Genomic DNA, 57,021 nt, shown 5'->3' on the forward strand with positions numbered 1-57,021 from the left:
CCCGGGAGCGGCCGGCCGCGGCGGCGGTCAGCAGCGCCAGCAGGCCGACGTAGAAGAGCAGCGGGCCGACCTGGTAGACGGCCGGCAGCACACCCGGGACGTCCTGCACCCGGCCGAAGAGCCGCGACTGCTCGCCCTTGTCCGCCGCCGCGAGGCCGACGACCAGGTCGATCCCGATCTGCACCAGCGAGCAGAGCAGCCCCGCGAAGGCCGTCCCCAGCGCTGTCCCGGCCGCGATCCGCCCGGCCGTGCCGCGTGGGGCGAGCTGTCGGCGCAGGGCGAGGAAGACCGGGGCGAACAGCAGCAGCCCGGCCAGCATCGCGGTGTGACCGGCCGTCCAGCCGAGGCCCGGCTCGCGGGAGCCCGGGACCAGGCGGATGCCGCCGTAGAGCGCCATCAGGGCGGGGGCGCCGACGACGGCGTACGGGGTGAGGCGGGTGAGACGGGTGGCGCGAGTGGCGTTCATCTGACGATCTCTCCAGCGGTGTGGTCCGTTTCCGACACCCCAGAGCCTCCCGGCCCAGGCCCTCGTCCCGGATCGCCCGCACCGGCGAACTCCCCGCCTCCCCCGCACGAGGGAGGCACCCCGGCCGAGCCCGCCGTGGCGGAGCCCGTCAGGACTCCCCCACCACCACCGCCCCCGCCTCGTAGGCGAACACCACCGCGTGCACCCGGTCCCGCAGCCCGAGCTTGCTCAGCACATTGCTGACATGCGTCTTCACCGTGTGCTCGCTGACCACCAGCTCGGCCGCGATCTCGGCGTTGGACAGCCCGCGCGCGATCAGCCGCAGCGTCTCCTGCTCGCGCAGGGTCAGCTGCTCCAGCAGCTTGGAGGGCGGCCGCACCGCCCGTTCCGGCGCCCCCGGCCGGCGGGCGGCGAACTCGCCGATCAGCCGCCTGGTCACCGAGGGCGCGAGCAGCGCTTCCCCCGAGGCGACCATCCGCACCCCGTGCGCCAGGTCGTCCCGCCGGACGTCCTTGAGCAGGAAGCCGCTGGCGCCCGCGTACAGCGCGTCGAAGACGTAGTCGTCGATGTCGAAGGTGGTCAGCATGATCACCTTGGTGGACGGGAACTCGGCGCACACCCGGCGGGCCGCCTCCAGCCCGTCCATCACCGGCATCCGGACGTCCAGCAGCAGCACGTCGGGGCCGTGCTCACGCACCGCCTCGACGGCCTCGGCGCCGTCGGCCGCCTCGGCCACCACCTCGATGTCCGGCTGCGCGTCCAGGATCATCCCGAACCCGGCCCGCACCAGCTCCTGGTCGTCCGCGACGACCACCCGAATCGGCGTCATCCGCCCACCCCCTCCACCGTTCCGCCCGCCCCCAGCGGCAGCCGGGCGCTCACCAGGAAACCCCTGCCCTCCGGCCCCGGACCGGCCTCGGCCCGCCCGCCGCAGGCCGCCGCCCGCTCCCGGATACCGACCAGCCCGCGCCCGCCGGACCAGCCGACCACCGTACGGCCGGCCGTCGGCGGCACCCCGCGGCCGTTGTCGGAGACCACGACCTCCAGCACGTCCCCGGCCTGCCGCACCCGGATCGCGGCCCGGTCGGCCCCGGCGTGCTTGACCGTGTTGGTCAGCGCCTCCTGCACGATCCGGTAGGCCGCGGCCTGCACGTCGGCGGGCGCCGTGCGCAGCCCGTCGGCCAGTTCGAGCTCCACCGCCAGCCCGGCCTGGCGCACCCGCTCGGCCACGTCGGCGAGTTCGGCCAGCCGGGGCTGCGGCGCCAGCTCCGGGCCGACCCCTTCCTCCTTCAACACCCCGAGCACGCGACGCAGTTGGACCATCGCGTCGCGCCCCGCGTCGGCGATGGTGTCGAACGCGCGGATCGCCCGGTCCGGGTTGCTGCGCACCACCACCGGCCCGGCCTCGGCCTGGATCACCATCAGCGAGACCGCGTGCGCCAGGATGTCGTGCATTTCCCGGGCGATCCTGGCCCGCTCCTGCGCCACCGCCCGGCCGGCCTCGCTGGCCGCCCGCTCACCGGCCTCCCGGGCACGTTCCGCCTGCACCCGGGCCAGCTCCCGCTGGGCGCGCACCAGCGAGCCGAACACGAACGAGCCGACGGAGGTGATCAGGCTGAACAGCGCGCCGTTGGGCGAGTGGGTGCCGATCACGTTGCCGACCACCGTCGCCGCCAGCACCGTCCAGCGCGCCCGGTCCGAGCACCGCTCGGCGACCGTGTAGAGGCCGATCACCCCGGCCAGCGGGACCTGCGGGTTCGCCGAGTGCGCCAGCAGCGACAGCGCGACGAAGGCCACACTGCTCGCCGCCAGCGCGGTCAGCGGCGCCCGGCGCCGCCAGGGCAGCGGCAGCGCGGTGGACACGGCCACCAGGTAGACCCACCACGGCCAGGCCGTGTCGTCGTTGTAGACCGCCCAGATCGAGATCCCGGCCGACACCACCGCCAGCAGCGAGTCCTGCACGTACGGACTCAGCCCGGCCGGCCGGTTCAGCCGGCCCGAAGCACGATCCACCCCGGCACCTCCCCCGTAACCGGGGACACCGCCCCCGCGGAGAAGATCATGCCCTACCGGCAGTACCTCCGGAACGGCCCGGTCAGGCACCGCTGACCGTCACACCGCCGGTCTCCGCCCGCGCGGTGATGGTGCGCGCCGCTCCCGGCTGCGAGGGGATGCTCACGTCCACCCCGCCGACCGACGCCTTCGCGTCCACCGCGTACGCCTGCCCGCCCGGCACCTGCACCCGCACCCCGCCGTTCGAGGTCTTCGCCTCCACCTTCGACGGCGCGGCGGCGAAGTCGGCCCGCACCCCGCCGTTCACCGCGGTCAGCTTCACCTGCGGGGAGGTCAGCCCGCTGGCCTCGACCCCGCCGTTCTTCACGTCGGCCTCCGCCTCGCCGGCCAGCCCGTTCAGCTTGATGCCGCCGTTGGTCTCCTTCACCCGCACCTTGGTCCCGGCCGGCACGTGCACGGTGTACCCGATGCCGCAGTGGTCGCAGTCGTACGTCAGCCGGAGCACGCCGTCCTTCACCTCGTGCGTGCTCTTCGGCGCGTCCCCCCTGTAGTTCTGGTTCTCGACCACGTGCACGGTGTCACCGGCGCCGGTCACCACCACGCCGCCGTTCTCCCCCTCGACCACCAGCTCCCTGACCGGCTCGGCCACCCCGTACTCGACCGTCCGGTGCTCCTGGTCGTCCCCGATCGGCAGGCAGCCCGACATCCCGACCAGCACCCCCGCCGTGATCGCCACCGCGCCCAGTACCCGCTTCATCCCCGGCCCCCTTCGAAAGCCCCGTCACCCGACACCGAGAAGCCTTCCGCACCCGACCGTTCCCACGCCTCCCTCCCGGGAGCGGTTCCCCCGTCTCCCCCGCACGGGCGAGGAGCTCCTCCGGGAATGCCGAAGGGCCCGGAGGCAAATGCCTCCGGGCCCTTCGAACGAGTAGCGGGGACAGGATTTGAACCTGCGACCTCTGGGTTATGAGCCCAGCGAGCTACCGAGCTGCTCCACCCCGCGTCGGTAAACACGACCTTACGCGACTTCGACCAAAAGACCTAATCGCTTTCCCTCCGGGGCCCTGGCCGACCCCCGCCGGCCTCGGCCAGGGCCCCGGAAACCCCGCAGGGGCCCGGGGAAACGCCGCAGAGGCCCGGAAACGCCGCAGGGCGGCCACCCCGTGAGGGGTGACCGCCCTGCGATCAGTGACGCGCGACTCAGCCGGTGTACGGGCCGTAGTCGTAGTCGTCCAGCGGAACCGCCTGGCCGGAGCCGGCGCCGAAGGGCGACAGGTCGTAGTCGTCGTAGCCGACGGCCGAGTACATCGCGGCCTTGGCCTCCTCGGTCGGCTCGACCCGGATGTTGCGGTAGCGGGGCAGACCCGTACCGGCCGGGATGAGCTTACCGAGGATGACGTTCTCCTTGAGGCCCAGCAGCGGGTCCGACTTGGCGTGGATCGCCGCGTCGGTGAGGACCCGGGTCGTCTCCTGGAAGGAGGCGGCCGACAGCCAGGACTCGGTGGCCAGCGAGGCCTTGGTGATACCCATCAGCTGCGGACGGCCGGAGGCGGGGTGACCGCCCTCGGCGACCACGCGACGGTTCTCGGTCTCGAAGCGGCCGCGCTCGACGAGCTCGCCCGGGAGCAGCTCGGCGTCGCCCGACTCGATGATCGTCACGCGGCGGAGCATCTGCCGGATGATGATCTCGATGTGCTTGTCGTGGATCGACACACCCTGCGAGTTGTAGACCTTCTGGACCTCGGCGACCAGGTGGATCTGGACGGCCCGCTGGCCCATGATGCGCAGCACGTCGTGCGGGTTGGTGGCACCCATGGTCAGCTTCTGGCCGACCTCGACCGCCTCGCCCTCGCTGACGAGCAGCTTCACACGCTTGGAGACCGGGTAGGCGATCTCCTCGCTGCCGTCGTCCGGCGTGATGACCAGCTTGCGGGTCTTCTCGGTGTCCTCGATGCGGACCCGGCCCTGCGCCTCCGAGATCGGGGCCACACCCTTGGGGGTACGGGCCTCGAAGAGCTCGACGACACGCGGCAGACCCTGGGTGATGTCGTCACCGGCCACACCACCGGTGTGGAAGGTACGCATCGTCAGCTGGGTACCGGGCTCACCGATGGACTGGGCGGCGATGATGCCGACCGCCTCACCGATGTCGACCAGCTTGCCGGTGGCCAGCGAGCGCCCGTAGCACATGGCGCAGGTGCCGACGGCCGACTCACAGGTCAGGATCGAGCGGGTCTTGACCTCGCCGATGCCGTGGCGGATCAGCTCGTCGATCAGCACGTCACCGAGGTCGGTGTTGGCGGTGGCAAGGAGCTTGCCGTCCACCGTGATGTCCTCGGCGAGCATGCGGGCGTAGACGCTGGTCTCGACGTCGTCGGCCTTGCGCAGCACGCCGTCGGCGCCCACGGAACCGATCGACAGCTTGAGGCCGCGCTCGGTGCCGCAGTCCTCCTCGCGAATGATGACGTCCTGGGAGACGTCGACCAGACGACGGGTGAGGTAGCCGGAGTCGGCGGTACGCAGAGCGGTGTCGGCCAGACCCTTACGGGCACCGTGGGTCGAGATGAAGTACTCGAGAACGGTGAGGCCCTCACGGAACGACGCCTTGATGGGACGGGGGATCGTCTCGTTCTTGGCGTTGGACACCAGACCACGCATACCGGCGATCTGGCGCATCTGCATCATGTTTCCACGAGCACCCGAGTCGACCATCATGAAGATGGGGTTGGTCTTCGGGAAGTTCGCGTTCATGGCCTCGGCAACCTCGTTGGTCGCCTGGGTCCAGATGCCGATGAGCTCCTGCTTGCGCTCGTCGTTGGTGATCAGGCCGCGCTCGTACTGACGCTGGACCTTCTCGGCCTTGGCCTCGTAGCCCTCGAGGATCTGGGGCTTGCTCGGCGGGACGACGACGTCGGAGATCGAGACGGTGACACCCGAGCGGGTGGCCCAGTGGAAGCCGGCCGCCTTCAGGTTGTCCAGGGTCGCCGCGACGACGACCTTGGGGTAGCGCTCCGCCAGGTCGTTGACGATCGCGGAGAGCTGCTTCTTGCCCACCTCGTAGTCGACGAACGGGTAGTCCTCGGGCAGCAGCTCGTTGAAGAGCGCGCGGCCCAGGGTGGTCTGCAGGCGGAAGGACTCGCCCTCGAACCAGCCCGGCTGACCGTCCTCGTCGATCGGCGGGGTCCAGCCACGGGGCGGGACGGTGCCCATCGGCAGACGGACGTCGATGACGGCCTGGACGTCCAGCTCCTTGGCGTCGAACGCCATGACGGCCTCGGCGGTGGAGGAGAAGGAACGGCCACCGCCCTTCACCTCCTCGCGGTCCGAGGTGAGGAAGAACAGACCGAGCACCATGTCCTGGGTCGGCATGGTGACGGGGCGACCGTCGGCCGGCTTCAGGATGTTGTTCGAGGACAGCATCAGGATGCGGGCCTCGGCCTGCGCCTCCGCGGAGAGCGGCAGGTGGACGGCCATCTGGTCACCGTCGAAGTCCGCGTTGAACGCGGTGCAGACGAGCGGGTGGATCTGGATGGCCTTGCCCTCGACCAGCTGCGGCTCGAAGGCCTGGATGCCGAGGCGGTGCAGGGTGGGCGCACGGTTCAGCAGGACCGGGTGCTCGGCGATGACCTCTTCGAGGACGTCCCACACGACCGGACGGGCGCGCTCGACCATGCGCTTGGCCGACTTGATGTTCTGCGCGTGGTTCAGGTCGACCAGGCGCTTCATCACGAACGGCTTGAAGAGCTCCAGCGCCATGGCCTTCGGCAGACCGCACTGGTGCAGCTTGAGCTGCGGGCCGACGACGATGACCGAACGGGCCGAGTAGTCGACTCGCTTGCCGAGCAGGTTCTGACGGAAACGACCCTGCTTGCCCTTCAGCATGTCGCTGAGGGACTTCAGCGGGCGGTTGCCCGGGCCGGTGACCGGACGGCCACGACGGCCGTTGTCGAACAGCGCGTCGACGGCCTCCTGGAGCATGCGCTTCTCGTTGTTCACGATGATCTCGGGGGCACCGAGGTCGAGAAGCCGCTTCAGGCGGTTGTTGCGGTTGATGACGCGGCGGTACAGGTCGTTCAGGTCGGAGGTCGCGAAGCGGCCACCGTCCAGCTGCACCATCGGACGCAGGTCCGGCGGGATGACCGGGACGCAGTCCAGCACCATGCCGTTGGGCTTGTTGGTGGTCTGCAGGAACGCGGAGACGACCTTGAGGCGCTTCAGCGCACGGGTCTTCTTCTGGCCCTTGCCGGTGCGGATGATCTCGCGCAGGCGCTCGGACTCCTCCGCCAGGTCGAAGGTCTCGAGGCGGTCCTTGAGGGCCGCCGCGCCCATCGAGCCGGAGAAGTAGGTGCCGAAGCGGTCGCGCAGCTCGCGGTAGAGCAGCTCGTCGCCCTCGAGGTCCTGGACCTTGAGGTTCTTGAAGCGGGCCCACACCTCGTCGAGGCGGTCGAGCTCGCGCTGCGCGCGGTCGCGCAGCTGCTTCATCTCGCGCTCGGCGCTCTCGCGCACCTTGCGGCGCACGTCGGCCTTGGCGCCCTCGGCCTCCAGCTCGGCCAGGTCGGTCTCGGCCTTCTTGGCGCGGGCCTCGAGGTCGGAGTCGCGGCGGTTCTCGATCTGCTGACGCTCGACCGAGACGTGCGCCTCCAGGGACGGCAGGTCGCGCTGGCGGCGCTCGTCGTCGACCCAGGTGATCATGTAGGCGGCGAAGTAGATGACCTTCTCGAGGTCCTTCGGCGCCAGGTCCAGCAGGTAGCCCAGGCGGGACGGGACACCCTTGAAGTACCAGATGTGGGTGACCGGGGCGGCCAGCTCGATGTGGCCCATCCGCTCGCGACGCACCTTGGCGCGGGTCACCTCGACGCCGCAGCGCTCGCAGATGATGCCCTTGAAGCGGACGCGCTTGTACTTACCGCAGTAGCACTCCCAGTCCCGGGTGGGGCCGAAGATCTTCTCGCAGAAGAGCCCGTCCTTTTCCGGCTTCAGGGTGCGGTAGTTGATGGTCTCCGGCTTCTTGACCTCGCCGTGCGACCACTGGCGGATGTCGTCGGCGGTGGCCAGGCCGATGCGGAGCTCGTCGAAGAAGTTGACGTCAAGCACTGGTCGTCAAGCCCTCTTTCGTAAGTCGAGAGTCGTTCATGTGGTCTGAGGGGGGCCTGGGGGCGGGCCGGCTGCGCGGGCAGCCGGCCCAACCTCCGTCAGACCTCTTCGACGCTGCTCGGCTCGCGCCGGGACAGGTCAATGCCGAGCTCTTCGGCGGCGCGGAACACGTCCTCGTCGGAGTCCCGCATCTCGATGGACTGGCCGTCCGAGGACAGCACCTCCACGTTGAGGCAGAGCGACTGCATTTCCTTGATGAGGACCTTGAAGGACTCGGGAATGCCGGGCTCGGGGATGTTCTCGCCCTTGACGATGGCCTCGTAGACCTTCACGCGGCCGAGGACGTCGTCGGACTTGATGGTGAGGAGCTCCTGCAGCGCGTAGGCCGCGCCGTACGCCTCGAGGGCCCACACCTCCATCTCACCGAAGCGCTGACCACCGAACTGCGCCTTACCACCGAGCGGCTGCTGGGTGATCATCGAGTACGGGCCGGTCGAGCGGGCGTGCAGCTTGTCGTCGACCAGGTGGTGCAGCTTGAGGATGTACATGTAGCCGACCGAGACCGGCATCGGGAACGGCTCGCCGGAGCGGCCGTCGAACAGCCGGGCCTTGCCGGTGGAGTTCACCAGGCGCTCACCGTCACGGGTGAGGGTGGTGTTGTCCAGCAGGCCGGTGATCTCGTCCTCGCGGGCGCCGTCGAAGACCGGGGTGGCGAGGTTGGTGCCGCCCTGGACGGTGTCGGCGCCGATCGCCTGCAGGCGCTGGGCCCACTCGTCGGCGAGGCCGGAGACGTCCCAGCCCTGCTTGGCGAGCCACCCGAGGTGAATCTCCAGGACCTGCCCGGGGTTCATTCGGGACGGGACGCCCAGCGGGTTGAGGATGATGTCGACCGGGGTGCCGTCCTCCAGGAACGGCATGTCCTCGACCGGCAGGATCTTGGAGATGACACCCTTGTTGCCGTGACGGCCGGCGAGCTTGTCACCGTTGGTGATCTTGCGCTTCTGGGCCACGTAGACGCGGACCAGCTGGTTCACGCCCGGGGGCAGCTCGTCGCCCTCTTCGCGGTCGAAGACGCGGACGCCGATGACCTTGCCGGACTCACCGTGCGGCACCTTCAGCGAGGTGTCGCGGACCTCACGGGCCTTCTCACCGAAGATCGCGCGGAGCAGGCGCTCCTCCGGGGTCAGCTCGGTCTCGCCCTTCGGGGTGACCTTGCCGACGAGGATGTCGCCGGTGACGACGTCGGCGCCGATGCGGATGATGCCGCGCTCGTCGAGGTCGGCGAGGACCTCCTCGGAGACGTTCGGGATGTCCCGGGTGATCTCCTCGGGGCCCAGCTTGGTGTCACGGGCGTCGACCTCGTGCTCCTCGATGTGGATCGAGGAGAGGACGTCGTCCTGCACGAGGCGCTGCGACAGGATGATCGCGTCCTCGTAGTTGTGACCCTCCCAGGACATGAACGCCACGAGGAGGTTCTTGCCGAGGGCCATCTCGCCCTCGTCGGTGCAGGGGCCGTCGGCCAGCACCTGGTTGACCTCGACGCGGGCGCCCTCGTCCACGAGCACCTTCTGGTTGAAGGCGGTGCCCTGGTTGGAGCGGGTGAACTTGGCGGCGCGGTACGTGGTGTACGTGCCGTCGTCGTTGGCCACGGTGACGTAGTCGGCCGAGACCTCCTGGACGACACCGGCCTTCTCGGCGGTGATGACGTCCGCGGCGTCGACGGCGCAGCGGTACTCCATGCCGGTACCGACCAGCGGAGCCTCGCTCTTCAGCAGCGGCACCGCCTGGCGCATCATGTTCGAGCCCATGAGTGCGCGGTTGGCGTCGTCGTGCTCGAGGAACGGGATCATGGCGGTCGCGACCGACACCATCTGGCGCGGCGAGACGTCCATGTAGTCGATCTCGGTGCCGGGGATGTAGTCGATCTCGCCGCCACGGCGGCGGACCAGGACACGCGGCTCGGCGAAGGTCAGCTCCGCCGTCAGCGGGGCGTTGGCCTGCGCGATGACGTAGCGGTCCTCCTCGTCGGCCGTGAGGTAGTCGACCTGCTCGGTGACGACACCCTCGATGACCTTGCGGTACGGGGTCTCGATGAAGCCGAAGGCGTTGACCCGGCCGTACGAGGCCAGCGACCCGATCAGACCGATGTTCGGGCCTTCGGGGGTCTCGATCGGACACATGCGGCCGTAGTGCGAGGGGTGCACGTCACGGACCTCGAAGCCGGCGCGCTCACGGGAGAGACCGCCGGGGCCGAGCGCGGACAGACGACGCTTGTGGGTCAGGCCCGACAGCGGGTTCGTCTGGTCCATGAACTGCGACAGCTGGCTGGTGCCGAAGAACTCCTTGATGGAGGCGACGACCGGCCGGATGTTGATCAGGGTCTGCGGCGTGATCGCCTCGACGTCCTGGGTGGTCATGCGCTCGCGCACGACGCGCTCCATACGGGCGAGACCCGTACGGACCTGGTTCTGGATGAGCTCGCCGACGTTGCGCAGGCGGCGGTTGCCGAAGTGGTCGATGTCGTCGACCTCGACCACGATGTCGCGGCCCTCGCCGTCACGCCACTCGGTCTCGCCCGCGTGCAGCTTCACCAGGTACTTGATCGCACCGATGATGTCGGGCTCGGTGAGCACGCCGGAGTCCAGCGACTCGGCGTTGCCCAGCTTGCGGTTGACCTTGTAACGGCCGACCTTCGCGAGGTCGTAGCGCTTCGGGTTGAAGTACAGGTTCTCCAGAAGCGTCTGCGCGGCCTCGCGCGTCGGCGGCTCGCCCGGACGCAGCTTGCGGTAGATGTCCAGGAGCGCGTCGTCCTGGCCCTGGGTGTGGTCCTTCTCCAGGGTGTTGCGCATCGACTCGTACTCGCCGAACTCCTCGAGAATCATCTCGTTGGTCCAGCCGAGGGCCTTCAGCAGCACGGTGACGGACTGCTTGCGCTTGCGGTCGATGCGGACGCCGACCATGTCGCGCTTGTCGATCTCCATCTCCAGCCAGGCACCACGCGAGGGGATGACCTTGCAGGAGTAGATGTCCTTGTCGGAGACCTTGTCCAGGGTGGAGTCGAAGTACACACCCGGGGAACGGACCAGCTGCGACACGACGACACGCTCGGTGCCGTTGATCACGAACGTGCCCTTGTGGGTCATGAGCGGGAAGTCGCCCATGAAGACCGTCTGAGACTTGATCTCACCGGTCTCGTTGTTGGTGAACTCGGCCGTGACGAAGAGCGGAGCCGCGAACGTGAAGTCGCGGTCCTTGCACTCGTCAATGGAGTTCTTCGGCGGCTCGAAACGGTGGTCGCGGAAGGTCAGCGACATCGACCCACTGAAGTCCTCGATCGGGGAGATCTCCTCGAAGATCTCCTCCAGACCGGACTTGGTGGGGACGTCCAGACCGTTCTCCAGCGCCTTCTCGACCCTGGACTTCCAGGCCGCGTTGCCGAGCAGCCAGTCAAAGCTCTCGGTCTGCAGGGCCAGGAGGTTCGGGACCTCGAGGGGCTCCTTGATCTTCGCGAACGAGACGCGGAGAGGAGCGGTGGATGCGGCGGAATTGTTCGAGGCGTTGCGCGGCGCGGCCAAGAGGGGGGTCCTTCCGAGGGCTCGGAGCTCACTACGCGCGTACCAGCCGGGCCTAATTGGGCTTGGACCCGCCTCCTCGCCACTGGCCTCCGCCGGGGTCGAAACCCCAGGTCAGAGCCGCTTTGCGGAGGCGATGCCAGACCCCTTCAGGGCAACGCAAACTCCGGGCGACGAGTCACGGAGCAGCTAACAGGCAGCGCAAAGGGACAGTGTAGCCAAAGGCCACACTGCTGTCCAGCTCTGATTCGGAGACCGAATCGGAGACTCCTCCCGGTAGCCGGCGGACGCGAACGCCTGCCGGGTACTGCTCTAACTCACGTGGAGTCATTTCCCGCCGGAGCCACTGGTTATGCATCCAGCAGCGAACCAACCGGGCGGACTCGCGCCTTGAGAATCGCGCGCCGCGCCAGGGTTCGTCAAGGGCCCGCCGACGGGGCGGACCTCGCCCCGTCCATCGGTCCGGACCCCTCCCGCGTTACAGACGCCGTGGTGGGGGCCGCCCCTGACGACGGTGATCACCTTACCGCTCGCCACCGACGGTGCCGAGTGAGCGGTGGGCCACACCGGTGGGCCGCGCCGGCCCGGACGGGAAAACGGGGCCGGGCACCGCCCGGTACCCCGGGAACGCAAAAAGCCGGGCCGACCACCCGCAAGGGTGATCGGCCCGGCCGTACGCCCCCTCAGAGGGGGCGCATGATCACTTGACGGTGACCTTGGCGCCGGCACCCTCGAGGGCGGCCTTGGCCTTCTCGGCAACGTCCTTGGCAACCTTCTCCAGGACCTTGGCACCAGCGGTGTCAACGAGGTCCTTGGCCTCCTTCAGGCCGAGGGAGGTCAGGGTGCGCACCTCCTTGATGACCTGGATCTTCTTGTCGCCGGCACCGTCGAGGATGACGTCGAACTCGTCCTGCTCCTCAGCGGCCTCGGCGGCCGGGCCGGCAACGCCGGCGGCGGCAACGGCGACCGGAGCGGCAGCGGTGACGTCGAACTTCTCCTCGAAGGCCTTCACGAAGGCAGCGAGCTCGATGAGGGTGAGCTCCTCGAACTGCGCGAGCAGCTCGTCCTGGGTCAGCTTCGCCATGATGGCGTCCTTCCACTAAATCGGCAGGTGGTGCCGTATGTACGGGTTTGGCGGGCACGGGCCCGCAGCGAGGCGTGAGCCTGCCGAACTACTCGGCGGCAGCGTCCTCGGCGGCGGGAGCCGGCGTACCGGCACCGCCCTGCTCGACCTTGTCGCGCAGCGCGTCCACGGTGCGGACGAGCTTCGACGGCAGGGCCTGGAAGAGCGCGGCAGCCTGGGACTGCTTGGCCTTCAGGGCACCCGCCAGCTTGGCGAGCAGCACCTCGCGGGACTCGAGGTCCGCGAGCTTCTTGATCTCATCGGCGGACAGCGCCTTACCGTCAAGGACACCGCCCTTGATGATGAGAGCGGGGTTCTCCTTGGCGAAGTCACGCAGAGCCTTCGCCGACTCCACCGGGTCACCGGTGACGAAGGCAACAGCCGTCGGACCGTTGAACAGGTCGTCGAGCTCCGTGATCCCGACCTCATTGGCCGCGATCTTGGTCAGCGTGTTCTTCACCACGGCGTACTCGGCGTTGTCGCCGAGCGAGCGACGCAGGGTCTTGACCTGCTTCACCGAGAGACCGCGGTACTCGGTCAGCAGCGCCGCGGAGGAGCCACGGAACTTGTCCGTGATCTCGGCAACGGCAGCAGCCTTGTCGGGCCTGGCCATAGGCTTACGCCTCCTTCCGTGATGTCGAAGTCGGGCCGACCGCGAAAGTCGACCTAGGTCGCCGCGGACCGACCGGACGGAAGGAAAGCTCCTGCGAAATGCAAGGAGCCCCGGTGCGCAGGCGCACGGGGCTCGTGACGACCTCGACGGGCGTCCACGCGAGCGCGGTACCCGGAAGTCGAAGCTCCAGACACACCTGCGCGGGCTGCCTGCGACGAATCGCAGATCCTTCGGCCACCGGCTCCCTGACGGGGCGCGGCGACAACCAGCGGTCTTTGGCTTCGGTAACAGTAACGGCACCGCGCCGTCCGGGGCAAATCGCCCGGACCCCGCCCGTCCCGGGGCTCAGCGGGCCAGTGGGGAGACCGTCCGGACGCCGGTGTCCACGGTGTCCGTCTCGGCGGGCGCCTGCGCCGAGAGCAGGGCCCCGGCGAGGTCGGTGTAGAGCACCGAGTCGTCCGCCCGGCCGCTGTCCCCGTTTCCGGTGCGCTGGATCCGGACCAGCTGGTCCTTGTCGTTGAGCCAGAGGTCCAGGGTGAGCGAGAGCGAGCCGCCGGGCGCGAGCGCGGCCCGCAGGCCGTCCCGGCGGGCCTGGGTCAGCTGGGTCTGGGCGGCCGCGTACTTCTCGGCGGTGGTGGTGACCCGGTAGTGCTCGACGGTCGAGTCCTCGTACTTCTCCTCGCCGACGAAGGCGGCGTCCGTCCCGTCGGCGGTGGCCGCGGCCAGCGCCTCGACCGGGTTCAGCAGGTCGATCAGCCCGGCGTAGGGGATCTCCTTGTGGCCGTCCGGGTCCGGCGGGACGGTGAAGCGCTCCCAGTGCCTGCCGCCGTGCCGGGCCGCGGTGGCGGCGTCGCCGCCCTGGTAGGCGACGGTGTCCACGACGATCAGCTGCTCGGCGTCGCCCGGGGTGGAGCGTTTGACCTGCAGTGCCGTCTTCGGCTGCCAGAACAGCGGGCCGGATCCGGCGTCCGCACTGAGCCGGTAGCTGACCTTGGCCCGGCGGGCGGTCTGCATGGCCAGCTGGGCGGAGAGCAGCACCCCGTGCGGCGAGCGGTCGGTCGGCTTGGCCGGCCCGGTCGAGGAGGCGCCGGCCGGCGAGGCGCTGGTCGTGCTCGGGCTGCCGGACGGCGTCGCGCGCGCGTCGTCTCCCCCGCCGCATCCGCTCAGCCCGCTCGCCAGCAGGGCGACGACGGCCACCGCCGCCAACCGCTGCCGTCCCGCCACGTCCGTTCCCTCCTCGCCCGGCCCCCGTCCGACGGCGGCCCTCCTCCGGCCACCATGCCACCCGCCACCGGCTCGGTCGGTGGCGGCCCCCTCGTCGGGCCGCGCGGCCCGGGCGGATCCACCGGGTCGGCCGAGTCGGGACGCGGAACGGGGAGCCGACGGCGTCGGCTCCCCGTCCGCCCGGGTCAGCTGGTGGCGTCGTCCTTCATGTACTGGTCCAGGTCGCCGAAGTCGATGAAGTCGGCCGGCTCGGACGCGATGACCGGGGTCCCGTAGTCCGAGTACGTCACGGAGACGTTCAGCGGGCCGGCCTTGGTCTCGGACCGCTCGGTCCGCTTGACCACGAGCTGGTCGGCATCGACCCAGACGTCGACCTGGTCGCTGGTGATGCCGGCCCCGGTCAGCTTCTGCTTGATCTGGTCGAGCTGGTCCGCGGTCACTCCCTGACCGCTCGCCTTGGCCATGTCGGCGACGCTGAGCGTGCCCGAGTAGTGGGTGGTGGCCTTGCCGTTCACCGTTTCCGGACCGACCTCCGCGACCTTGCCACTGGCGATCAGCGTCCGGACGCCCTGCACCGGGTCCGCGTTCTGGAGCTGGTCGGTCGAGCCGCCGGTCGCCTTGGCCATGTCGGCCTTGTCGAAGCGCACCCAGTGCGGGCCCCCACCGCTCTGGACCATCTGTCCGCCCAGGCGCATGTACATCGCGTCCTTGGTGTACAGGTACCGCACACTGGGCCCGCCGGTCACCGGCTCCAGGACCTTGGCCATCGGCGAGCCCGACAGGTCCATCGTCAGGTCGGCTTCGAGGCCGTCGGACCAGCCGACCGCACCCTTGCCCTTGATGGTGACCGCGCCCACCGTGATCACCTCGTCGATCTTCGCCGACTTGGCCGCGCCGGTCTTCTGGGTGACCTGCTCCAGGTAGACCGCCGGCGTCACCTTGGTCGGCTTCGAGGCGGCCTCCGACGAGGCTGCGGACGACGGCGCGCCAGCCTGCGCGCCGGCCGTGGTCGGCGCGGCCGGGGCGGCCGGGGCGGCGTTCCTGCCGTCGCCGTTGCTGTCGTTGCAGGCGGTCGCGGTCAGCGCCACAGCGGCAAGGACGACGGCGACGGCGGTCTTGCGGGTTCCAGCCATGGTTCCCCCCTTGAGAACCCCCGGGCGCGAGGTGCGCCCGGGGCGGTAGCCGGTCGTGCGGGTGGAGCCCCACGGGCTCCGGTTCACCGGCCCGGCCGGATCAGCCGAGCAGCTTGAGCAGGTCCGTCGCGTCGCCGAGGTCGGCGGCGGCGGGCGCCGTGATCGCGGAGGCCTTGCCGAGGTCCGAGTACTTGACGGTGACGGCCTGCTTCTGGCCGTTCGTGTCGCCGTACTCCTGGTACTGGACGAGCTCCTGCTTGCCGTTGAGCCAGAAGTCGAAGGTGAGGGTCTTGCCGTCCTCCTCCAGCGTCTTCTGGACGGCCTTGCGCTGGCCCTCGGGGAGCGCCGACATCCCGGCCACCAGGACAGAGGTGTCCTCGACCGCCCGCAGGTGGGTGGTCTGGACGCCGCCCAGGCTCTCCTGGCCGACCTTGGACAGCTTGCCGCCCTGGGCCGCGACGGTGAGCACGACGACCGGGTTCAGCATCTGGCCCGCCGCCACGAAGCCGTCACCGGCCTCGTTGCCGGCGGGCAGCTTGACCCAGTGCTTGCCGCCCAGGGCCGCGGCCGCGTCGCCGCCGCCGAGGTAGGCGTCCGCCCCGATCACCCGGAAACTGAGCTTCTTGCCCCCCATGTCGCCGGTCAGGTCCGCGGCGGCCTTGGCCGGGTCCTTCCAGTCGGCGTCACCGGAGCCGCCGCCCTTGGCGTCGTCCGGGGCGATCATGGTGACCTTGCCGTTGCCGGCCTTCTGCATGACCAGTGCGGAGGCGGCCAGCGCCGCCTTCGGGTCTCCGGTCAGCGCCGCCGCGATCGGGTCGCCGCCCTTGGCGTCACCGCTCTTGGCGTCGTTGCCGCCCTTGCTGCCACTGCTGCAGGCGGTGACCGCACCGAGCAGGACGGCCGTCGTCGCGACGGCCGAGGCGAGGCGCACAGCGCGCATGGAGTACCCCCGTGAGGTCCGATTCGATCCATGGAAGAGCTGATATTCAGGTCTTCTCAGGACTTTTCCCAGGCGGACTCTAACGGATGGCCCGAGCCGCCACGCACCGGATGTCCCCCTCCCGTCAGCCGCCCGCGGTAGGCGTCGCGTCTTCCGTTCCGGAGGAGGGGACATCCGTGGTGGTCACGGTGGTTCCGGCACTGCCCCGCACCGTCTCACGCAGCCTCAGCAGCCGCTCGCCGGGTCCGACCCAGACGTCGAAACCGATCGCCGTCACCCCCTGCTGCCGGTACCAGTCGACCGTCGCGGTCCGCCGCTGCGGGCTCAACTCCTCGGCCTTGCCGAAGAATTCGTCCACCGACACGGAGCCCTGGTAGTGCGCGGCGGTCATTCCGTCCAGTTGCTCGCCACCGAGCGAGCCGAGTGCGACGTGCTGGGCGATCGCGTACGCGCGGCTGCCCGGTCCGGTGATCAGCGCGGTCGTCCAGCCTCCCGCGTAGCCGTCCGGATCAGGGCCGGCCGTCGGGTCCAGCGACTCGGCGCCGGCCCGGTCGGCGTGCTTGGCCGCACCGCCCTGGTACGCGAGGTCGACCGCACCGTTGCGCAGCGCCAGCTGCCCGGTGCCCGCCTCGTCGGTGACGGTCAGCTCGGCCTCGTCCCGGGGGCCCCAGACCAGGGTGCCGCTCGCGGTGCGCCGGCCGGCCGGGCCCTCCCGTACCACCTCGATCCGGGCGCCGCCGGCGTCGTCCAGTGCCTGCGCGGCCGAGAGCACCACCTGCTTGGGCGGCACGGCCGCGGGGGTGCCGGGCCTCCGGGTGTCCGGGGTGGCCAGCAGGCTGCAGCCGGTGCAGGCGCCGAGCAGCAGGAGGGCCGCCACCAGGGCGGCGGAGCGGGGGGCTGTCGGCACGGGACACTCCGTCGGTCACAGGCTCTCCACATGATCTGACCGGCAGAGCGTACGACGTCTCGGGCATCCGTTCCCATCCGAGCCGGTCCCGATCCCGCAACCGTTCCGATCGCGGCCCCGGCTCCCCGAAGGACCACGGCCCCGGAAACGACGACGGCCCCGGAAACGACGGCGGGCCCGCACCCCCGGTGAAGGGGGTACGGGCCCGCCGTACGGACTGCTCTAGAGCACTGGGGCTCAGACCGCGGCCGGGTCCTCCTCGGTGAGGAGGTTGCGGGTGCGGTTCGGGTCCACCTGGATGCCGGGGCCCATGGTGGTCGAGAACGCGGTCTTCTTGATGTAGCGGCCCTTGGCGGCGGACGGCTTGGCGCGGAGCACCTCGTCCAGCGCGGCGGCGTAGTTCTCGACCAGCTGCTCGTCGGTGAAGGAGGCCTTACCGATGATGAAGTGCAGGTTCGAGTGCTTGTCGACGCGGAACTCGATCTTGCCGCCCTTGATCTCGTTCACGGCCTTGGCCACGTCCGGGGTCACGGTGCCGGTCTTCGGGTTCGGCATCAGACCACGGGGACCGAGCACGCGGCCGAGGCGGCCGACCTTGCCCATGAGGTCCGGGGTGGCGACGACGGCGTCGAAGTCGAGGCGGCCCTTGGCGACCTCGTCGATGAGCTCGTCGGAACCGACGATGTCGGCACCCGCAGCACGCGCGGCCTCGGCACGCTCGCCGGTCGCGAAGACCAGGACCCGAGCGGTCTTACCGGTGCCGTGCGGGAGGATCACGGTGCTGCGGACCATCTGGTCGGCCTTGCGCGGGTCGACGCCCAGACGCATGGCGACCTCGACGGTGCCGTCGAACTTGGTGGTGCTGGTCGCCTTGGCGAGGCGGACGGCCTCGAGGGGGGCGTAAAGGCGCTCGCGGTCGACCTGGGCGTCCGCGGCCTTCAGGGCCTTGCTGCGCTTCATAGCTGCTCCTGAATGGTGATGGGAGTTGTGGTGTCACGGGCCTGCGCGGGCCCTACCACAAGGGACGAGAAGGGTTTCAGCCCTCGACGGTGATGCCCATCGACCGGGCGGTGCCGGCGATGATCTTCTCCGCGGCGTCCAGGTCGTTGGCGTTCAGGTCGGGCATCTTGGTGGTGGCGATGTCGCGGACCTGGGCGCTGGTGAGCTTCGCGACCTTGGTCTTGTGCGGCTCGCTGGAGCCCTTCTCGACACCCGCGGCCTTCAGGATGAGGCGCGCGGCCGGCGGCGTCTTCGTGATGAAGGTGAAGGAACGGTCCTCGTAGACCGTGATCTCCACCGGCACGATCATGCCGCGCTGCGACTCGGTCGCAGCGTTGTAGGCCTTGCAGAACTCCATGATGTTGACGCCGTGCTGGCCCAGCGCGGGGCCGACCGGCGGCGCCGGGTTGGCCGCACCGGCGTTGATCTGGAGCTTGATAAGCCCCGTGACCTTCTTCTTCTTGGGAGGCATGTCTCTCCGGGTCCTTCCGAGAGGTGATTGCTGGTGCGTGCGGAACCGGGGCGACACCCGGCCGGGAGCACACACATCGAACCAGGCTAACGCGTTCGCGCCGCTGGACCAAAACGGATCCGGGGCAGGGCGCTCGGCCCCACCCCGGATCCGAAGACCGTATGACTAGTTCTTCTGGATCTGGTCGAAGGAGAGCTCGACCGGGGTCTCCCGGCCGAAGATCTCGACCAGGCCCTTGACCTTCTTCGAGTCGGGGTTGATCTCGTTGATGGTCGCCTGCAGGGTCGCGAACGGACCGTCGGTGACGGTGACCGAGTCGCCGACCTCGAAGTCCAGCACCTGGATCTCGCTCGGCTTGATCGGCGAGGGCTTGCCGGCCTCCTTGGCCGCCTGGCGCTCGACGTCCGGGGCGAGCATCTTGACGACCTCGTCCAGGGTCAGCGGGTACGGGTCGTAGGCGTTGCCGACGAAGCCGGTGACACCCGGGGTGTTGCGCACGACGCCCCAGGACTCCGGGGTGAGGTCCATGCGCACCAGGACGTAGCCGGGGAGCTTGTTCTGGCGGATGGTCTTGCGGTCGCCGTTCTTGATCTGGACGACCTCCTCCTGCGGCACCTCGGCCTGGAAGATGTACTCCTCGACGTTCAGCGAGACGGCGCGCTGCTCCAGGTTCTGCTTCACCCGGTTCTCGTAGCCCGCGTAGGTGTGGATCACGTACCACTCGCCCGGCATGAAGCGCAGGTCCTCGCGGAACTTGGCGACCGGGTCGACCTCCTCGGCCTCCTCGGCGGCGGCCTCGACGGCCTCGACCTCGTCAGCCTCAGCCTCGGCCTCGTCGGCGGCGGCCTCGACGTCGCCCTCCACGTGCAGCGCGGCCTCCTCGGCGGGCTCACCGGCCTCGGCCTCGTCGTACGCCTCGACCTCGTCCTCGTCGCTGTCCGCGGCGTCCACGATCTGCTCGGCGGACTCTGCGTCGTCAGCCAGCTCGGCCGCGTCCAGCTCGGCGGCGACATCCGCCTCGCGGACGGTCTCGTCGGCGTCGTACAGGGGGGACTCAGACACGGTGGCTGCTTCTTTCCTGGAGATGGTGAAGGTGGCGCGCTCCGAAACCCGACCCGGCACGCTGCCGCTCGCGCGGGCGCCTGGAGAGGTCTCGGAGACTTCAACAGTACCGAGTCAACGGTAATGGCGCGTACGTCCGCCGCAGACAGCTCGACCCGGGCCGAAGGTCGGCCCGGGTCGGAAAGCTGTTTCGAAGGTGGTCGGCCGCGTCAGCCGAAGATCCAGAGGCTCATCTTGGAGAAGCCGTAGTCCAGGCCGGCCACGAAGGCCATCACGACCACGACGAACACGACCACGACGGTGGTGTAGTTGGTGAGCTCGCTCCGGGTGGGCCAGACGACCTTGCGCAGTTCGGCGATGATCTGGCGGTAGAACAGCCCCATACGGGCGAACAGGCCCTTCTTGGCCCGCTTGCCGGACTTCTTGTCGCCGGAGCGGTTGGCCCGCTTGCGGTCGCGGCGCGAGAGCGCCTTCTCCTCGCCCTCGGCAGGCGTGGTCTCGGCAGCGCCGTCGGCACCCTCGGGGTTGCCGCTCTCAGGCGTTGCGGTGGAGCCCGTGGTCTCCGTCACTCGTCCTCACCTGAATCCGGGTCCTGCCGAATCCGTCGCCGCGCACCCGATGGAGCGCGACCGGCCGGCTTAGCGGTGCTGATCGGTGCCATCTCCGCATCAAGCCCGCTCGCTCTGTGGAGCGAACGGGCTGACAACGGATCAAGCAGCAGGGCAAGAGGGACTCGAACCCCCAACCGCCGGTTTTGGAGACCGGTGCTCTACCAATTGAGCTATTGCCCTACGGTGCCTCGCGGCTCCGGTGGCGACCAACCTACCGCATCTCTCCCCGCTGTCTGCACAGACGGTGAAAGCTCCGGTCTTTTTCGGCGGGCCGTCGAGGAGCGAGTGTACGTGGTCGAGGGGTGTTTGGTCGAACCTCTTCTTCCGGGAGGACCGATCGCCCGGCGGATGTCCGGTCCGACGGGGCGCCCGCCGACGGATCGTCGGGCGCCGCGATGCGGACGGAGCCGTACGGATACTGGAACCTCGATGCCCGGTCCGTCCCGGTTCTGCGACGATGCAGGCATGAGCGCTTCCACCCCGCAGCCCGACCAGTCCATTCGCCCCGCCGACCGCCGGGTCTCCGCCCGGATCGGCGCGATCGCCGAGTCCGCGACCCTCGCCGTGGACGCCAAGGCCAAGGCCCTCAAGGCCGCCGGCCGCCCGGTGATCGGCTTCGGTGCCGGCGAGCCCGACTTCCCGACGCCGGACTACATCGTCGAGGCGGCCGTCGAGGCCTGCCGCGACCCGAAGAACCACCGGTACACGCCGGCGGGTGGCCTGCCCGAGCTGAAGGCCGCGATCGCCGCCAAGACGCTGCGCGACTCCGGCTACGAGGTGGACGCCTCCCAGGTACTGGTCACCAACGGCGGCAAGCAGGCGATCTACGAGGCCTTCGCGGCGATCCTGGACCCGGGCGACGAGGTCATCATCCCGGCCCCGTACTGGACCACCTACCCCGAGTCGGTCCAGCTGGCCGGCGGTGTCCCGGTGGAGGTCGTGTCCGACGAGACCACCGGCTACAAGGTCTCGGTCGAGCAGCTGGAGGCCGCCCGCACCGAGAACACCAAGGTGGTGCTGTTCGTCTCGCCGTCCAACCCGACCGGCGCGGTGTACACCGAGGCCGAGGCCGAGGCGATCGGCCGCTGGGCGCTGGAGCACGGCCTGTGGGTGCTCACCGACGAGATCTACGAGCACCTGGTGTACGGCGACGCCACCTTCACCTCGCTGCCGGCCCTGCTGCCCGAGCTGGCCGACAAGTGCGTCGTCGTCAACGGTGTCGCCAAGACCTACGCGATGACCGGCTGGCGGGTGGGCTGGGTGATCGGCCCCAAGGACGTCATCAAGGCCGCGACCAACCTGCAGTCGCACGCCACCTCGAACGTCTCCAACGTCGCGCAGCGCGCCGCCCTGGCCGCCGTCGCCGGCGACCTGGACGCCGTCGCCGAGATGCGCACCGCCTTCGACCGCCGCCGCAAGACGATCGTGCGGATGCTCAACGAGATCGAGGGCGTCTACTGCCCCGAGCCCGAGGGCGCCTTCTACGTCTACCCGTCGGTGAAGGGCCTGCTGGGCAAGGAGATCCGCGGCACGCGCCCGCACACCTCCGGCGAGCTGGCGACCCTGATCCTGGACGAGGCCGAGGTCGCGGTCGTCCCCGGCGAGGCCTTCGGCACCCCCGGCTACCTGCGGCTCTCCTACGCGCTCGGCGACGCCGACCTGGCCGAGGGTGTCAGCCGGATCCAGAAGCTGCTCGGCGAGGCCCGCGACTGACGTCGGCCCGACATTCGGGATTCACCCGGTACACCGCCCTCTTTCACCCCTTCGGGGGAGGGAAAGAGGGCGGTTCCCGTTTGGGGGTCCCATACGGCAGTATCGGTGAATGGAACGCCTGTTGAACCCGCGAGACGTCAGGGGCCTCCCGAAGGCCCACCTGCACCTGCACTTCACCGGCTCGATGCGCCCCGCCACGCTGCTGGAGCTGGCCGACAAGCACGGCGTCCGGCTGCCGGAGGCGCTCAGCTCCGGTGAGCCGCCGAAACTGCGGGCCACCGACGAGCGCGGCTGGTTCCGCTTCCAGCGCCTCTACGACACCGCCCGCTCGGTGCTGCGGGACGAGGCGGACATCCGCCGGCTGGTCCTGGAGACCGCGCAGGACGAGCGGCAGGACGGCTCCCGCTGGCTGGAGATCCAGGTCGACCCGACCTCGTACGCGCCCCGGCTGGGCGGACTGATCCCCGCGCTGGAGCTGATCCTGGACGCGGTGGAGAACGCCGCCCGGGCCACCGGGGTGGGCATCCGGGTGCTGGTCGCGGCCAACCGGATGAAGTCCCCAATGGACGCCCGGACGCTGGCCCGGCTGGCCGTCCGCTACGCCGACCACGGGGTGGTCGGCTTCGGCCTCTCCAACGACGAGCGCCGCGGCTTCGCCCGGGACTTCGACCGGGCCTTCGCGATCGCCCGCAACGGCGGCCTGCTGGCCGCCCCGCACGGCGGCGAGCTGGCCGGCCCGGAGTCCGTCCGGGACTGCCTGGACGACCTGGACGCCGGCCGGATCGGCCACGGCGTGCGGGCCGCCGAGGACCCCCGGCTGATGGAGCGGCTGGCGGCCCGGCAGATCACCTGCGAGGTGTGCCCGTCCTCCAACGTCTCGCTCGGCGTCTACGAGAGCCCCGAGGAGGTCCCGCTGCGCAAGCTCTTCGACGCCGGGGTGCCGCTGGCGCTGGGCGCGGACGACCCGCTGCTGTTCGGCAGCCGGCTGGCCGACCAGTACCACCTGGCCCGGGACGTCCTGGGCTTCGGCGACGCCGAACTCGCCGAGCTGGCACGGCAGTCGGTGCGCGGCTCGGTCGCCCCGGAGGCCGTCCGCAAGGAGCTGCTGGCGGACATCGACGCCTGGCTGGCGAACGGGCACGCCCCCGCGGACGCGCCCGCCACCGCCGCCGCGACCTCGGCCTCGACCTCGACCTCGACCTCGACCTCGACCGCCTAGAGCGCGACGCCCACCATCACCGGCTCGTTCACCAGCTCCACCCCGAAGGCCTCGCGGACCCCGTCCCGGATCTCCCGGGCCAGGGCCAGCAGGTCCTCGGCGGTGGCCGAGCCGCGGTTGGTGAGCGCCAGGGTGTGCTTGGTGGAGAGGGTCGCCGGGCCGCTGCCGTAGCCCTTGCCGAAGCCCGCCTTGTCGATCAGCCAGGCCGCAGAGGTCTTGGTGCAGCCCTCCGGGGCCGGGTAGGCGGGGGCGTTCTCGGCGCCCGGGCGGGTGCGGAAGGACTCGTACTGCGCGGCCGTGAGCACCGGGTTGGTGAAGAAGGAGCCCGCCGACCAGGTGTCGTGGTCCGCCGGGTCCAGCACCATGCCCTTGCCGGCCCGCAGCTTCAGCACCGCCTCGAACGCCTCGGCCAGCGGCACCCGCTCGTCCTGCCCGACGCCGAAGTGCTTGGCCACCTCGGCGTACTTGACCGGGCTGGAGAGCCCGGCGTGGTCCGCCAGGGCGAACCGGACCCGCAGCACCACGTAGCGGTCCGGCTCGGCCTTGAACCGGCTGTGCCGGTAGGAGAACGCGCACTCGGCGTTCGAAAGCGTGACCGCCTCGCCGGTGGCGCGGTCGTACGCGACCACCTCGGTGATCGTCTGGGCGACCTCCTGGCCGTACGCGCCGACGTTCTGCACCGGGGTGGCGCCGGCCGAGCCGGGGATGCCGGCCAGGAACTCGATGCCGGCCAGGCCGTGCTCGCACACCGCCCGGGCGACCGCCTCCGACCACACCTCGCCGGCGGCCAGCTCCAGCACGGCGCCGTCCAGGACGAAGCCGGTGGTGGCGATCCGCAGCACGGTGCCGGAGAAGCCGGCGTCGCCGATCACCAGGTTGGAGCCGCCACCGAGGACCAGCAGCGGCTCGCCCGCCGCGTCGGCCTCGCGGACGGCGGCGATCACCTCGTCGTCGGTGTGGGCCGTCACCAGGCGGCGGGCCGGGCCGCCGAGCCGGAGCGTGGTCAGCGGGGCGAGGGGGGCGTCGTTTTCTACCAGCACGCCCACCAGCGTACGGGGGGAAAGCGGGCAGTTAATCGCCCGCTCGCCTCCGGCCGCTCCGGATCCGGTGCCGACGTTCCTCGCTCCGGCGCTCCTTCGTCGCTGGTCACTCCTCGCTTTCGACACCGGCGCGCCCTTCGGCTCGGGGCGGGCAGTTAATCGCCCGCTCGCCTCCGGCCGCTCCGGATCCGGTGCCGACGTTCCTCGCTCCGGCGCTCCTTCGTCGCTGGCCACTCCTCGCTTTCGACACCAGCGCGCCCTTCGGCTCGGGGCGGGCAGTTAACCGCCCGCTCACCTCCGGCCGCCCTTCCGCCGCACCGGCTCAGGCGCGGGCGGCCTCGGCCCGGTCCGCCACCGGCTGCCCGGTGGCAGCCGCAGCCGGGGCTGCGGACTTGCGCCGGCGCGGGATGAGCACCGCGGCGAGTGCTCCGGCCGCGACGGCCGCCGCGCCGACGTAGAGCGCGGGCACCAGCCCGTCCGCGAAGGCCTGCGCCGACTGGTAGCCGCCCTGCGCCGAGAACACGGCCGAGAGCACGGCGACCCCGAGCGCCCCGCCGACCTCGCGCAGCGCGTTGTTGGCGCCGGAGGCGATCCCCTGCTCCTGCGGCCGGACGCCGGCCATCACCAGTTGGGCGGTCGGGCCGAAGTAGAGGGACATGCCGATCCCGCAGATCACGATGGCGGGGACCTGCGTGAGGTAGTCGTACCCGGTGCTCCCGTCGACGACCAGGGCGAACAGCCCCAGGCCGGCGGCCTGGAGCGCCAGCCCGGCGGCCACGATCGGCCGGCCGCCGATCCGGTCGGAGACGATGCCCGCGATCGGCGAGATCAGCAACGGCATCGCGGTCCACGGCAGCATCCGGATGCCGGCCTCCTGCGGGCTGTAGTGGCCGACCCCCTGGAGGTACTGGCTGATCAGGAAGATCGAGCCGAACATCCCGAGGTACATCAGCAGGCTGGCGGCGTTGACGGCGGAGAAGGCGCGGCTGCGGAAGAGCCGCATCGGCAGCATCGGGTGGGCGGCCACGCGCTGCTCGTACCAGACGAAGGCGGCGAGCAGCACGGCGCCGCCGATCAGGGAGCCGAGGACCAGCGGGCTGGTCCAGCCGTCCGGGTTGCCGCGGATCAGGCCGAGCACCACTCCGAACATCCCGAGGCTGACCAGCACGGTGCCTGGCACGTCCAGGGCCCGGTCCGCGCCCCGGCTCTCGCCGAGCCGGAGGAAGGCCAGCGGCAGCAGGACGAGTCCGACCGGGACGTTCACCCAGAAGATCCACTGCCAGGAGAAGTGCTCGGTCAGCGAGCCGCCGATCAGCGGTCCGGCGGCGACGGCGAGGCCGCTGACGCCCGACCAGATGCCGAAGGCCAGCCCCCGCTTGGCCTCGGGCACGGCGGCGGTGAGCAGGGTGAGGGTGAGCGGCATCATCACCGCGGCGCCGACGCCCTGGACCGCCCGGGCGGCGATCAGCTCGCCGATCTCCGGGGAGAGCGCGGCCCCGGCGGAGCCGGCGGTGAAGATCGCCAGGCCGATCAGGAACATCCTGCGGCGGCCGAAGCGGTCGCCGAGGGCGGCGCCGAACATCAGCAGCACGGCGAAGCTCAGGGTGTAGGCACTGACCGTCCATTCGAGGTCGGACAGCCCGCCGCCGAGTTCCTCGCGGATCGACGGCAGTGCGGTGGTGACCACCAGGTTGTCCAGGGCGGCCATGAAGCTGGCCGCGCTGACGATCACCAGGGTCCAGATCGCGGTCCTGCCGAGGGCCGGTTTCTCCGTCATGACTTCCCCCAGGTTTCTCTAGGTTTCCCTAGGTAGTTATTGATCAATAACTTTCATGCCCCGAAAAGAGGCCGCACGGACACCGCCGTGCGACCCGCCTACTCGGCCCCTTCGCACCCGTCGAGGCCGGTCCACATCCGGTGGTCCGGCGGGTAGCCCAGCGCCACCAGCGTGTTGATCAGCATCCCGTGGGCGAAGAACCGCGTGGCGTCCTTCATGTCGCCGCCGATCCGGATCCTGACGCGATCGAACAGGCCCTCCCACAGCCGCCGGGCGCTCTCCCCGATCTCCTCCTCGCCGGCCGCCCGGGCCGCGGACACCGAGACGTAGAGCTGCATCTGCATCATGAGCTGGTCACGGTCCTCGACCAGGCCCATGTACGCCTCGGACATCGCCTCGGCGGCCGCCTCGCCGGTCAGGCCGGCCGAGGCCTCGTCGAAGACGCGCCAGGTCTCCTCGACGCAGCGCTCGGCGGCCGCCTCGAAGATGGCCTGCTTGCCGGGGAACAGCCGGAACAGGTACGGCTGGGAGACGCCCACCCGGCGGGCGATCGCCTCGGTGGAGGTGCCCCGGTAGCCACCCCGGGCGAACTCGATCATCGCGGCACGGACGACGCTCTCGCGCCGCTCCTCCGCGCTCATCCGCATGCTCGACCTCGCCATGAGTCTCAAGTTAGTGGCCAATCACTATCTACGCAAGGCCCGCGACCGCGACCGGGATTCCGCCGTACGGCCCCGGTCACGGCCAGGTCGGTTGATCGGCCGACCAGTCGAGCCGATCATTCGGGCCGGCCCGGTCGGCCGGCCCGTCGACCCCGCCGGTCTCAGCCGAGCCGGACGATCGCCCGGGACATCCCGAGGACCTTCTGCCCGCCCGTGGTCGCCAGCAGGTCGACCTGCACCCTGCGGTCGTCCAACTTCTTGGCGACCTTGGCCGAGACCTCGATCACCGCCCCGACCCCGTCGTTCGGCACCGGCACCGGACGGGTGAACCGCACGCCGTACTCGACCACCGCGGCCGGGTCGCCGACCCAGTCGGTGACCACCCGGATCGCCTCGGCCATGGTGAACATGCCGTGCGCGATGACGTCGGGCAGGCCGACCTCCAGGGCGAACTTCTCGTTCCAGTGGATCGGGTTGAAGTCACCCGAGGCGCCCGCGTAGCGCACCAGTGTGGCGCGGGTCACCGGGAAGGACTGGGCCGGCAGCTCGGTGCCGACCTCGACCTCGTCGTAGCTGATCGCCATCGTGTTCACTCCCCCGCCTCGTCGGCGGCCCGGGCCACCAGGGTCATGACCGCCGTCAGCACGTGCTCACCGGTCCCGTCCAGCACCTCGCCACGCACGGTGAGCACGTCGTTGCCCGCCAGCGACTTGATGTTGTCGATGGTCACAACGACCGAGAGCCGGTCGCCGGCCCGCACCGGGCGGGTGTAGGCGAACTTCTGGTCGCCGTGCACGACCCGGTTGAAGTCCAGGCCCAGCTCCGGATCCCCGACCACCTGGCCGGCCGCACTGTAGGTGACCACGAACGGGAAGGTCGGCGGGGCGATCACGTCCGGGTGGCCCAGTGCCTTCGCCGCCTCCGCGTCGGTGTACGCCGGGTTGGCGTCGCCGATCGCGATCGCGAACTCGCGGATCTTCTCCCGGCCGACCTCGTACGGCTCGGTGGGCGGGTAACTACGCCCGATGAAGGAGGGGTCGAGCGCCATGGCAGCTCCTCGGAACGCGGATGGATACGAAGCGGTCGGATACGAAAATGACTCCGGGCCACACCCCCCATGAGGGATGCGGCCCGGAGTCGAGACCTGATTCACACAGGCCCGATGCCCTACAACGAGGTCAGCGGGTCTCGCGGTGCGCGGTGTGCGAGTTGCAGCGGGGGCAGTGCTTCTTCATCTCAAGACGGTCCGGGTCGTTACGCCGGTTCTTCTTGGTGATGTAGTTCCGCTCCTTGCACTCCACGCAGGCCAGCGTGATCTTCGGGCGGACATCGGTGGCAGCCACGGGAGTGCCTTCCTTGGACAACGAATAAGAACACGACAAGAGTAGCCGACCGGGAGTGCGATCTCCCGACCGACTACGCGGGGTAGCGGTGACCGGACTTGAACCGGTGACACAGCGATTATGAGCCGCTTGCTCTACCAACTGAGCTACACCGCCACAGTGATCCGCAGCACAGCCGAAACTGACCGCTTCTCACCAGAGCCCCCATGCGGAATCGAACCGCAGACCTTCTCCTTACCATGGAGACGCTCTACCGACTGAGCTATAGGGGCGAACGAGGAAGAGATTACACGTTTCGCGCCCGGAGGTGAAATCCGTATCCCGCGGCGAAGACCGCAGGTGGGCGAGGTGCACGGACGAGCGATCCAAGGTCGGGCGTTCGATCGGCCGGTGAGGAGTGCGGCCCGACCCGATACGACTATTGCCCGCCTCCCGGCTCCCCGCCCCTGCGCGCCATAGGCTCGACGCTCATTGATCGGAATCGACTGGCCGACCGTACGGGCCGGCGCGAGAAGGAGCCGGCGATGGACAGCGCAGCCGCCGACGGGCCACACCACGGGCCCGGCCCGGCGGCCAACCCGCTCGGGCACGGCCCGGTCCTGCTGCTCACCGGCGCCCGACTGGCCGACGGGCGAGTGGTGGACGTCCGGATCAGCGGCGACCGGATCCAGGCCGTCGGCACCGTCGGCAGCCTCGGCCCGCTGCCCGCCCTGCCCGGCGCGCCCACCGTGACCACCGGCGCCCGGATCGACCTCAAGGGCTACCTCCTGCTCCCGGCCCCCGCCGAGGCGCACGCCCACTACGACACGGCCTTCTCCGCCGCCCTGCCCACCCCGCCGCCGGACACCCCGGCCGACCTCACCCGCCGGGTCACCGAGGCCGCGCTCACCTCGCTCGGCTACGGCGCCACCGCCCAGCGCACCCACGTCCGGATCGGCGACGTGCACGGGCTGCGCCCGCTGGAGGCGGTGCTCACCGCCCGGCAGGCCCTGCGCGGGCTCGCCGACCTCCAGGCGGTCGCGATGCCCCGGCTGCTCACCGGCCGGGCCGGCGCGGACGGCCGGGCGCAGCTGTGCGAGGCGCTCAAACTGGGCGCCACGGCGGCCGGCGGCTGCCCGGAGCTGGACCCGGACCCGGCCGGGTACGTGCAGCTGCTGCTGGAGGCCGCCCGGGAGGCGGACTGCCCGGTGGACCTGCACACCACCGCCGCCGACGCGGCCCAACTCGCCCGGCTGGCGGGCGCCCTGGCGCCGCTGCGGCCGCGGGTGACGCTCGGGCCGTGCGGCGCGCTGCCCCACGGCGCGTCGACGGTGCTGGCGACCAGCGGGGTGCGGGTGGTCTGCCTGCCGCAGAACGGCGGCTGCACCGGCCTGGAGGGCCGGGCGGCGGGCCTGCGGCCGGGCCTGCTGCGGGAGTTGACGGCGGCCCGGGTGCCGCTGGCGGCGGGCAGCGGGGCACTGCGCGACCCGTCCAACCCGGTCGGCCGGGCGGATCCGCTGGAGGCGGCGTACCTGCTGGCGGCGGGCGGGGAGTTGGAGCCGGAGGCGGCGTACGACGCGGTGGCGAACCAGGCCCGGGCGGCGCTCGGGCTGCCGCCGGTCCGGGTGGACGCCGGGTTCCCCGCGGAGCTGCTGGCGGTGCGCGGGGACAGCCTGGCCGGGGCGCTGGCGGGCGGGCACAGCCGGCTGGTGGTGCACAGCGGCCGGGTGGTCAGCCGGACCAGCGCGGTACGGGAGTTCGCGGACACCGTGGCGCTGGCGCTGCCCCGGCAGTCCGGGAGCACGGAGGACTGAGGGGCGGCCGGGGCCGGGGGCTCGGGGCGACCGGCTCGGGGGCGACCGGCTCGGGGGCGGCCTGACCCGCAAAAGGGGCGCGCGACGGTTTGTCGCGCGCCCCTCCCCCACCTACCGGCCGTCCTTCGACGGCGGCGTGAGCGGCCCCTGGCCTCCCCCACACGGAGCAGGTCCCGCTCGCCTCGGCACCGACGCTACGCCCACGGAGCACCACCGCTGACCGGCCTTGACGCCCCCCTGTCGCCCCGCGGCCCGCTCTTGACGCCCCGTTGACACCCGGACGGCGGAACGGGCGCGCTACGGCACGTACCGGTACCCGATCCCCGGCTCGGTGAGCAGGTGCCGCGGCCGGGCCGGGTCGCGCTCCAGCTTGCGGCGCAGCCCGGCCAGGTAGACCCGCAGGTAGTTGCCGCGCCCCTCCTGGGCCGGGCCCCACACCTCGCGCAGGATCTGCCGTCCGGGCACCAGCCGGCCGGGGCTGGCGAGCAGCAGGGTGAGGATCCGCCACTCGGTCGGGGTGAGCCGCACCGGGCCGTTCGGGCCGTTCACCGCGGTGGCCGCGAGGTCCACGGTGTGGTCGCCGATCACCGGCCGGGCCGGCGGGACACCGCCCAGCGGACGGCGCAGCACCGCGCGCAGCCGGGCCAGCAGTTCGTCCATCAGGAACGGCTTGGTGAGGTAGTCGTCGGCGCCCGCGTCGAGGGCCCCGACCTTGTCGGCGGCGTCGCTGCGGCCGGAGAGCACGATGATCGGCATCGCGCTGTGGGTGCGCAGGCCGCGCAGCACGTCCATCCCATCGAGGTCGGGCAGGCCGAGGTCGAGCAGGACGGCGTCCGGGAGCGAGTGGGCGGCGCGGTCGAGCGCCTCGCCGCCGCTGGCGGCGGTGCGGACGGCGTACTGCCGGGCGCTCAGGTTGATCCGTAAGGTGCGCAGCAGGGCCGGTTCGTCGTCGACGACCAGAATCTCACTCATACGGTGGCTCCTCCCCAGGGGCGACGGGCTCGGTGGCGACGGGCTCGGTGGCGTGCGCGGTGGCGGGGTGCGCGGTGGCGGCGGGCAGGGTGAGCAGCATGGTGGTGCCGCCGCCGGGGGTGTCCTCGACCTCCAGGCTGCCGCCCATGGCCTCGGCGAGGCCGCGGGAGAGGGCGAGCCCGAGGCCGACGCCGGTGGTGTTGTCGGTGTCGCCGAGGCGCTGGAAGGGCAGGAAGACCCGGTCGCGGTCCTCGGGGGCGATGCCGGGGCCGCGGTCGATCACCCGGATCTCGACCTGGTCGGCGTGGTGGCTGGCGGTGACCAGGACGGGTGCGCCGGGGGCGTTGTACCGCAGCGCGTTGGTGATCACGTTGGCGAGCACGCGTTCCAGCAGCGGCGGGTCGGCGAGCACCGCCGGGGCCGTGTCCAGGTCCAGCGGCTGGACCGGCGCGTACGGGTCGGGGAGGCTGTCGAGCGCCCGGGGCAGGATCTCGTCCAGGTGGGTCTCGGTGAGGTGCAGGGTGAGCGCGCCGGCCTGGAGGCGGCTCATGTCGAGCAGGTTGTCGACCAGCCGGGTGAGCTTGACCAGGGACTCGTCCGCGGTGGCGAGGAGTTCGGCCTGGTCCTCGGGCGAGAACTCGACGTCGGGGCTGCGCAGCGAGCCGACCGAGGCCAGGGCGGCGGCGAGCGGGGTGCGCAGGTCGTGGCTGACGGCGGCGAGCAGGGCGGTGCGCATCCGGTCGGCGGCCTTGATGGGTTCGACCTCGGCGGCAACCACGGCGAGCCGGTCGCGTTCCAGGGCGGCGGCGACGTGGGCGGCGAAGGCGGTGAGCACGCGCTGGTCGGCGGCGGGCAGCCGGCGGCCGGTGAGCACCAGGACGGCGTCCGCGCCGACCGGGACCTCGGTGGTCTCCTGCGGGCCGTCGTCGTCCTGGTGCTCTCCCGCGCAGTGCGCGAGCACCTCGCCGTCGGCCCGGGAGAGCAGGGCGACCGCCCGCATGCCGAAGGCCGTCCGGGACTTCTCCAGCAGGGCGGGCAGCGCGTCGGCGCCGCGCAGCACGCTGCCGGCCAGGGTGGAGAGGGTCTCGGCCTCGGCGGTGGCCCGGGCGGCCCTGCTGGTGAGCCGGCCGGCGTGGTCGACCACGGTGGAGACGGTGAGCGCGATGGCGGCGAAGACCACCAGGGAGACGATGTTGTTGGTCTCGCCGATGGTCAGGCTGTGGATCGGCGGGATGAAGTAGTAGTTCAGCAGGACCGAGGCGATCAGCGCGGCCACCAGGGCGGACATGGCGCCGCCGAGCAGGGCGACGGTGACCACGCCGAGCTGGAAGATCAGCGCGTCGGTGGTGAGGTTGATCCGGCCGTCGGCCTGGGAGAGCACGGCGGTGAGCAGCCAGGGCAGCACGAAGCCCGCCACGTAGCCGACCAGGGTGCGGCGCCGGGAGTGGCGGCGGCCGAGCGCGGGCAGCCGGCCGCGGCCGGTGAACTCGTGGGTGACCATGTGGACGTCGATGTCCTCGGAGGCGTCCACGGTGGTCTGCCCGGTGCCGGGGCCGGTCAGGAAGCGGTTGATCCGGCCGCGGCGGCTGGTGCCGAGTACCAGCTGGGTGGCGTCGTGGGCGCGGGCGAAGGCGAGCAGCGCGGTGGGGACGTCGTCGCCGACGACCACGTGGTAGCTGCCGCCGAGGGTCTCCACCAGCTGCCGCTGCTGGGCGAGCGCGCCGGAGGAGGCGCCGGCCAGGCCGTCGCTGCGGGAGACGTGGACGGCCAGCAGCTCGCCGCCGGCGGTGCGGTCGGCGATCCGGGCGGCGCGGCGGATCAGGGTCTCGCCCTCGGGGCCGCCGGTCAGCGCCACAACGACGCGTTCGCGGGTCTCCCAGACCCGGTCGATCCTGTGGCTGGCGCGGTAGTCGCGCAGGCCCTCGTCCACCCGCCCGGCGACCCACAGCAGGGCGAGTTCGCGCAGGGCGGTGAGGTTGCCGACCCGGAAGTAGTTGGAGAGCGCGGCGTCCACCTTCTCCGCCTTGTAGACGTTGCCGTGGGCCATCCGGCGGCGCAGCGCCTGCGGGGCCATGTCGACGAGTTCGATCTGGTCGGCCCGGCGGACCACCTCGTCCGGGACGGTCTCGCGCTGCGGGATGCCGGTGATCTTGCGGACGACGTCGTTCAGCGATTCCAGGTGCTGGATGTTGACGGTGGTGATGACGTCGATCCCGGCGGCGAGCAGTTCCTCGACGTCCTGCCAGCGCTTGGCGTGCCGGCCGCCGGGGATGTTGGTGTGCGCCAGCTCGTCGACCAGGACGACGGACGGGCGGCGGGCGAGCGCGGCGTCGAGGTCCATCTCCTCGAACTCGGCCCCCCGGTAGGAGCGCTGGACCCGCGGCAGGATCTCCAGGCCCGCCAGCATGCCCTCGGTGTGACGCCGGCCGTGGCACTCGATGTAGCCGACCACGACGTCGGCCCCGCGCTCCTGTCTGCGCCGGGCCTCGTCCAGCATCCGGTAGGTCTTGCCGACCCCCGGCGCGGAGCCGAGGTACACCCTCAGCCGGCCGCCGCGGATGGCGGAGCCGGTGGTGAGGTCGCGGGCCATGGGCACTGCTCTTTCCGTCGAGGATCCGACAGTTGGGATGGTGCGGGCGTGGTCGTGGGTGTGAGTGCGGGTGCGGGCCTGGGTGTGGGTGTGGCGCGGCCGGCCCGGTCACGGGAGAGGTTCTCCCGTGACCGGGCCGGCCAGGTCACGCAGGCTTCTGACGTAGCGTCATTTCTGCTCGCCCAGAGCCTTGTTGAGCAGCACGATGTTGACCGCCTTGCTGCCGAGGAAGCCGAGCGAGCGGCTCTCGGTGTAGGTGTCGACCAGCCGGTTCAGCTTGTCGGCCGGGAGGTTGCGCTCCTTGGCGACCCGGTTGACCTGCTCCTTGGCGTAGGCCACGGAGATGTGCGGGTCGAGGCCGGAGCCGGAGGCGGTCAGCGCGTCGGCCGGGACGCTCGCCGGGTCGACGCCGTCGAACGCGGCGACGGCGGCGCGGCGGTCGTTGACGGCCTTCAGCAGGTCCTCGCTGTTCGGGCCCTGGTTGGAGGCGCCCGAGTTGTCGCCGGCGTAGCCGTTGGCGGCGGGGCGCGGCTGGAACCACTTCGGGTCCGGCTTGGCCTCCTCCTTCGGGTCGTCCGGGTTGGCCTTGGGCAGGTTGAAGTTCTGGCCGATCAGGCTGGAGCCGACTTCCTTGCCGTCGGACGTCACGATCGAGCCGTTGGCCTTGTCGCTGAACGCGACCTGGGAGATCCCGGTGACCAGCAGCGGGTAGGCGACTCCGAGGATCACGGTCAGCACGAGGAGCACGCGCAGCGCGGTGAAGTGGGTCCGCACGGCGGCGGGCAGGGGCTTGGACATGGTGGTGGACTCCTCTCTCAGCTGAGGCCGGGGATGAACTGGACGAGCAGGTCGATCAGCTTGATGCCGACGAACGGGACCACCAGACCGCCGAAGCCGTAGATCCCGATGTTGCGGCGCAGTAGCGAACTGGCGTCGGAAGGCCGGTACTTGACGCCGCGCAGGGCGAGCGGGATGAGGCCGATGATGACCAGGGCGTTGAAGATGATCGCCGAGGTGATCGCGGACTGGGGGCTGTGCAGGTCCATGATGTTGAGGTGGCTCAGGCCCGGGTAGACGCCGGCGAACATCGCGGGGATGATCGCGAAGTACTTGGCCACGTCGTTGGCGATGGAGAAGGTGGTCAGCGCGCCGCGGGTGATCAGCAGTTGCTTGCCGATCTCGACGATCTCGATCAGCTTGGTGGGGTTGGAGTCGAGGTCGACCATGTTGCCGGCCTCTTTGGCCGCCATGGTCCCGGTGTTCATCGCGACGCCGACGTCGGCCTGGGCGAGGGCGGGGGCGTCGTTGGTGCCGTCGCCGGTCATCGCGACCAGCTTGCCGCCCTCCTGCTCCTTCTTGATCAGGGCCATCTTGTCCTCGGGCGTGGCCTCGGCGAGGAAGTCGTCGACGCCGGCCTCCTCCGCGATCGCCTTGGCGGTCAGCGGGTTGTCGCCCGTGATCATGACGGTCTTGATGCCCATCCGGCGCAGCTCGTCGAAGCGTTCCCGCATGCCCTCCTTGACCACGTCCTTGAGGTGGATGACCCCGAGGACGCGGGCGGGCTCCTCACCGATCCTGGTGGCCACCACCAGCGGGGTGCCACCTGCGGCCGAGATCCCGTCGACGAGCGTGGAGACCTCGTCGCCGACCCGGCCGCCGTTGTCGGCGACCCAGGTGGAGACGGCGGCGGCGGCGCCCTTGCGGACCTGGTGGACCCCGTCGGCCTCGTCGAGGTCGACGCCCGACATGCGGGTCTGGGCGGTGAACGGGACCCAGGTGGCGTGGGTCAACTCGCCCTGGGCGCGGGCCCGCAGGCCGTACTCGGTCTTGGCGAGGACCACGATCGAGCGGCCCTCGGGGGTCTCGTCCGCCAGCGAGGAGAGCTGGGCCGCACTGGCCAGTTCGTCCGTGGAGACACCGCTCACCGCGAGGAACTCGGCGGCCTGGCGGTTGCCCAGGGTGATGGTGCCGGTCTTGTCGAGCAGCAGGGTGTTGACGTCGCCGGCGGCCTCGACGGCGCGGCCGGACATCGCCAGCACGTTGCGCTGGACCAGCCGGTCCATGCCCGCGATGCCGATCGCGGAGAGCAGCGCGCCGATCGTGGTCGGGATGAGCGCCACGATCAGGGCGACCAGCACGATCATCGACTGCGGGGCGCCCGCGTAGGTGGCCATCGGCTGGAGCGTGACGACCGCGACCAGGAAGACGATGGTCAGCGAGGCCAGCAGGATGTTGAGCGCGATCTCGTTCGGCGTCTTCTGCCGGGCGGCGCCCTCGACCAGGGCGATCATCCGGTCGATGAACGACTTGCCGGGCTCCGAGGCGATCTTCACCACGATCCGGTCGGACAGCACCTTGGTGCCGCCGGTCACGGCGGAGCGGTCGCCGCCGGACTCGCGGATGACCGGCGCGGACTCACCGGTGATCGCCGACTCGTCCACCGAGGCGACACCCTCGACGACGTCACCGTCGCCGGGGATGACCTGGCCGGCCTCGACCACCACGTGGTCGCCGAGCTGGAGCGCGGTGCCGGGGACTTCTTCCTCGTCCTGCGTGGCGGGCCAGTTGGTGAGCCGGCGGGCGACGCTCTCGGTCTTGGTCTTGCGCAGGGTGTCGGCCTGGGCTTTCCCGCGGCCCTCGGCGACGGCTTCCGCCAGGTTGGCGAAGACCGTGGTGAGCCAGAGCCAGACCGTGATCGTCCAGGCGAACACGGACGGGCTGGCGATCGCGGAGATCGTGGTGACGACCGAGCCCACCTCGACCACGAACATCACCGGATTCTTGACCATCACCCGGGGATCGAGCTTCCTCACCGCGTCCGGCAGGGACGCGACGATCAGCTTCGGGTCGAGGAGGCCGCTCTGCACTCTGTGCGGCGCGGCGGGCACGGCCTCGGTGTCGGCCGGTACGGGGTTGAGCGTGGGGGTGGACATCAGGAGGTGAGACCTTCCGCGATCGGCCCGAGAGCCAGGGCCGGGAAGTAGGTGAGGCCGACGACGATCAGGATCACGCCCGACAGCAGGCCCACGAACAGCGGCTTGTGGGTGGGCAGGGTGCCCGGGGTGGCCGGGACCGGCTGCTGCTGCGCGAGCGAGCCCGCCAGCGCCAGGACGAAGACGATCGGCAGCAGCCGGCCGAAGATCATCGCCAGTCCGAGCGCGGTGTCGTACCAGTCGGTGTTCACGGTGATGCCGCCGAAGGCCGAGCCGTTGTTGTTGGCGGCCGAGGTGAACGCGTACAGCACCTCGGAGAAGCCGTGGGCGCCCGAGTTGAGCATCCCGGCCCGCTCACCCGGCAGGGCCATCGCCACACCCGTGCCGATCAGCACGATCGTCGGCGTGGTGAGGATGTACAGCGAGGCGAACTTCATCTCCCGGCCGCCGAGCTTCTTGCCCAGGTACTCGGGGGTGCGCCCGACCATCAGGCCCGCGACGAACACCGCGACGATCGCCAGCACGAGCATGCCGTACAGGCCGGAGCCGGTGCCGCCGGGCGCGATCTCGCCCAGCATCATGTCGAAGACCGTCAACCCGCCGCCGAACGGCGTGTACGAGTCGTGGAAGGAGTTCACCGCACCGGTCGAGGTCAGCGTGGTCGACGCGGCGAACAGCGAGCTGGCGGCGATACCGAACCGCTGCTCCTTGCCCTCCATCGCGGCGCCCGCGGCCTGTAGGGCGCTGCCCTGGTGCTGCGACTCGGCGAGGGTCAGCAGGGCGGTCGACGCCACCCAGAAGAGACCCATCACCGCGACGATCGCGTAGCCCTGGCGGTTGTCGCCGACCATTCGGCCGAAGGTTCGGGGCAGCGCGAACGGGATCACCAGCAGCAGGAAGACCTCGACCAGGTTGGAGAAGCCGGTGGGGTTCTCGAACGGGTGCGCCGAGTTGGCGTTGAAGAAGCCGCCGCCGTTGGTGCCGAGCAGCTTGATGGCCTCCTGGGAGGCCACCGGGCCGCCAGGGATCTTCTGCACCTCGCCGCTGAGCGTGGTCACCTCGTGGAAGCCGTGGAAGTTCTGGATCACCCCGGAGGCGGCCAGGACCAGGGCGAACACGATCGAGATCGGCAGCAGCAGCCGCAGGTTGATCCGGACCAGGTCCACCCAGAAGTTGCCGACCCGGTCGGTGCGGTTGCGGGTGAAGCCCCGGATCAGCGCGGCCACCACCGCGATGCCGACGGCCGCCGAAACGAAGTTCTGCACCGCCAGGCCCGTCATCTGCACCAGGTGGCCCATCGCGGACTCACCCGCGTAGGACTGCCAGTTGGTGTTGGCGACGAACGAGATCGCGGTGTTCCAGGCCTGGTGGCCCTCCATCTGCGGCACGCCCAGGCTCAGCAGCAGGTAGCCCTGGAGCCGGATCAGGCCGTACAGGAACAGGACGGAGACGGCCGAGAAGGCCAGCACCGAACGCAGGTACACCGGCCACCGCTGATCGGCGTCGCCGTCGACCCCGATCACCCTGTAGATGCCGCGCTCGACTCCGAGGTGCTTGGAGGTGGTGAGCAGTTTGGCGATGTAGTCGCCCAGGGGGCGGTAGCACAGGGCCAGCGCGCCGACGAGGGCGAGGGCCTGCAGCCAGCCCGCGAGAGTGGATCCCATGTCAGAACTTCTCCGGGAAGATCAGCGCCACGACGAGATAGCCGACGAGCGCGACAGCCACGACCAGACCAGCGATGTTCTCGGCACTCACAGCTTCTCCACCCCCCGCGCGATCAGGGCGATGACGGCGAACACGGCGACCGTGACACCGACGTAGATGAGATCGGACATGGGCTCCACCAGCGTGGTTCGGGAGATGCCGCGACCTGGCCGTACGGCTCGCGCGGCGCCGGCGGACGACCGGCAGATGCAGCAAACCAGCCGTCAGAGGCGCGTTATCGAGCCCTGACGCCCTCCATACGGGTGACCGCGCCACGTTGACGGGACCTTGACGCGAACGGGTGGTGGGACGGCGAACGGGTGGTGGGGCGGTGTGCAGGTGATGGGACGGCAAACGGGTGGTGGGACGGTGTGCAGGTGGGACGGCGAACAGGTGGGACGGCGAACAGGTGGGACGGCGAACGGCCCCGGGCGGCAGGCTGCCGCCCGGGGCCGTTCACGCGGGTCTCCCCCGGTCACATCCGCATCCGCAGCCGGCAGACCACCGCGTCGGTGTGCCGGCGCAGGGCGCGGTCGATCACGGCACCGCGCCGGTTCTGCAGCGCCCGCTGGAACCAGCGGGCGGGCTCGACCTCGGGGATCAGCACGGTCAGCCGGTCGTAGACGTGCTCCGCCCCGAGCTCGTTGACGAAGTCGGCGATCGGCCGGCCCAGCCGCCGGCGGCCGTCCGGGATCTCCACCAGCGGCACGCCCGGCTGCCACAGCTCCCAGTCCCGGCGCAGCGCCTCGGCCGCGGTCGGCTCGTGCACGACGGTCACCGCCATCACCTCGTCGCCGAGCGAGAGCGCCGCCGACAGGCCGTCCCGGGTGAGCCGGGTGATCGCGGTCACCGGGACGATGACCAGGCTGCGCTGTCGGGTCACCGGGCCGGGTACGCGGCCCAGCTCCAGCCGTTCGCCGATCCGCGCATAGCTGCGGTGGATCGCCTCGAACAGCACCACCAGCAGCGGCAGGGCCACCACGATGCCCCAGGCGCCCTCGGTGAACTTGGTGCCGGTGACGACCAGGGCGGCGACGCCGGTGAGCAGCGCGCCGAAGCCGTTCAGCGCGGCCTTGCCCCGCCAGCCCGCCGGGCGGTGCAGCAGCCAGTGCCGGACCATGCCGACCTGGCAGACGGTGAAGCCGACGAACACGCCGATCGAGAACAACGGCACCAGGCTGTTGACGTCCCCGCCGGAGCCGACCAGCAGCGCCGCCGACACCGCGGCCAGGAACAACACGCCGTACCGGTACACCTGGCGGTCGGCGCGCAGCGCGAACACGTGCGGCAGGTGGTTGTCCCGGGCCAGCAGGTCCATCAGCACCGGCAGCCCGCCGAAGGACGTGTTGGCGGCCAGCCCGAGCAGGACCACGGTGGCGAACTGGACGACGTAGAAGCCGGCGCCGTGGCCGAGCGAGGCGTCGGCGAGTTGGGCGAGCACGGTGACGCCCTCGACCGGCTGGAGGTGGAAGCGCCCGATCAGCACGGCCAGGCCGATCAGCATCACGCCGAGCAGGGCGCCGAGCACGACCTCGGTGTGCTGCGCCCGCTTCACTCGCGGGGCGCGGAAGGAGGGGACGGCGTTGGCCACCGCCTCCACCCCGGTCAGCGCCGAACAGCCCGCCGCGAAGGCCTTGAGCAGTAGCAGCGCACCGACCGTGGTGGCGTTCCCGGCCAGCGCCGAGGCGTGCCCGGCGGCCGCCGCGGTGCTCGCCGGGCCGTCCCGGAACAGACCGACCACGATGATCGCCAGGATCGCGAGGACGAAGACCGCCGTCGGCGCCATGAACCAGCGCGCCGACTCGGCGATCCCCCGCAGGTTCACCGCGGTCACCAGGGCCAGCACACCCAGACAGAGCCAGACCCGCTGGCCGTACAGGCCCGGTACGGCCGAGGTCAGCGCGGCCACGCCCGCGGTCACCGAGACCGCGACGTTCAGGATGTAGTCGATCACCAGCGAGGCGGCCGCGGTCAGCGCCGTCCGGCGGCCCAGGTGCGCCTTGGCCACCGCGTAGGAGCCGCCGCCGTCCGGGAACGCCGCGATCACCTGCCGGTAGGAGGCGACCAGCACCGCCAGCAGGACGGCGATCGCCGCGGTGACCGGCAGCGTGAAGCCCAGCCCGTACGCGCCGGCGGCCGCCAGCACCAGCACGATCGACTCCGGCCCGTACGCCACCGAGGCCATCGCGTCCAGCGACAGCGCCGCCAGTCCGCCGAGCGCGCTGAGCCGGTGCCGCTCGTCGCCCGCGCCGGTATCCGGCGGCTCGGGTTCGGCCGTGACGGCCGGGGTGGTGGTGGCGCTGGACATCGGACGGAACCTCCGCGGTCGGTAGTTGCTCCGATCCTGCGGTCCGTGCGCCCGGCGCCTCCCCGGCCCTACGCGTTCCTGACGCGGCCACGAGCAGCTTTGACGGGCCCTTGACGCGCCCGCCGTCCTGCGTGGAGGGGCTGTTGGCGGGGGTGGGCGAGCCGTTTGTCCCGGCGGGCGCCGGTTGGGAAGACGATCAGCTCAGTCGAAGGACTCCCACCCCCGGGCCCCCACTCTGCTGCCTGACTCACGCAATTGCAAGCAATGTGCAAGAGCTGGGCCCGTCGGCATCCGGGCACGACAAAACAGCCCCTGATCTGCGTTTCCGCAGATCAGGGGCTGTTCTCTATCCTGTGGCTGGTGCAGGGTTCGAACCTGCGTAGCTTACGCGGCAGATTTACAGTCTGCTCCCTTTGGCCGCTCGGGCAACCAGCCAGGATTTTTGCCTTCCGGGGTGTTCGCCCCGTTCGACTTGGTAAACCATACCCGATGCCGGGGGGTGGTTCGCCACTCGATAGGCCTCGCGATGAGGCACGCGATGAGGCACGCGATGATCAAGGATCGCCACGTGCTCGCCGCGGGCGAGGGCGGGGCGGCGCTGGATAGGCTGGGGCGGCGGGCGTCCGGTGGGGCAGCCCTTGTCAGTGCAGCCAGAGCATCAAGGAGACCAACACCCATGGCCGACTCCAGTTTCGACATCGTCTCGAAGGTCGAGTGGCAGGAGGTCGACAACGCGATCAACCAGACCTCCCGTGAGATCGCGACGCGCTTCGACTTCAAGGGCGTGGGCGGCGAGATCAGCCGCTCCGGCGAAAAGATCGAGATGAAGGCCAACGGCGAGGAGCGCGTGCGCGCCATCCTCGACGTGCTGCAGACGAAGTTCGTCAAGCGCGGCCTGTCGCTGAAGGCTCTGGACGCCGCCGAGCCTCAGCTCTCCGGCAAGGAGTACAAGATCTTCGCCAACATCAAGGAAGGCATCACCACGGAGGACGCGAAGAAGGTCGCGAAGATCATCCGTGACGAAGGCCCGAAGGGCGTCAAGGCGCAGGTTCAGGGCGACGAACTGCGCGTCAGCTCGAAGAGCCGCGACGACCTCCAGGCCGTGCAGAACCTGCTCAAGAGCAAGGACCTGGACTTCGCGATCCAGTACGTGAACTACCGCTGATCGCGAACCGCCGCCAGCCACTGGCCTCCGGTCGGCGGGACGAACGGCACGGCCCCGCTCCCCGGTATTTGGGAGCGGGGCCGTTCGTGCCTGCCTCACACGGTCGGGCAGTCGTCCGAACGCAGCCACCGCACGTACGCCGAACCGCGCGCGCCGGCTCAGTCGGCCCCGGCCCAGCTCCCGGTGCTGCGGTGCGCGCCCAGGCCGACCGAGTCGAACTCGTCGACCCGGCCCTCGTCGGTGCGCGCGCCGATCCGCCGCAGGGCTCGGGAGATCGGGAGGCCCTCGGGCGGCTCGGGCTCGAACTCGCCGACGGTGAGCGGGCCGAGGACGATCCGGCCGTTCTCCCAGACCGCGGCGCACTGGGTGCCGCTGCCGCCGAAGTACTCGGCCTCGACGCAGGCGATCGGGCCGGCCTTCGACCAGGCGGCGAGCCGGAGTTCGAAGCCGTCCGCGTACCGGCCGAACCCGGCCCAGCCGGCGGGCTTCCGCACGCTGCCGTCGCCCTGGAGCGCGGTGAGGACGGCGGAGGTGACCGGGATCAGGGCCAGCCCCTGTGCCAGGGGCACCACCCGGGCCGCCGGGACCTCCGCCGCCGCCACCCTCAGCAGCTCCAATGTTCCTATCAGCGCTTGGAGTTCGTAGGCCATGCCGGCCATGGTGTCCCACCGCACTGACAGTCGGCCCGGAATTTATGATTCCGTGCCCAGTCGGAGACCGTAGAGCAGACTGAGCACCGTCAAGCACCGGGCCTCGGCCGCGAACGCCCCGGCGCCGGCGGCCGGTCACCCACTCGGGTGCGTGCCGCATGCGGCGGCCCCGGCACCCGCGTGGACTGGCCGGGTACGGCCCGCCCCGGGGCCCTCCCCCGACTCCCGCGCCGCGGCCGGCACCGGGTGCCGGACGCCCGCCGAGCGGGTCGCCGCCGCCTTCACCGCGGCCGGCCTGCACGACGTCCGCCTGGAGCTTCGCCGACTCGAGGAGGTCTTGAGGGAGTTCGAGGAGTATGGAGTTCCGGCAGAGCCCGTCCGCCCCCAGAGGGAGAACCCGTGCCCCGACCCTTCACCGTCGAGGACTACACCGCCCGGATGGTTCGGGCCGGCGCCGAGGCGACCGCCGCCGGGCTGGCCGGCCTGGTCGTCGCCGCCGGCCCCGACCTGGCCTACCTGTGCGGCTACACGCCGACCGCGATCACCGAGCGGCTGACCACCCTCGTCCTCACCGTCGGGCGCGAACCCACCCTGGTCGTCCCCACGTTGGAGCGCCCGGACGCCGAGAAGGCGGTCGGCGCCAAGGCCGTCCGGCTGCTCGACTGGTCCGACGGCGAGGACCCGTTCGCCACCGCCGGTCCGCTGCTCGACCCGGCCGGGCGCTACGGCGTCTCCGACAACGCCTGGGCCATGCACCTGCTCGGCTTCCAGGCCGCGCTGCCCGGCGCCTCGTTCACCTCGCTCACCGAGACCCTGCCGATGCTGCGCGCGGTCAAGGACACCGAGGAGCTGGAGCGCCTGGCTTCGGCCGGCGGCGCGGCGGACGCCGCCTACCGCAGGATCCTGGAGGCAGCATTCGCCGGCCGCCGGGAGACCGACGTGGCCGGCGACCTCGGCGCGCTGCTCATCCAGTACGGGCACAGCCAGGTCGACTTCACGGTGGTCGGCTCCGGCCCCAACGGCGCTGATCCGCACCACGAGGCCGGCGACCGGGTCATCCGAACGGGTGACACCGTGGTGTTGGACTTCGGCGGCCTTAAGGACGGCTACGGCTCCGACACCACTCGGACGGTGCACGTCGGCACGGACGTCCCGGCGGAGGTGCGGAAGGTCCACGACCTGGTCCGGCTCGCCCAGCAGACCGCCTTCGAGGCGGTCCGCCCCGGGGTGAGCTGCCAGGAGATCGACCGGATCGCCCGCCGGGTGATCACCGACGGCGGCTACGGCGAGTACTTCATCCACCGCACCGGCCACGGCATCGGTACGACCACGCACGAACCGCCGTACCTGGTCGAGGGCGAGGAGCAGCCGCTGGTGCCCGGGATGTGCTTCTCGATCGAGCCCGGGGTCTACCTGCCCGGCCGGTTCGGGGTGCGGATCGAGGACATCGTCACCGTCACCCCGACCGGCGGCCGCCGTTTCAACAACACCCCGCACGAGCTGGGCATCGTGGCATGAGCGCGATGCCCGGCACGGCGCCGACCGCGAGGTGGGCCGCGGTACCGACCGCGGCACCGACCGCGAGCTCGGCAGCGAGGCGGGCGGCGAGGCCGGCAGCGGCGCTGACCGGATCCGACGTTCTTACGATCCGGTCATACTTCATCCAGAGTCCTCCAAGTTTCGATTGCTAGTTTCGGTGCGCATGACCAAGACCCTCCGCCCCGCCCCGCCCCCCGTGCGGGCCGAACAACCGCGCCCGGTGCCTCCACCCCGCCCCCGCGTGACGGGCTGGTCGAGACTCCGGTTCCTGGCGTGGCCGCTCTACCTGACCGGCCTCCTCTGGTTCCTGAGCGCCGAGGGCATCCCGGCCGCCAACGACGTGCTGTTCCTCTGGCTGATCGGCGCCCTGCTGACCGCCGCCGTGCACAGCGGGCACGGCCCCCGCGGCTTCCTCCTGGTGCTGCGCGACTGGGTGCCGGTGATGGCCGTGGTCTGGGCGTACTCGCTGCTGCGCGGCTACGGCGCGCACACCCCGTGGGCCCCGCACTGGCTGCCACAACTGCGCTTCGACGAGGCCCTCGGCTTCGGCGAGACCTGGACGGTCCGGCTCCAGCACGCCCTCTACACCCCCGGTTCGCCGCGCTGGTACGACTACGCGGCGATCGGCGTCTACCTCTCGCACTTCTTCGTCGTCTTCCTGCTGCTCGCCGCGCTCTGGCGACGCGCGCACCACCGGTTCCGACAGCTGCTCGCCTGCTACCTGACGCTCACCTTCGCGGGCTTCGCCACCTATCTGCTCTTCCCGGCCGACCCGCCGTGGCTGGTCGCCCAGGACGGCAACCTGCCGCACGTGACCCGGGTGGTCTGGGAGGTCATCTCGGTGAGCGGGCTGCCGCAGGCCGACTCGCTGCTGGAGAACGGCAGCCAGTTCGCCAACGATGTCGCCGCGATGCCCTCGCTGCACTCCGCCTACCCGGCGATGCTGCTGTTCTTCTTCTGGCCCACCGTCCGGCCCTGGCTGCGGGCGGTGCTGGTCGCCTATCCGCTCGCGATGACGTTCACCCTGGTCTACGGCGCGGAGCACTTCATCATCGACGTCTTCGTCGGCTGGGCGTACGCGGCCGCGGTGGTCTTCGGCCTGCGGTGGCTGCGCTGCCGCCGTACGGCGCCGGCGGAGGGCACGGCACACTTGGCCGGGTGAAGCCGCACACGCCGATGAAGCCCACCGCCGAACAGCTGCTGGCCGCCAAGGACACCACCATCCCGGACATCACCGGGCCCGGGCTGCGGGTGCTGTTCTGCGGCATCAACCCGGGCCTGTGGTCCGGCGCCACCGGACACCACTTCGCCCGGCCCGGCAACCGCTTCTGGCCCGCGCTGCACCGCTCCGGCTTCACCGGGCGCCAGTACCGGCCGGACGAGCAGGAGCAGCTGCTCGCGCTCGGCCTGGGGATCACCAACGTCGCCCCGCGCACCACCGCCAAGGCGGACGAGCTGACCGCCGAGGAACTGCGCGAGGGCGGTGCCGCGCTCCGCGACCGGGTGCGGCGGCTGCGCCCGCGGGCCCTGGCCGTCCTCGGCATCGGCGCCTACCGGACGGCCTTCGGGCAGCGACGGGCCGCGATCGGCCGCCAGCCCGAGGGCATCGGCGACACCGAGGTGTGGGTACTGCCCAACCCCAGCGGCCTCAACGCGCACTACACCCTGGACGCGTTGGCCGGGGAGTTCCGCAAGCTCAGGGAGGCCGTCGAAGCCATCGAGGGCGGCGGGGTCGGCGGGGGCGGCGAGGGCGGCGGGGGCGAAGGGGACGCGGCAGCCGTCGAGGGCTGAGCCGCCGTCGCGGGCTGGGCGGCTGCCGAGGGCCGGGCGGAGGTGAGCCCCGCCGGCAGCGGGACCTCGCGCAGCTCGCGGATCAGCGCCCGGACGGCGGCCGCCCCGGCCAGCTCGGGCGTGGTGACGTACCCGACGAAGCGGCTGGGCGGGCGCGGCCCGAGGTCGGTCACGGCGAGGCCGGCCGGGGCGCCGAGCAGCGCCGTCCGGGGCATGATCGCCATGCCGATGCCCTGGGCGACCAGCGAGAGGGCGACCGTGTCGTCCTCCACGTCAACGGTCGCGGGCGGGATCCAGTCCTGCCGCTGCCACCAGTCCCGGGTGTACGAGCCGCAGTTCTCGTCCCAGTCGACCAGCGGGAGCTCGCGCGGCGCCGGGTGGCCCTGTGGATGCGCGAGCGCGTACGTCTCCTCGTACAGGCGCGCCGCGACCAGGCCCGGGACGGGCGGCGGGCCGCTTGCGTCCAGGGTGGCGAGCCCGAGGTCGGCGCGGCCGTCGGCGACCTCCCCGGCGGTGCCGCGGCCGATCTCCCGGACGATCCGGACGTGCGTGCCGAGCCCGGGGTGGCGCTCGGCTAGCCGGGCCAGGACGGGCGGCAGCAGGTGGGCGGCGGCGCTGCGGAAGGCGGCGATCCGCAGCGTGCCGGTCAGCGGCCCCTCCGTTCCGGCACCGCGCACCTCGGGACCCATGGCGTCCAGCAGCCGCAGGATCCGGCGGGCGTACGCCAGGGCCCGGAGGCCGGCGTCGGTGGGGCGCGCGCCGTGGCGGCCGCGGTCGAACAGCACCGTGCCGAGCTTCCGCTCGCAGGCCCGCACGGCGTGCGAGACGGCGGACTGGGTGGTGTCCAGGCGGCCGGCGGCCGCCGTGAAGCTCCGCTCCTCGTCGACGGCGACGAGGGTCCGCAGCTCGTGCGGGGCGAGATCGGTCATGCGCCCGAATCTAGTCCCCGATCCATCGATCCCGTTCATGGAAGCCGCCGTTCCATCGACGTGAGCCCCTGCCCGACCGCTCCCCCGCTTCCTACGGTGATCACGTCCCGCCCGTCCTCACCCGTCCGGAGCGCCCCGATGTCCCGCCCCACCGCCCACGCCGTCCACCTGGTCTCCCGCCCCGACGGCGCGCCGACCGCCGAGAACTTCGCCTTCGTCGAGGAGGCCGTCCCGGCGCTCGCGGCGGGCGAGGCCCTCGTCGAGAACCTCTACCAGTCCGTCGACCCGTACATGCGGGAGGAGATGAACGAGGGCGGCTGGGAGCTGCACGCCCCGCTGGAGGGCCGCACCCTCGGCCGGGTGGTGGAGTCCCGGGCCGACGCCCTGCCCGTCGGGGCGCTCGTCCACCACCGCCAGGCCTGGCGCACCCACTCGGTGGTCACCGCCGAGCGGGCGAGCCTGCTGCCCGACTTCGCCGGGGTCCCGCTCAGCGCCCACCTGTCGGTGCTCGGCGGCACCGGCCTGTCCGCCTGGGTCGGCCTGACCCGGATCGCCCGGCTCCAGCCCGGCGAGACGGTGTTCGTCTCGGCGGCCGCCGGCGGCGTCGGCACCGCCGCCGGACAGCTCGCCCGCCTGCTCGGTGCCGGACGGATCGTCGGCAGCACCGGCTCCGCCGCCAAGGCCGCCCGCCTCACCGCGCACCTCGGCTTCGACGCCGCCTTCGACTACCACGACGGCCCGATCGCGGAGCGCCTGCGCGAGGCCGCCCCCGAGGGGCTGCACGTCTACCTGGACAACGTCGGCGGCGACCACCTGGAAGCCGCCGTCGGCGCCCTGCGCGACCACGGCCGGATCGCCTGGTGCGGCGCCGTCGCCCAGTACGACCGCCCGCAGGACCCGCCGGCCGCGCCGCGCAACCTCTACGACGTGGTCGGCAAGAGCCTGCGACTGGAGGGCTTCCTGGTCCGCAACCACCTCGACGCCCGGCCCGAGCTGTACGACTTCCTCGTCCCGCACCTGCGGTCGGGCGCCGTCGTCCCGGACGAGACGATCGTGGACGGCTTCGACCGCGTGGTGGACGCCTTCCTCGGCATGCTGCGCGGCGCCAACACCGGCAAGATGCTGGTCCGGATCGCCGACTGAGCCCTCCACCGACTGAGCCCTTCGGCGGGCGGGGCGGGACGGACGGGCGGCGGGGCGGACGGGCGGCGGGGCGGACGGGCGGCGGGGCGGGCCTCGGGATCACCCCGGCAGTACGGCCAGCTCGAGGGCGGCGAGCCGGGCCGGGTCGGCGACCACCTCGTAGCCGGCCACCCGGCCGTCCGCGACCGCCACCCGCAGCACCAGCCGCAGCCGCCCGGCCGGCGCGATCAGGATGCCCGGCACCCCGTCCACCAGGGCCACCGCGCCGTGGCGGGCCCGGCGGCCGAAGACCGTGGTCTCCCGGGCGACCGTCGCCGCGCCGCGGGCCACCAGGGCGCGGCCGGGCGGCAGCGCGGCCGGGTCGGCCCGGCGCACCACGTCCGGGGCCAGGACGGCCAGCAGCCCGGCCAGGTCCCCGTCCCGGGCGGCGGCCAGGAAGGCCTCCACCACCCGCCGGTGCCCGGCCAGCGGCTCCGGGGGCAGCGCGGCCGTGCCCCGCACCCGCTGCCGGGCTCGGCTGGCCAGCTTCTTGGCGGCCACCGGGGTCCGTCCGACGATCGGCGCGATCTCCTCGAAGGGCACCGCGAAGCCGTCGTGCAGCACGAAGGCGACCCGCTCGGCCGGGCCCAGCCGGTCCAGCACCACGAGCAGCGCCCGGCCCACCGACTCGACCAGCAGCGCCTCCCGCTCCGGGTCCGCGCCACCGCCCGCCGCGTCCGGCAGCGCCTCGCCGGTCGGCTCCTCGCGGCGCGCGGCGCGGGCCCGCAGCAGGTCCAGGCAGATCCGGGAGACCACGGTGGTCAGCCAGCCGGGCAGGTTGTCGATCTCCGCCGGGTCGGTCCGGGCCAGCCGCAGCCAGGCCTCCTGCACGGCGTCCTCGGCCTCGCCGGTCGACCCGAGCATCCGCTGGGCGATCGCCCGCAGCCGCCCGCGCTCGGCCTCGAACCGCGCCGCCGCGCCTGCGGCCGCCGCTCCGCCGGTGATCGCGTCCCCGGCCGCCGCTCCGCTGGTAATCGCGTCCCCGGCCGGCGCTCCCTCGGTGATCGCTCCCGAAATCCCGTCCCGGTCCATCGGTCACCTTTCCTCGGCCCGGCTCGTCACCGCTATGACGATCCGTCCTCCCCCGAGGTGACCAGGAGACCACCATGACCTCCACCACGCTGCTCCACCTGGACTCCAGCATCAGCCCGGCCGGCTCGGTCAGCCGCGCCCTGACCGGCCGCTTCGCCGCCGCATGGCGCGCCCGGCACGGCAGCGCCGCCCGGCACCGCTACCGCGACCTCGCCGCCGACCCGGTGCCCGCGGTGCGCGCCGGTTACGACAGCCTCGGCCGACGGACCGAACGCAAGGGCCCGCTCCCGCCGGCGGACGTCGCCGCGCTGGTCGAGAACCCGGACGAGGCGCGCGAGTGGGCGCTCAGCCGGCCGCTGATCGAGGAGCTGCGGGCCGCCGGCACCCTGCTGCTCGGCAGCCCGATGTACAACTTCACCGTCTCGACCGGCCTCAAGGCGTGGATCGACCGGGTCTCCTTCCCCGGCGCCTTCCTCGACCCGGACACCGGCGAGCGGCTGCTGCGCGGCACCCGCGTGGTGGTCGTCGCCGTCCGCGGCGGCGGCTACGGGCCGGGCACCCCGCGCGAGCACTTCGACTTCCAGCTCCCGTACCTGCGGGCGTACTTCGGCAGCCTCGGAATCGCCGAGGAGAACCTGCACGTCGTCACCGCCGAGCTCACCCGGGCCGTGGACGTTCCCGCGCTGAACGGCCTGGAGCCGCTCGCCGCCGAGTCGCTGGCGGCGGCCGAGGCCGCCGTCGACGAACTGGCCGCGACGCTCTGAGCCCGGCGGCAGGTTCGTCCACTACAGCGGGGTGACGGCCTTCAGCACCAGCAGCAGGGCCACGGCGGCGTTGAGCGCGCACAGCGCCGACGCCGCCGTCCCGATCGCGGCGACCATCGCCGCCAGGCCCGCCGGGGTCTTGGCCGGCGGCCAGTTGCGGGAGGTCGGCACCGGGCCGAGCAGCGCGGCGACCCGGCGCGGCACCGGACCGGCCGCCGCGGTCGGGGCGGCGAAGGCCGCGAAGCCGGGCGCCGGGGCGGCGTGCGAGACCAGGGCCGCCCGGGCCACCGCCCGCGCGGTGATCCGGCGGTCCCCCACGGCCTGTGCCGAGTCCTCGTCCGCCCACCGCTCCGCGCTGTACGCCACCGCGTCCTGCAGTGGCCGCAGGAAGGGGTTGACGCAGGCGGCGAGCTGGGTGGTCAGCAGGTACCGGTGGTGACGGTGGCGCAGGTGCGCCCGCTCGTGGGCGAGCAGGGCCTCCCGCTCGTCCGCCGCCAGGCCGTCCAGCATCCCGGTGGACACCACCACCCGCCCGGGCGAGCCGGGCAGCGCGTAGGCGTACGGGCTGCGGTCCGGCAGCACCGCGAGGTCACCGGTCGGCCCGGGCCGCGCGGGCAGTCCGGACAGCGCCCGCCGGGCCCGGGCGCGCACCCGCAGGTGCCGGACGAGCGTCCGGGCGCAGGCGAGGCCCACCAGCGCCAGCAGCCACATCGCGGCCGTGCCGACCGTCTCGTGGTACGGCAGCGCGGCCCGCACCTCCGGGTCTGACCAGCTGTCCGGGAGCGGGTTGCCGGGGATCTGCGCGGTGCCCACCACGCCGATCAGCCCGAGGCAGAGCACGCTGCACACCGCCATCACCGCGCTGATCACGGTCATCAGCCGGGCCGCGCCGCGCGGGTGCAGGTGCTGCTCGGTCAGGCGCGCGATCGGAACCGCGGTGAGCGGCAGGATGAGCGGGAGGAAGACGAAGAAGCCCACGGGTCAGCTCTCGCGGTCGGTCGCCGCCGGATCGGCGGAGGCGGCGTCGAGCAGCGCCCGCAGCAGTTCCTCGTCGTGCGGCAGCAGCGCAGTGACGAAACTGGCCAGGACGGCGTCCCGGTCGGCCTCCCCGTCGAGCATCCGGCGCATCCGCAGCGCCGCCAGCCCGGCGGCGTCGGAGGAGGCCAGCCACAGGTAGGAGCGGCCGGAGCGGGACCGGGAGACGGCGTTCTTGGCGTGCAGCCGGGACAGGATGGTCATCACCGTGGTGTACGCCAGGTCGCCCTCCAGGCGTTCCTGGACCCACCCCGCGCTGGCCGGGCCGGGCGCCTGCTGGAGCACCGCCAGCACCTGCGCCTCCAGCTCGCCCTGGCCGCGTCGTCGGGCCGGCGCTTCCCCGGCCGCCGGGGCGTGCCTCTCGTCTGCCATGACGGCCCACTCCCTCCGGATGCCGCGCCCGGACCGACGGGCACGGCTTCATCCTAACGAGCGGAGGGCTGCTCCGAAGCGGTCAGTGCGCGGCTCCGGGGCCGTACGGGCGGCGGCGTTCGCGGCGGCGTTCGCCGTGGCGTCAGCCGTGGGGTCAGCCGTGGCGTTCGGCGTCCCCCGCGCCGCTGCCCGCTCAGGTCCGGGCCCGCTGGGTCACCGCGATGCAGACCAGCACCACCACCGCCGTGACCGGCGCGGCGGCCGGCAGGTGCTCGCCGAGCAGGAGCACCGACCAGACCAGCGTCAGCAGCGGCTGCCCGAGCTGCAGCTGACTGGCCCTCGGCACGCCGATCCCGGCCATCCCCCGGTACCAGAGCACGAACCCGCCGAACTGCGACACCGCCGCGACGTACGCCAGCCCGGCCAGCGCCTTCGGCCCGAGCTGCACCGGCTCGGTGGCCAGCCCGAACGCCGAGGTCAGCAGCGTCACCGGCAGTGCGGCCAGCACCGCCCAGGCGATCACCTGGGCGCCCGGGAGGTCCCGGGAGAGCCGCCCGCCCTCCGCGTACCCGGCCGCGCAGATCACCAGCCCGACGAACAGGTAGAGGTCGGCGACGGTCGGCCGGCCGTGGCTCTGCAGCAGGGTGAAGGCCAGGACGGCCACCGCCCCCGCCAGCGCGGCCGCCCAGAACGCCCGGGACGGCCGGCGGCCGGTGCGCAGCGCCGCGACCACCGCGGTGGCCAGCGGCAGGACGCCGATCACCACCGCCGAATGGGCGGTCGAGGAGGTGCGCAGGGCGAGCGTGGTCAGCAGCGGGAAGCCGAGGACGCAGCCGACCGAGACCACCAGCAGGGCGGGCCAGTGCCGCCGCTGCGGCAGCGGGGCGGCGGCGGCCAGCAGGTAGAGCGCGGCCAGCGCCCCGGCCAGGACCCCGCGCAGGCCGGTCGAGGTCCACGGGCCGAAGCCGGTCAGGGACCACGCGGTGGCCGGGAAGCTGAGCGAGAAGGAGGCCACCCCGAGGGCGGCGAGAGCGGTGCCGGAGGCCGCGCCGCGCTGCGGTGCTATCGCCCGGAGCTGGGTAGCGCTATCTTGTGCCGTCATGAACGAGCGTAGCAGTGTGACCGAACTCGCCGACACGCTGCGGCGGGAGGTCGAGCGCTACCCGGAAGGACGGAAGCTGCCCGCCAGCCGGGCGCTGATGGAACGCCACCAGGTCAGCCCGGTGACGGTCTCCCGGGCCATCGCGGTCCTCGTCGCCGAGGGACTGGTGGTCTCCAGGCCCGGCGCCGGGGTCTTCCGGGCGGCGGCCTTCGCCGCGGCCCCGACCGCCCCCGCCGCACCGCCCGGCCGCACCGGCGACCTCTCCTGGCAGGAGATCGCGCTCAGCGCCGACTCCGGCCCCCGCGACCTGATCGCCGCCCCGGTCCTCGCCACCCTCCGGGTGCCGCCGCCCCACGTCATCGACCTCAACAGCGGCTACCCGCACGCCTCACTGCTGCCCGAACGCCTGCTCGCCACCGCCCTCGCCCGGGCCGGCCGGCGCCCCGGCGCCTGGGACCGCCCACCCGTCGACGGCCTCACCGAGCTGCGCGGCTGGTTCGCCCGCGACATCGGCGGCCACGGCGGGCCGATCGGCGCCGGAGACGTCCTGATCACCTCCGGCGGGCAGGGCGGGCTCACCGTCGCCATGCGCTCGCTGGCCGCGCCCGGCGCGCCGGTCCTGGTGGAATCGCCGACGTACCCGGGCATCCTGGCGGTCATCCGGGCCGCCGGGCTGCGGCCCGTCCCCGTCCCGATCGACGCCGACGGCGTCCGCACCGACCTGCTGGCGGACGCGTTCGCGGCCACCCGGGCCCGGGTCTTCGTCTGCCAGCCGCTGTTCCAGAACCCCACCGGCGCGGTGCTCTCACCCTCACGGCGGGAGGAGGTCCTGCGGATCGCCCGGGCGGCCGGGGCCTTCGTCGTCGAGGACGACTTCGCCCGGCTCCTGGTCCACGCGGACGCCCCCGCGCTGCCGCGCCCGCTCGCCGCCGACGACCGGGACGGGGTCGTGGTGCACCTGCGCTCGCTCACCAAGGCCGCCTCCCCCAACCTGCGGATCGGCGCCCTCACCGCCCGCGGCCCCGCCCTGGCCCGGCTGCGGGCCACCCAGGTGGTGGACAGCTTCTTCGTGCCCCGGCCGCTCCAGGAAGCGACGCTGGAACTGGTCGCCGACCCCACCTGGGCCCGCCACCTGCGCACCCTCGGCACCGAACTGCGCGACCGCCGCACCGCCGCCGTCGCCGCCCTGCACCGCGAGCTGCCCGGCCTCCTCACCATCCACCGCCCCGGCGGCTACCACCTGTGGCTGCGCCTCCCGGACGGCACCGACGACGGCGCCCTCACCGCCGCCGCCCTGCGCACCGGCGTCCAGATCACCCCCGGCCGCCCCTACCACCCCGCCGAACCCCAGGCGCCCCACGTCCGCCTCAGTTACGCCGCCGCGGAGAGCCCCGCCCGGGTGGCCGAGGGCATCCACCGCCTCCGACTGGCCTACGAGGAGACCGCCGGCTGAACCCGGGTGGCGCAGGGGCCCGCCCAGGCCTCGCCGCGCCCCCTGACCCCTGCAACCGCGGGTGGCGGTCGGCTACCGCCCGTACCCCGCCATCCGCTCCAGGCGGGCGATGCGCTCCGCCATCGGAGGGTGGGTGGAGAAGAGCCTGGCGCCGGCCTCGCCGGGGCGGAAGGGGCTGGCGATCATCATGTGGCTCGCCGTCTGGAGCTGCGGCTCGGGCGGCAGGGGGAGCCGGCGGGTGCCCTCGTCGAGCTTCCGGAGGGCGCCGGCGAGGGCGAGCGGGTCGCCGGTGATCCGGGCGCCGTCGGCGTCGGCCTGGTACTCGCGGGAGCGGCTGACCGCCATCTGGATCAGTCCGGCCGCGAGCGGTCCGAGGATCATGATGGCGAGCACCCCGAACAGCCCGGGCCCGTCGTCGTCCTCGTCGCGCCCGATCGGGATCAGCCAGGCGAAGTTCACCAGGAACATCACCACCGAGGCGAGCGCCCCGGCGACCGAGGAGATCAGGATGTCCCGGTTGTAGACGTGGCTCAGCTCGTGCCCGAGCACGCCCCGCAGCTCGCGCTCGTCCAGGAGCCGTAGGATGCCCTCCGTGCAGCAGACCGCCGCGTTGCGCGGGTTGCGGCCGGTGGCGAAGGCGTTGGGGGCCGGGGTCGGGGAGATGTAGAGGCGGGGCATCGGCTGGCGGGCGGCCGTGGAGAGCTCGCGCACGATCCGGTACAGCTGCGGCGCCTCGAACTCGCTGACCGGCCGGGCCCGCATGGCGCGCAGCGCGATCCTGTCGCTGTTCCAGTAGGCGTAGGCGTTGGTTCCGAGGGCGATCAGCAGGGCGATCACGAAGCCGGTGCGGCCGAAGAAGCTTCCGATCACCAGGATCAGCGCGGAGAGGCCACCGAGCAGGACGGCGGTCCTCAGTCCGTTGTGCCGGCGGTGCACGTCAGGCCCTCCATTGGTGCGGTGGGGAAGCCCTTGCCTCGTCCCTCTTGCCCGGTCAACGGGCGGGGCCTGGGACCTTGTTCCCTTGTGACCGACGCGACACCGCCGCGCCGGCCCGTCGCACCGTCGTACTGCCGCCCCGCCGCGCCGCTGCACTGCCGCACCGCCGCACCGCCGCACCGGAACGGGCACCGCCCCGCCGGGGCGGGCACCGGCTCAGAACAGCGAGCCGCCCGCGACCTGCAGGACCAGCTGGGGCGCCACCGACAGGACCACCGCGACCGAGGCGGTGAGCCCCAGGGTCGCGGTCAGGCTCGCGGGCAGGCGCTGCTCGGCCTCGACCACGGCGCCGCCCGCCGGCCGGTCCGCCGCCGGGGCGAACAGCCGGGCCGTCCACAGCAGGTAGTAGTACAGGGCGACGACCACGTTGGCGGCCATCACCACGGCCAGCCAGCCCAGCCCGGCGTCGACGGCCGCGCGGAACACCACGACCTTGCCGAACAGGCCGATCACGCCCGGCGGCAGTCCGGCCAGGCAGAGCAGGAAGAAGGCGAGTGCCAGCGCCGTCCAGCGGCGGCGGGCGAACAGGCCGCGGAAGTCGTCCACGCTGGTCCCGGCCCGGCGGCCGACCGCCGCGACCACCGCGAAGGCGCCGAGGTTCACCACGCCGTAGATCAGTGCGTACGCGGCGGTGGCGCCGAGCTGGTCGCTCCCGGTGGGCGCGTAGCCGGCCGCGGCGAGCGGCACCAGCAGGTACCCGGCCTGGCCGACCGAGGACCAGGCGAGCAGCCGCACCGCGCTGTACCGGGTGTCGAAGCGCTGCCGCAGCGCGCCGACGTTGCCGACGGTCATGGTGACGGCGGCCAGCACCGCGAGCGCCGCCCCCCAGGTGTGCGCGTACGGCCGGAAGGCGATGGTGGTGGCGAGGGCGAGCCCGGAGAGCCCGGCCGCCTTGCCGACCACCGACAGGTAGCCGGCCACCGGCAGCGGCGCGCCGGTGTAGGTGTCGGGCACCCAGAAGTGGAACGGGACTGCGGCGACCTTGAACGCGAAGCCGACCAGGGTCAGCACCGCGCCCGCCTCGGCCAGCGGCTTGAGCTGCGCGGGGGCGTGCTCCAGGCCCTGGGCGACGGCGGCGAGGTGCAGGCTGCCGCTCGCCGCGTAGACGAAGCCGATGCCGAGCAGCATCACGGCGGTCGCGGTCACGGAGGAGACGAAGAACTTGAGCGCGGCCTCCGCGCCCCGGCCGTCCCGGCGCAGCGCGACCAGGGCGAAGGCGGGCAGCGAGGCGACCTCCAGGGCGATCACCAGGGTGGCGAGGTCGCGGGAGGCGGGCAGCAGGGCGGCGCCGGTGGCGCTGGAGAGCAGCAGGAACCAGTACTCGCCGCGGGGCAGCTTCTCGTTCTCGACGGTGTGGGCCGAGAGCAGCGCCGCGATCAGCGCGCCGCCGAGGACGAGCAGCTGGAACACCAGGGCGAAATGGTCGGCGACGTAGGAGCAGCCGGCGTTGTCAGTGCCGCCTGCTACGTTCTGCACACAGAAGGTCGCTCGGGGTGACCCACCGGTGAGGGGAAGAAGCGCGATGAGGGCGAGGGCGAGTCCGGCCACGGTGAGGCGGCCGAGCCACTTCTTGTGCCGCTCGGGCAGGAACAGGTCCGTGACCAGCACGGCGAGGGCGGCCACGGCGGCGATCAGCGGGGGCGCGATCGCCACCCAGTCCACGGACTGGATCAGGCTGCCCGGGTTGGCTACGGCGAGGGAGGTCACAGTGTGCTGCCCCGTGGAGTGAGGTCCGAGTGCGGCGGTCTGGGCTGCGAGCACGGTCAGCCACCCCCGAGGAGGTGCTTGACGGCGGGGTTCGAGAGGCCGAGCAGCAACGCGGGCCAGAGGCCGGCGAGCAGGGTGAGCGCGGCCAGCGGCGTCCAGCTGACGGCCTCGTACGGGCGCAGGTCGGCCACCTCGGCCACCGGCGCGGGCTGCTCGGGGTCACCCATGCAGACGCGCTTGACGACGATCAGCAGGTAGGCGGCGGTGAGGAGGGTGCCGAGGCCGGCCAGGACCATGTAGGTGACGAAGGCGGGGCGCGACAGGGCGTCGGCCGGGTCGAACGCGCCGAACATGGCGAGCAGCTCGCCCCAGAAGCCGGCCAGGCCGGGCAGGCCGAGGCTGGCGACGGCGGCGAAGGCGAGCAACGCGCCGAGTCGCGGCGCCCGGCCGTACAGGGCGGCGCCGGTGGCGCCGGAGAGGGTGTCGAGGTCGGCGGTGCCGTAGCGGTCCTTGAGCGCACCGACGACGAAGAACAGCAGGCCGGTGATCAGGCCGTGGGCGATGTTGGCGAACAGTGCGCCGTTGACGCCCACCGGGGTGAGGGAGGCGATGCCGAGCAGCACGAAGCCCATGTGGCCGACGGAGGAGTACGCGATCAGGCGCTTGAGGTCGCCCTTGGATCCGGGGCGGGCCAGCGCCAGGCAGGCGAGTGATCCGTAGACGATGCCGACGGCCGCGAAGGCGCCCAGGTAGGGGGCGAGCGTGGCGGTGCCGTCCGGCACGACCGGGAGGAGGACGCGGACCAGACCGTACGTGCCCATCTTCAGCAGCACACCGGCGAGCAGCACCGAGCCCACCGTCGGGGCGGCGGTGTGCGCGTCGGGGAGCCAGCTGTGCAGCGGCCAGGCGGGGGCCTTGACGGCGAGCCCGACCAGGATCGCCAGCGCGGCGATCACCTGGGTGGTGTGGCTCAGTCCGCTGCCGTGCGCGGCGGCCAGGGCCTGCATGTCGAAGGTGCCGG

Annotated in this window: 47 protein-coding genes, 5 tRNA genes and 1 pseudogene (2 of these 53 running past the window's edge); 10 read left to right on the forward strand and 43 right to left on the reverse strand. The window is 72.1% G+C overall.

Annotated features, from left to right (window positions below; translation table 11 throughout):
* The 18 genes from ACZ52R_RS27555 to ACZ52R_RS27640 all read right to left on the reverse strand — a co-directional run.
* A protein-coding gene (locus ACZ52R_RS27555; protein WP_465754341.1) for a hypothetical protein crosses the window boundary here: on the reverse strand, positions 1–466 show its 5' portion. It extends 152 nt beyond the left edge of the window; 466 of the gene's 618 nt are visible here — the first part of the coding sequence; it begins with the start codon at positions 464–466; its stop codon lies off the left edge, out of view.
* 148 nt (positions 467–614) lie between these two features.
* Positions 615–1,295: a response regulator transcription factor gene (locus ACZ52R_RS27560; protein WP_360494930.1), complete on the reverse strand. Its 681-nt coding sequence runs from the start codon at positions 1,293–1,295 to the stop codon at positions 615–617.
* Positions 1,292–2,479: a sensor histidine kinase gene (locus tag ACZ52R_RS27565; RefSeq protein ID WP_465754342.1), complete on the reverse strand. Its 1,188-nt coding sequence runs from the start codon at positions 2,477–2,479 to the stop codon at positions 1,292–1,294. The genes ACZ52R_RS27560 and ACZ52R_RS27565 overlap by 4 nt, the downstream gene beginning before the upstream one ends.
* Positions 2,480–2,561: 82 nt before the next feature.
* Entirely contained in the window at positions 2,562–3,236 is a 675-nt protein-coding gene (locus ACZ52R_RS27570) for a DUF4097 family beta strand repeat-containing protein (protein WP_465754343.1), read from the reverse strand.
* A 172-nt stretch (positions 3,237–3,408) separates the two neighbouring features.
* Positions 3,409–3,482, reverse strand: a tRNA-Met gene (locus ACZ52R_RS27575).
* Positions 3,483–3,679: 197 nt separating this feature from the next.
* Positions 3,680–7,573 carry a DNA-directed RNA polymerase subunit beta' gene (locus ACZ52R_RS27580; protein WP_360494921.1) on the reverse strand — a complete coding sequence of 1,298 codons (3,894 nt, stop codon included), beginning with the start codon at positions 7,571–7,573 and terminating at the stop codon, positions 3,680–3,682.
* Positions 7,574–7,671: 98 nt separating this feature from the next.
* Positions 7,672–11,148 (reverse strand): DNA-directed RNA polymerase subunit beta, encoded by a 3,477-nt coding sequence (gene rpoB, locus ACZ52R_RS27585; RefSeq protein WP_360494918.1) that lies wholly within the window; start codon positions 11,146–11,148, stop codon positions 7,672–7,674.
* 697 nt (positions 11,149–11,845) lie between these two features.
* On the reverse strand, positions 11,846–12,229 hold the full coding sequence (rplL, locus tag ACZ52R_RS27590) for a 50S ribosomal protein L7/L12 (protein ID WP_360494915.1): 384 nt from the start codon (positions 12,227–12,229) through the stop codon (positions 11,846–11,848).
* Between the two features lie 88 nt (positions 12,230–12,317).
* Positions 12,318–12,881: a 50S ribosomal protein L10 gene (rplJ, locus tag ACZ52R_RS27595; RefSeq protein WP_045693068.1), complete on the reverse strand. Its 564-nt coding sequence runs from the start codon at positions 12,879–12,881 to the stop codon at positions 12,318–12,320.
* Positions 12,882–13,226: 345 nt separating this feature from the next.
* Positions 13,227–14,105 carry an SCO4651 family lipoprotein gene (locus ACZ52R_RS27600; RefSeq protein ID WP_465754344.1) on the reverse strand — a complete coding sequence of 293 codons (879 nt, stop codon included), beginning with the start codon at positions 14,103–14,105 and terminating at the stop codon, positions 13,227–13,229.
* Between the two features lie 185 nt (positions 14,106–14,290).
* Positions 14,291–15,238, reverse strand: coding sequence for an SCO4651 family lipoprotein (locus ACZ52R_RS27605; RefSeq protein WP_465616131.1), 948 nt, complete (start codon positions 15,236–15,238; stop codon positions 14,291–14,293).
* A gap of 100 nt (positions 15,239–15,338) precedes the next feature.
* Positions 15,339–16,178 (reverse strand): SCO4651 family lipoprotein, encoded by an 840-nt coding sequence (locus ACZ52R_RS27610; RefSeq protein ID WP_465616129.1) that lies wholly within the window; start codon positions 16,176–16,178, stop codon positions 15,339–15,341.
* A gap of 124 nt (positions 16,179–16,302) precedes the next feature.
* The gene (locus tag ACZ52R_RS27615; protein ID WP_465754345.1) at positions 16,303–17,085 is read right to left on the reverse strand and encodes a hypothetical protein; all 783 of its coding nucleotides are present in this window, start codon (positions 17,083–17,085) and stop codon (positions 16,303–16,305) included.
* A gap of 237 nt (positions 17,086–17,322) precedes the next feature.
* Positions 17,323–18,045, reverse strand: coding sequence for a 50S ribosomal protein L1 (gene rplA, locus ACZ52R_RS27620; protein WP_360494901.1), 723 nt, complete (start codon positions 18,043–18,045; stop codon positions 17,323–17,325).
* A gap of 76 nt (positions 18,046–18,121) precedes the next feature.
* On the reverse strand, positions 18,122–18,556 hold the full coding sequence (gene rplK, locus ACZ52R_RS27625; protein ID WP_360494898.1) for a 50S ribosomal protein L11: 435 nt from the start codon (positions 18,554–18,556) through the stop codon (positions 18,122–18,124).
* A gap of 165 nt (positions 18,557–18,721) precedes the next feature.
* Positions 18,722–19,618: a transcription termination/antitermination protein NusG gene (gene nusG / locus ACZ52R_RS27630; RefSeq protein ID WP_465754346.1), complete on the reverse strand. Its 897-nt coding sequence runs from the start codon at positions 19,616–19,618 to the stop codon at positions 18,722–18,724.
* 209 nt (positions 19,619–19,827) lie between these two features.
* The gene (gene secE, locus ACZ52R_RS27635) at positions 19,828–20,187 is read right to left on the reverse strand and encodes a preprotein translocase subunit SecE (protein WP_360494892.1); all 360 of its coding nucleotides are present in this window, start codon (positions 20,185–20,187) and stop codon (positions 19,828–19,830) included.
* Between the two features lie 149 nt (positions 20,188–20,336).
* Positions 20,337–20,409: transfer RNA gene (locus ACZ52R_RS27640), tRNA-Trp, on the reverse strand.
* 285 nt (positions 20,410–20,694) lie between these two features.
* On the opposite strand from ACZ52R_RS27640, the gene ACZ52R_RS27645 reads away from it, so the two are divergent.
* On the forward strand, positions 20,695–21,942 hold the full coding sequence (locus ACZ52R_RS27645; RefSeq protein WP_465754347.1) for a pyridoxal phosphate-dependent aminotransferase: 1,248 nt from the start codon (positions 20,695–20,697) through the stop codon (positions 21,940–21,942).
* A gap of 109 nt (positions 21,943–22,051) precedes the next feature.
* A complete protein-coding gene (locus tag ACZ52R_RS27650; RefSeq protein WP_465754348.1) occupies positions 22,052–23,161 on the forward strand; it encodes an adenosine deaminase in 1,110 nt (369 codons plus the stop codon).
* On the opposite strand, the gene ACZ52R_RS27655 is transcribed toward ACZ52R_RS27650, so the two are convergent.
* The 8 genes from ACZ52R_RS27655 to ACZ52R_RS27690 all read right to left on the reverse strand — a co-directional run bounded on the left by ACZ52R_RS27655 (position 23,158) and on the right by ACZ52R_RS27690 (position 28,255).
* Positions 23,158–24,207 carry a UDP-N-acetylmuramate dehydrogenase gene (locus ACZ52R_RS27655; protein WP_465754349.1) on the reverse strand — a complete coding sequence of 350 codons (1,050 nt, stop codon included), beginning with the start codon at positions 24,205–24,207 and terminating at the stop codon, positions 23,158–23,160. The genes ACZ52R_RS27650 and ACZ52R_RS27655 overlap by 4 nt on opposite strands.
* Before the next feature lie 316 nt (positions 24,208–24,523).
* Positions 24,524–25,978 (reverse strand): MFS transporter, encoded by a 1,455-nt coding sequence (locus ACZ52R_RS27660; protein WP_465616116.1) that lies wholly within the window; start codon positions 25,976–25,978, stop codon positions 24,524–24,526.
* A 98-nt stretch (positions 25,979–26,076) separates the two neighbouring features.
* Positions 26,077–26,640 (reverse strand): TetR/AcrR family transcriptional regulator, encoded by a 564-nt coding sequence (locus tag ACZ52R_RS27665; RefSeq protein ID WP_465754350.1) that lies wholly within the window; start codon positions 26,638–26,640, stop codon positions 26,077–26,079.
* 161 nt (positions 26,641–26,801) lie between these two features.
* Positions 26,802–27,224 (reverse strand): MaoC family dehydratase, encoded by a 423-nt coding sequence (locus tag ACZ52R_RS27670; RefSeq protein ID WP_465616112.1) that lies wholly within the window; start codon positions 27,222–27,224, stop codon positions 26,802–26,804.
* A gap of 5 nt (positions 27,225–27,229) precedes the next feature.
* Complete coding sequence (locus ACZ52R_RS27675; RefSeq protein WP_465616110.1) at positions 27,230–27,688, reverse strand: FAS1-like dehydratase domain-containing protein; 459 nt, start codon at positions 27,686–27,688, stop codon at positions 27,230–27,232.
* Positions 27,689–27,818: 130 nt separating this feature from the next.
* A complete protein-coding gene (rpmG, locus tag ACZ52R_RS27680) occupies positions 27,819–27,983 on the reverse strand; it encodes a 50S ribosomal protein L33 (protein WP_006604855.1) in 165 nt (54 codons plus the stop codon).
* A gap of 83 nt (positions 27,984–28,066) precedes the next feature.
* A tRNA-Met gene (locus ACZ52R_RS27685) sits at positions 28,067–28,139 on the reverse strand.
* 43 nt (positions 28,140–28,182) lie between these two features.
* A tRNA-Thr gene (locus ACZ52R_RS27690) sits at positions 28,183–28,255 on the reverse strand.
* Positions 28,256–28,507: 252 nt separating this feature from the next.
* Here ACZ52R_RS27690 and ACZ52R_RS27695 point away from each other — a divergent pair.
* On the forward strand, positions 28,508–29,776 hold the full coding sequence (locus ACZ52R_RS27695) for an amidohydrolase family protein (RefSeq protein WP_465662449.1): 1,269 nt from the start codon (positions 28,508–28,510) through the stop codon (positions 29,774–29,776).
* 297 nt (positions 29,777–30,073) lie between these two features.
* On the opposite strand, the gene ACZ52R_RS27700 is transcribed toward ACZ52R_RS27695, so the two are convergent.
* From ACZ52R_RS27700 to ACZ52R_RS27735, 8 genes are all read right to left on the reverse strand, one after another.
* On the reverse strand, positions 30,074–30,748 hold the full coding sequence (locus tag ACZ52R_RS27700; protein ID WP_465616106.1) for a response regulator: 675 nt from the start codon (positions 30,746–30,748) through the stop codon (positions 30,074–30,076).
* On the reverse strand, positions 30,741–33,338 hold the full coding sequence (locus tag ACZ52R_RS27705) for an ATP-binding protein (protein ID WP_465754351.1): 2,598 nt from the start codon (positions 33,336–33,338) through the stop codon (positions 30,741–30,743). The genes ACZ52R_RS27700 and ACZ52R_RS27705 overlap by 8 nt, the downstream gene beginning before the upstream one ends.
* A gap of 168 nt (positions 33,339–33,506) precedes the next feature.
* Positions 33,507–34,136, reverse strand: a complete 630-nt coding sequence (kdpC, locus tag ACZ52R_RS27710; protein WP_465754352.1) for a potassium-transporting ATPase subunit KdpC — start codon at positions 34,134–34,136, stop codon at positions 33,507–33,509.
* A 17-nt stretch (positions 34,137–34,153) separates the two neighbouring features.
* A complete protein-coding gene (gene kdpB / locus ACZ52R_RS27715; RefSeq protein WP_465616100.1) occupies positions 34,154–36,271 on the reverse strand; it encodes a potassium-transporting ATPase subunit KdpB in 2,118 nt (705 codons plus the stop codon).
* Complete coding sequence (kdpA, locus tag ACZ52R_RS27720) at positions 36,271–37,935, reverse strand: potassium-transporting ATPase subunit KdpA (protein ID WP_465616098.1); 1,665 nt, start codon at positions 37,933–37,935, stop codon at positions 36,271–36,273. Before kdpA ends, kdpB begins: the two co-directional genes overlap by 1 nt.
* Position 37,936: 1 nt before the next feature.
* Positions 37,937–38,026 carry a K(+)-transporting ATPase subunit F gene (gene kdpF, locus ACZ52R_RS27725; protein WP_045693083.1) on the reverse strand — a complete coding sequence of 30 codons (90 nt, stop codon included), beginning with the start codon at positions 38,024–38,026 and terminating at the stop codon, positions 37,937–37,939.
* A gap of 424 nt (positions 38,027–38,450) precedes the next feature.
* Positions 38,451–40,283 (reverse strand): APC family permease, encoded by a 1,833-nt coding sequence (locus tag ACZ52R_RS27730; RefSeq protein WP_360495437.1) that lies wholly within the window; start codon positions 40,281–40,283, stop codon positions 38,451–38,453.
* 354 nt (positions 40,284–40,637) lie between these two features.
* A tRNA-Tyr gene (locus ACZ52R_RS27735) sits at positions 40,638–40,718 on the reverse strand.
* Between the two features lie 241 nt (positions 40,719–40,959).
* Here ACZ52R_RS27735 and ACZ52R_RS27740 point away from each other — a divergent pair.
* The gene (locus tag ACZ52R_RS27740; RefSeq protein WP_360496056.1) at positions 40,960–41,448 is read left to right on the forward strand and encodes a YajQ family cyclic di-GMP-binding protein; all 489 of its coding nucleotides are present in this window, start codon (positions 40,960–40,962) and stop codon (positions 41,446–41,448) included.
* 158 nt (positions 41,449–41,606) lie between these two features.
* Here the strand turns inward: ACZ52R_RS27740 and ACZ52R_RS27745 are convergent, their stop codons facing one another.
* Positions 41,607–42,098: a hypothetical protein gene (locus ACZ52R_RS27745; RefSeq protein WP_465616094.1), complete on the reverse strand. Its 492-nt coding sequence runs from the start codon at positions 42,096–42,098 to the stop codon at positions 41,607–41,609.
* A 438-nt stretch (positions 42,099–42,536) separates the two neighbouring features.
* Between ACZ52R_RS27745 and ACZ52R_RS27750 the strand changes: the two genes are divergently transcribed.
* The 3 genes from ACZ52R_RS27750 to mug all read left to right on the forward strand — a co-directional run bounded on the left by ACZ52R_RS27750 (position 42,537) and on the right by mug (position 45,428).
* On the forward strand, positions 42,537–43,616 hold the full coding sequence (locus tag ACZ52R_RS27750; protein WP_465616368.1) for a M24 family metallopeptidase: 1,080 nt from the start codon (positions 42,537–42,539) through the stop codon (positions 43,614–43,616).
* Between the two features lie 184 nt (positions 43,617–43,800).
* Positions 43,801–44,799: a phosphatase PAP2 family protein gene (locus ACZ52R_RS27755; RefSeq protein ID WP_465754353.1), complete on the forward strand. Its 999-nt coding sequence runs from the start codon at positions 43,801–43,803 to the stop codon at positions 44,797–44,799.
* Between the two features lie 14 nt (positions 44,800–44,813).
* Entirely contained in the window at positions 44,814–45,428 is a 615-nt protein-coding gene (gene mug / locus ACZ52R_RS27760; protein ID WP_465616366.1) for a G/U mismatch-specific DNA glycosylase, read from the forward strand.
* A 74-nt stretch (positions 45,429–45,502) separates the two neighbouring features.
* On the opposite strand, the pseudogene ACZ52R_RS27765 reads toward mug, so the two are convergent.
* Positions 45,503–46,396, reverse strand: a pseudogene (locus ACZ52R_RS27765) (LysR family transcriptional regulator); the annotation flags it as partial.
* 99 nt (positions 46,397–46,495) lie between these two features.
* Here ACZ52R_RS27765 and ACZ52R_RS27770 point away from each other — a divergent pair.
* Entirely contained in the window at positions 46,496–47,500 is a 1,005-nt protein-coding gene (locus ACZ52R_RS27770) for an NADP-dependent oxidoreductase (protein ID WP_465754354.1), read from the forward strand.
* A gap of 99 nt (positions 47,501–47,599) precedes the next feature.
* Here the strand turns inward: ACZ52R_RS27770 and ACZ52R_RS27775 are convergent, their stop codons facing one another.
* On the reverse strand, positions 47,600–48,571 hold the full coding sequence (locus ACZ52R_RS27775; protein WP_465754355.1) for a sigma-70 family RNA polymerase sigma factor: 972 nt from the start codon (positions 48,569–48,571) through the stop codon (positions 47,600–47,602).
* A gap of 74 nt (positions 48,572–48,645) precedes the next feature.
* Here ACZ52R_RS27775 and ACZ52R_RS27780 point away from each other — a divergent pair, with 74 nt between their 5' ends.
* Entirely contained in the window at positions 48,646–49,335 is a 690-nt protein-coding gene (locus ACZ52R_RS27780) for an FMN-dependent NADH-azoreductase (protein WP_465662453.1), read from the forward strand.
* A 21-nt stretch (positions 49,336–49,356) separates the two neighbouring features.
* On the opposite strand, the gene ACZ52R_RS27785 is transcribed toward ACZ52R_RS27780, so the two are convergent.
* The 3 genes from ACZ52R_RS27785 to ACZ52R_RS27795 form a co-directional block, all read right to left on the reverse strand.
* The gene (locus ACZ52R_RS27785; protein ID WP_360495460.1) at positions 49,357–50,313 is read right to left on the reverse strand and encodes a M48 family metalloprotease; all 957 of its coding nucleotides are present in this window, start codon (positions 50,311–50,313) and stop codon (positions 49,357–49,359) included.
* 3 nt (positions 50,314–50,316) lie between these two features.
* Positions 50,317–50,742: a BlaI/MecI/CopY family transcriptional regulator gene (locus ACZ52R_RS27790; protein WP_360495463.1), complete on the reverse strand. Its 426-nt coding sequence runs from the start codon at positions 50,740–50,742 to the stop codon at positions 50,317–50,319.
* A 193-nt stretch (positions 50,743–50,935) separates the two neighbouring features.
* A complete protein-coding gene (locus tag ACZ52R_RS27795) occupies positions 50,936–51,844 on the reverse strand; it encodes a DMT family transporter (protein WP_465616084.1) in 909 nt (302 codons plus the stop codon).
* On the opposite strand from ACZ52R_RS27795, the gene ACZ52R_RS27800 reads away from it, so the two are divergent.
* The gene (locus ACZ52R_RS27800; protein WP_465754356.1) at positions 51,843–53,297 is read left to right on the forward strand and encodes an aminotransferase-like domain-containing protein; all 1,455 of its coding nucleotides are present in this window, start codon (positions 51,843–51,845) and stop codon (positions 53,295–53,297) included. The two genes, ACZ52R_RS27795 and ACZ52R_RS27800, sit on opposite strands and share 2 nt — an antisense overlap.
* 72 nt (positions 53,298–53,369) lie before the next feature.
* Here ACZ52R_RS27800 and htpX read toward each other — a convergent pair whose 3' ends face one another.
* From htpX to ACZ52R_RS27815, 3 genes are all read right to left on the reverse strand, one after another.
* A complete protein-coding gene (gene htpX / locus ACZ52R_RS27805; RefSeq protein WP_465754357.1) occupies positions 53,370–54,233 on the reverse strand; it encodes a zinc metalloprotease HtpX in 864 nt (287 codons plus the stop codon).
* Between the two features lie 216 nt (positions 54,234–54,449).
* Positions 54,450–56,000 (reverse strand): NADH-quinone oxidoreductase subunit N, encoded by a 1,551-nt coding sequence (locus tag ACZ52R_RS27810; protein ID WP_465616078.1) that lies wholly within the window; start codon positions 55,998–56,000, stop codon positions 54,450–54,452.
* A gap of 56 nt (positions 56,001–56,056) precedes the next feature.
* Positions 56,057–57,021, reverse strand: the 3' portion of a protein-coding gene (locus tag ACZ52R_RS27815; protein ID WP_360495477.1) for a complex I subunit 4 family protein. Its footprint extends 616 nt past the window's final position; the window shows 965 of its 1,581 coding nt (coding positions 617–1,581); its start codon lies off the right edge, out of view; its stop codon occupies positions 56,057–56,059.

It is taken from the genome of Kitasatospora sp. NPDC034023 (assembly GCF_055575795.1).

Excerpts from the sequence above, each read along its gene's own strand:
- ACZ52R_RS27560 (WP_360494930.1), bottom strand. The coding sequence starts at position 1,295 with ATGACGCCGATTCGGGTGGTCGTCGCGGACGACCAGGAGCTGGTGCGG.
- ACZ52R_RS27570 (WP_465754343.1), bottom strand. The coding sequence starts at position 3,236 with ATGAAGCGGGTACTGGGCGCGGTGGCGATCACGGCGGGGGTGCTGGTC.
- rplL (WP_360494915.1), bottom strand. The coding sequence starts at position 12,229 with ATGGCGAAGCTGACCCAGGACGAGCTGCTCGCGCAGTTCGAGGAGCTC.
- rplJ (WP_045693068.1), bottom strand. The coding sequence starts at position 12,881 with ATGGCCAGGCCCGACAAGGCTGCTGCCGTTGCCGAGATCACGGACAAG.
- ACZ52R_RS27605 (WP_465616131.1), bottom strand. The coding sequence starts at position 15,238 with ATGGCTGGAACCCGCAAGACCGCCGTCGCCGTCGTCCTTGCCGCTGTG.
- ACZ52R_RS27610 (WP_465616129.1), bottom strand. The coding sequence starts at position 16,178 with ATGCGCGCTGTGCGCCTCGCCTCGGCCGTCGCGACGACGGCCGTCCTG.
- rplA (WP_360494901.1), bottom strand. The coding sequence starts at position 18,045 with ATGAAGCGCAGCAAGGCCCTGAAGGCCGCGGACGCCCAGGTCGACCGC.
- rplK (WP_360494898.1), bottom strand. The coding sequence starts at position 18,556 with ATGCCTCCCAAGAAGAAGAAGGTCACGGGGCTTATCAAGCTCCAGATC.
- ACZ52R_RS27645 (WP_465754347.1), top strand. The coding sequence starts at position 20,695 with ATGAGCGCTTCCACCCCGCAGCCCGACCAGTCCATTCGCCCCGCCGAC.
- ACZ52R_RS27650 (WP_465754348.1), top strand. The coding sequence starts at position 22,052 with ATGGAACGCCTGTTGAACCCGCGAGACGTCAGGGGCCTCCCGAAGGCC.
- ACZ52R_RS27660 (WP_465616116.1), bottom strand. The coding sequence starts at position 25,978 with ATGACGGAGAAACCGGCCCTCGGCAGGACCGCGATCTGGACCCTGGTG.
- ACZ52R_RS27665 (WP_465754350.1), bottom strand. The coding sequence starts at position 26,640 with ATGGCGAGGTCGAGCATGCGGATGAGCGCGGAGGAGCGGCGCGAGAGC.
- ACZ52R_RS27670 (WP_465616112.1), bottom strand. The coding sequence starts at position 27,224 with ATGGCGATCAGCTACGACGAGGTCGAGGTCGGCACCGAGCTGCCGGCC.
- ACZ52R_RS27675 (WP_465616110.1), bottom strand. The coding sequence starts at position 27,688 with ATGGCGCTCGACCCCTCCTTCATCGGGCGTAGTTACCCGCCCACCGAG.
- ACZ52R_RS27695 (WP_465662449.1), top strand. The coding sequence starts at position 28,508 with ATGGACAGCGCAGCCGCCGACGGGCCACACCACGGGCCCGGCCCGGCG.
- ACZ52R_RS27700 (WP_465616106.1), bottom strand. The coding sequence starts at position 30,748 with ATGAGTGAGATTCTGGTCGTCGACGACGAACCGGCCCTGCTGCGCACC.
- ACZ52R_RS27705 (WP_465754351.1), bottom strand. The coding sequence starts at position 33,338 with ATGGCCCGCGACCTCACCACCGGCTCCGCCATCCGCGGCGGCCGGCTG.
- kdpC (WP_465754352.1), bottom strand. The coding sequence starts at position 34,136 with ATGTCCAAGCCCCTGCCCGCCGCCGTGCGGACCCACTTCACCGCGCTG.
- kdpB (WP_465616100.1), bottom strand. The coding sequence starts at position 36,271 with ATGTCCACCCCCACGCTCAACCCCGTACCGGCCGACACCGAGGCCGTG.
- kdpA (WP_465616098.1), bottom strand. The coding sequence starts at position 37,935 with ATGGGATCCACTCTCGCGGGCTGGCTGCAGGCCCTCGCCCTCGTCGGC.
- ACZ52R_RS27730 (WP_360495437.1), bottom strand. The coding sequence starts at position 40,283 with ATGTCCAGCGCCACCACCACCCCGGCCGTCACGGCCGAACCCGAGCCG.
- ACZ52R_RS27740 (WP_360496056.1), top strand. The coding sequence starts at position 40,960 with ATGGCCGACTCCAGTTTCGACATCGTCTCGAAGGTCGAGTGGCAGGAG.
- ACZ52R_RS27745 (WP_465616094.1), bottom strand. The coding sequence starts at position 42,098 with ATGGCCTACGAACTCCAAGCGCTGATAGGAACATTGGAGCTGCTGAGG.
- ACZ52R_RS27750 (WP_465616368.1), top strand. The coding sequence starts at position 42,537 with ATGGTTCGGGCCGGCGCCGAGGCGACCGCCGCCGGGCTGGCCGGCCTG.
- ACZ52R_RS27755 (WP_465754353.1), top strand. The coding sequence starts at position 43,801 with ATGACCAAGACCCTCCGCCCCGCCCCGCCCCCCGTGCGGGCCGAACAA.
- mug (WP_465616366.1), top strand. The coding sequence starts at position 44,814 with ATGAAGCCCACCGCCGAACAGCTGCTGGCCGCCAAGGACACCACCATC.
- ACZ52R_RS27770 (WP_465754354.1), top strand. The coding sequence starts at position 46,496 with ATGTCCCGCCCCACCGCCCACGCCGTCCACCTGGTCTCCCGCCCCGAC.
- ACZ52R_RS27775 (WP_465754355.1), bottom strand. The coding sequence starts at position 48,571 with ATGGACCGGGACGGGATTTCGGGAGCGATCACCGAGGGAGCGCCGGCC.
- ACZ52R_RS27780 (WP_465662453.1), top strand. The coding sequence starts at position 48,646 with ATGACCTCCACCACGCTGCTCCACCTGGACTCCAGCATCAGCCCGGCC.
- ACZ52R_RS27790 (WP_360495463.1), bottom strand. The coding sequence starts at position 50,742 with ATGGCAGACGAGAGGCACGCCCCGGCGGCCGGGGAAGCGCCGGCCCGA.
- ACZ52R_RS27800 (WP_465754356.1), top strand. The coding sequence starts at position 51,843 with ATGAACGAGCGTAGCAGTGTGACCGAACTCGCCGACACGCTGCGGCGG.
- ACZ52R_RS27795 (WP_465616084.1), bottom strand. The coding sequence starts at position 51,844 with ATGACGGCACAAGATAGCGCTACCCAGCTCCGGGCGATAGCACCGCAG.